Annotated in this window: 51 protein-coding genes (2 of these 51 cut by a window edge); 27 read left to right on the top strand and 24 right to left on the bottom strand. The window is 47.0% G+C overall.

Translation table 11 applies throughout. The features are described from left to right. From B9N89_RS18725 to B9N89_RS18740, 4 genes are all read left to right on the top strand, one after another. On the top strand, nucleotides 1–102 hold the 3' portion of the coding sequence (locus tag B9N89_RS18725; RefSeq protein ID WP_132319698.1) for a chemotaxis protein CheA. Its footprint begins 1,620 nt before the window's first position; 102 of the gene's 1,722 nt are visible here — the last part of the coding sequence; the start codon falls outside the window, past its left edge; the stop codon is at nucleotides 100–102. Then, nucleotides 95–706, top strand: coding sequence for a chemotaxis protein CheW (locus tag B9N89_RS18730; RefSeq protein WP_132319700.1), 612 nt, complete (start codon nucleotides 95–97; stop codon nucleotides 704–706). The genes B9N89_RS18725 and B9N89_RS18730 overlap by 8 nt, the downstream gene beginning before the upstream one ends. Before the next feature lie 8 nt (nucleotides 707–714). Further along, a complete protein-coding gene (locus B9N89_RS18735; protein ID WP_132319702.1) occupies nucleotides 715–2,946 on the top strand; it encodes a chemotaxis protein CheB in 2,232 nt (743 codons plus the stop codon). 246 nt (nucleotides 2,947–3,192) lie between these two features. Then, a complete protein-coding gene (locus B9N89_RS18740; RefSeq protein WP_132319704.1) occupies nucleotides 3,193–3,366 on the top strand; it encodes a KOW motif-containing protein in 174 nt (57 codons plus the stop codon). A gap of 33 nt (nucleotides 3,367–3,399) precedes the next feature. Here B9N89_RS18740 and B9N89_RS18745 read toward each other — a convergent pair whose 3' ends face one another. Further along, a complete protein-coding gene (locus tag B9N89_RS18745) occupies nucleotides 3,400–3,984 on the bottom strand; it encodes a hypothetical protein (protein WP_132319706.1) in 585 nt (194 codons plus the stop codon). Nucleotides 3,985–4,124: 140 nt separating this feature from the next. Between B9N89_RS18745 and B9N89_RS18750 the strand changes: the two genes are divergently transcribed. Continuing rightward, nucleotides 4,125–5,153 carry a guanosine monophosphate reductase gene (locus B9N89_RS18750; protein WP_132319708.1) on the top strand — a complete coding sequence of 343 codons (1,029 nt, stop codon included), beginning with the start codon at nucleotides 4,125–4,127 and terminating at the stop codon, nucleotides 5,151–5,153. Between the two features lie 45 nt (nucleotides 5,154–5,198). Here B9N89_RS18750 and B9N89_RS18755 read toward each other — a convergent pair whose 3' ends face one another. Genes B9N89_RS18755 through B9N89_RS18765 form a run of 3 tightly spaced genes read right to left on the bottom strand, consistent with a single transcriptional unit; the run spans nucleotide 5,199 to nucleotide 8,188 of the window. Next, complete coding sequence (locus B9N89_RS18755) at nucleotides 5,199–6,212, bottom strand: hypothetical protein (protein ID WP_132319710.1); 1,014 nt, start codon at nucleotides 6,210–6,212, stop codon at nucleotides 5,199–5,201. Then, complete coding sequence (locus B9N89_RS18760; protein WP_132319712.1) at nucleotides 6,212–7,084, bottom strand: TIGR02147 family protein; 873 nt, start codon at nucleotides 7,082–7,084, stop codon at nucleotides 6,212–6,214. Before B9N89_RS18760 ends, B9N89_RS18755 begins: the two co-directional genes overlap by 1 nt. Nucleotides 7,085–7,123: 39 nt before the next feature. Next, nucleotides 7,124–8,188: a hypothetical protein gene (locus tag B9N89_RS18765; protein ID WP_132319714.1), complete on the bottom strand. Its 1,065-nt coding sequence runs from the start codon at nucleotides 8,186–8,188 to the stop codon at nucleotides 7,124–7,126. A 357-nt stretch (nucleotides 8,189–8,545) separates the two neighbouring features. Here B9N89_RS18765 and B9N89_RS18770 point away from each other — a divergent pair, with 357 nt between their 5' ends. Beyond that, nucleotides 8,546–9,883: an OmpA family protein gene (locus B9N89_RS18770; protein ID WP_159455478.1), complete on the top strand. Its 1,338-nt coding sequence runs from the start codon at nucleotides 8,546–8,548 to the stop codon at nucleotides 9,881–9,883. 80 nt (nucleotides 9,884–9,963) lie between these two features. Here B9N89_RS18770 and B9N89_RS18775 read toward each other — a convergent pair whose 3' ends face one another. Further along, a complete protein-coding gene (locus tag B9N89_RS18775; RefSeq protein ID WP_159455479.1) occupies nucleotides 9,964–11,538 on the bottom strand; it encodes a DEAD/DEAH box helicase in 1,575 nt (524 codons plus the stop codon). A 166-nt stretch (nucleotides 11,539–11,704) separates the two neighbouring features. Beyond that, nucleotides 11,705–12,205: a hypothetical protein gene (locus B9N89_RS18780; RefSeq protein ID WP_132319720.1), complete on the bottom strand. Its 501-nt coding sequence runs from the start codon at nucleotides 12,203–12,205 to the stop codon at nucleotides 11,705–11,707. Between the two features lie 34 nt (nucleotides 12,206–12,239). Here B9N89_RS18780 and B9N89_RS31450 point away from each other — a divergent pair, with 34 nt between their 5' ends. Beyond that, complete coding sequence (locus tag B9N89_RS31450; protein WP_159455480.1) at nucleotides 12,240–12,386, top strand: hypothetical protein; 147 nt, start codon at nucleotides 12,240–12,242, stop codon at nucleotides 12,384–12,386. Between the two features lie 49 nt (nucleotides 12,387–12,435). Here B9N89_RS31450 and B9N89_RS18785 read toward each other — a convergent pair whose 3' ends face one another. Further along, nucleotides 12,436–12,735, bottom strand: coding sequence for a hypothetical protein (locus B9N89_RS18785; protein WP_132319722.1), 300 nt, complete (start codon nucleotides 12,733–12,735; stop codon nucleotides 12,436–12,438). 255 nt (nucleotides 12,736–12,990) lie between these two features. Between B9N89_RS18785 and mrcB the strand changes: the two genes are divergently transcribed. Together mrcB and B9N89_RS18795 are read left to right on the top strand one after the other, a co-directional pair. Then, nucleotides 12,991–15,228 (top strand): penicillin-binding protein 1B, encoded by a 2,238-nt coding sequence (gene mrcB, locus B9N89_RS18790; protein ID WP_159455481.1) that lies wholly within the window; start codon nucleotides 12,991–12,993, stop codon nucleotides 15,226–15,228. A 9-nt stretch (nucleotides 15,229–15,237) separates the two neighbouring features. Further along, nucleotides 15,238–15,723 (top strand): tetratricopeptide repeat protein, encoded by a 486-nt coding sequence (locus B9N89_RS18795; protein ID WP_132319726.1) that lies wholly within the window; start codon nucleotides 15,238–15,240, stop codon nucleotides 15,721–15,723. Between the two features lie 307 nt (nucleotides 15,724–16,030). On the opposite strand, the gene B9N89_RS18800 is transcribed toward B9N89_RS18795, so the two are convergent. Genes B9N89_RS18800 through B9N89_RS18810 form a run of 3 tightly spaced genes read right to left on the bottom strand, consistent with a single transcriptional unit; the run spans nucleotide 16,031 to nucleotide 21,277 of the window. After that, nucleotides 16,031–18,721, bottom strand: coding sequence for a hsp70 family protein (locus B9N89_RS18800; protein ID WP_132319728.1), 2,691 nt, complete (start codon nucleotides 18,719–18,721; stop codon nucleotides 16,031–16,033). Next, nucleotides 18,714–20,474 carry an Hsp70 family protein gene (locus B9N89_RS18805; protein ID WP_132319730.1) on the bottom strand — a complete coding sequence of 587 codons (1,761 nt, stop codon included), beginning with the start codon at nucleotides 20,472–20,474 and terminating at the stop codon, nucleotides 18,714–18,716. Before B9N89_RS18805 ends, B9N89_RS18800 begins: the two co-directional genes overlap by 8 nt. After that, nucleotides 20,471–21,277 carry a DUF2760 domain-containing protein gene (locus tag B9N89_RS18810; RefSeq protein WP_159455482.1) on the bottom strand — a complete coding sequence of 269 codons (807 nt, stop codon included), beginning with the start codon at nucleotides 21,275–21,277 and terminating at the stop codon, nucleotides 20,471–20,473. Before B9N89_RS18810 ends, B9N89_RS18805 begins: the two co-directional genes overlap by 4 nt. A gap of 151 nt (nucleotides 21,278–21,428) precedes the next feature. On the opposite strand from B9N89_RS18810, the gene B9N89_RS18815 reads away from it, so the two are divergent. Beyond that, nucleotides 21,429–22,082, top strand: a complete 654-nt coding sequence (locus B9N89_RS18815; protein ID WP_132319734.1) for a hypothetical protein — start codon at nucleotides 21,429–21,431, stop codon at nucleotides 22,080–22,082. 29 nt (nucleotides 22,083–22,111) lie between these two features. Here B9N89_RS18815 and apaG read toward each other — a convergent pair whose 3' ends face one another. Both apaG and B9N89_RS18825 read right to left on the bottom strand, forming a co-directional pair. Further along, complete coding sequence (gene apaG, locus B9N89_RS18820) at nucleotides 22,112–22,534, bottom strand: Co2+/Mg2+ efflux protein ApaG (protein WP_132319736.1); 423 nt, start codon at nucleotides 22,532–22,534, stop codon at nucleotides 22,112–22,114. 53 nt (nucleotides 22,535–22,587) lie between these two features. Next, nucleotides 22,588–23,604, bottom strand: coding sequence for a calcium/sodium antiporter (locus B9N89_RS18825; protein ID WP_132319738.1), 1,017 nt, complete (start codon nucleotides 23,602–23,604; stop codon nucleotides 22,588–22,590). 143 nt (nucleotides 23,605–23,747) lie between these two features. Here B9N89_RS18825 and B9N89_RS18830 point away from each other — a divergent pair, with 143 nt between their 5' ends. Continuing rightward, entirely contained in the window at nucleotides 23,748–24,035 is a 288-nt protein-coding gene (locus B9N89_RS18830) for a hypothetical protein (RefSeq protein WP_159455483.1), read from the top strand. Here the strand turns inward: B9N89_RS18830 and B9N89_RS18835 are convergent. Next, nucleotides 24,032–24,967 (bottom strand): hypothetical protein, encoded by a 936-nt coding sequence (locus tag B9N89_RS18835; protein WP_132319742.1) that lies wholly within the window; start codon nucleotides 24,965–24,967, stop codon nucleotides 24,032–24,034. The genes B9N89_RS18830 and B9N89_RS18835 overlap by 4 nt on opposite strands. Nucleotides 24,968–25,056: 89 nt before the next feature. Further along, complete coding sequence (locus tag B9N89_RS18840) at nucleotides 25,057–25,911, bottom strand: alpha/beta fold hydrolase (protein WP_132319744.1); 855 nt, start codon at nucleotides 25,909–25,911, stop codon at nucleotides 25,057–25,059. Nucleotides 25,912–26,189: 278 nt separating this feature from the next. Between B9N89_RS18840 and B9N89_RS18845 the strand changes: the two genes are divergently transcribed. Next, the gene (locus B9N89_RS18845) at nucleotides 26,190–27,821 is read left to right on the top strand and encodes a GAF domain-containing hybrid sensor histidine kinase/response regulator (RefSeq protein WP_132319746.1); all 1,632 of its coding nucleotides are present in this window, start codon (nucleotides 26,190–26,192) and stop codon (nucleotides 27,819–27,821) included. Between the two features lie 142 nt (nucleotides 27,822–27,963). Then, a complete protein-coding gene (locus B9N89_RS18850; protein WP_132319748.1) occupies nucleotides 27,964–28,902 on the top strand; it encodes a hypothetical protein in 939 nt (312 codons plus the stop codon). A gap of 376 nt (nucleotides 28,903–29,278) precedes the next feature. On the opposite strand, the gene B9N89_RS18855 is transcribed toward B9N89_RS18850, so the two are convergent. The 4 genes from B9N89_RS18855 to B9N89_RS18870 form a co-directional block, all read right to left on the bottom strand. After that, nucleotides 29,279–30,079 carry a hypothetical protein gene (locus B9N89_RS18855; RefSeq protein ID WP_132319750.1) on the bottom strand — a complete coding sequence of 267 codons (801 nt, stop codon included), beginning with the start codon at nucleotides 30,077–30,079 and terminating at the stop codon, nucleotides 29,279–29,281. A 258-nt stretch (nucleotides 30,080–30,337) separates the two neighbouring features. Next, a complete protein-coding gene (locus B9N89_RS18860) occupies nucleotides 30,338–30,556 on the bottom strand; it encodes a hypothetical protein (protein WP_132319752.1) in 219 nt (72 codons plus the stop codon). 161 nt (nucleotides 30,557–30,717) lie between these two features. Then, on the bottom strand, nucleotides 30,718–31,050 hold the full coding sequence (locus B9N89_RS18865; protein WP_132319754.1) for a hypothetical protein: 333 nt from the start codon (nucleotides 31,048–31,050) through the stop codon (nucleotides 30,718–30,720). A 2-nt stretch (nucleotides 31,051–31,052) separates the two neighbouring features. After that, the gene (locus B9N89_RS18870; RefSeq protein ID WP_132319756.1) at nucleotides 31,053–32,468 is read right to left on the bottom strand and encodes a 3-oxoacyl-ACP reductase; all 1,416 of its coding nucleotides are present in this window, start codon (nucleotides 32,466–32,468) and stop codon (nucleotides 31,053–31,055) included. Between the two features lie 156 nt (nucleotides 32,469–32,624). Between B9N89_RS18870 and B9N89_RS18875 the strand changes: the two genes are divergently transcribed. Both B9N89_RS18875 and B9N89_RS18880 read left to right on the top strand, forming a co-directional pair. Further along, a complete protein-coding gene (locus B9N89_RS18875; RefSeq protein WP_207912271.1) occupies nucleotides 32,625–37,682 on the top strand; it encodes a diguanylate cyclase in 5,058 nt (1,685 codons plus the stop codon). Nucleotides 37,683–37,951: 269 nt separating this feature from the next. Continuing rightward, on the top strand, nucleotides 37,952–38,665 hold the full coding sequence (locus B9N89_RS18880; protein ID WP_132319760.1) for a trypsin-like serine peptidase: 714 nt from the start codon (nucleotides 37,952–37,954) through the stop codon (nucleotides 38,663–38,665). A gap of 87 nt (nucleotides 38,666–38,752) precedes the next feature. On the opposite strand, the gene B9N89_RS18885 is transcribed toward B9N89_RS18880, so the two are convergent. The 3 genes from B9N89_RS18885 to B9N89_RS18895 form a co-directional block, all read right to left on the bottom strand. Then, complete coding sequence (locus tag B9N89_RS18885) at nucleotides 38,753–39,007, bottom strand: hypothetical protein (RefSeq protein WP_132319762.1); 255 nt, start codon at nucleotides 39,005–39,007, stop codon at nucleotides 38,753–38,755. A 90-nt stretch (nucleotides 39,008–39,097) separates the two neighbouring features. Then, on the bottom strand, nucleotides 39,098–39,955 hold the full coding sequence (locus B9N89_RS18890) for a GNAT family N-acetyltransferase (RefSeq protein ID WP_159455484.1): 858 nt from the start codon (nucleotides 39,953–39,955) through the stop codon (nucleotides 39,098–39,100). Further along, nucleotides 39,948–41,207 carry a polysaccharide biosynthesis protein gene (locus B9N89_RS18895; protein ID WP_132319766.1) on the bottom strand — a complete coding sequence of 420 codons (1,260 nt, stop codon included), beginning with the start codon at nucleotides 41,205–41,207 and terminating at the stop codon, nucleotides 39,948–39,950. Before B9N89_RS18895 ends, B9N89_RS18890 begins: the two co-directional genes overlap by 8 nt. A gap of 454 nt (nucleotides 41,208–41,661) precedes the next feature. Here B9N89_RS18895 and B9N89_RS18900 point away from each other — a divergent pair, with 454 nt between their 5' ends. From B9N89_RS18900 to B9N89_RS18925, 6 genes are all read left to right on the top strand, one after another. After that, nucleotides 41,662–42,396: a VTC domain-containing protein gene (locus tag B9N89_RS18900; RefSeq protein ID WP_132319768.1), complete on the top strand. Its 735-nt coding sequence runs from the start codon at nucleotides 41,662–41,664 to the stop codon at nucleotides 42,394–42,396. 12 nt (nucleotides 42,397–42,408) lie between these two features. Then, entirely contained in the window at nucleotides 42,409–43,104 is a 696-nt protein-coding gene (locus B9N89_RS18905) for a DUF4956 domain-containing protein (RefSeq protein ID WP_132319770.1), read from the top strand. A gap of 2 nt (nucleotides 43,105–43,106) precedes the next feature. Next, entirely contained in the window at nucleotides 43,107–44,165 is a 1,059-nt protein-coding gene (locus B9N89_RS18910; protein ID WP_132319772.1) for an SdiA-regulated/phytase-like domain-containing protein, read from the top strand. Then, the gene (locus B9N89_RS18915; RefSeq protein WP_132319774.1) at nucleotides 44,162–45,154 is read left to right on the top strand and encodes a hypothetical protein; all 993 of its coding nucleotides are present in this window, start codon (nucleotides 44,162–44,164) and stop codon (nucleotides 45,152–45,154) included. The genes B9N89_RS18910 and B9N89_RS18915 overlap by 4 nt, the downstream gene beginning before the upstream one ends. Next, complete coding sequence (locus tag B9N89_RS18920; protein WP_159455485.1) at nucleotides 45,144–46,262, top strand: CotH kinase family protein; 1,119 nt, start codon at nucleotides 45,144–45,146, stop codon at nucleotides 46,260–46,262. Before B9N89_RS18915 ends, B9N89_RS18920 begins: the two co-directional genes overlap by 11 nt. 438 nt (nucleotides 46,263–46,700) lie before the next feature. Next, nucleotides 46,701–48,785 carry a vWA domain-containing protein gene (locus B9N89_RS18925; RefSeq protein WP_132319778.1) on the top strand — a complete coding sequence of 695 codons (2,085 nt, stop codon included), beginning with the start codon at nucleotides 46,701–46,703 and terminating at the stop codon, nucleotides 48,783–48,785. Nucleotides 48,786–48,930: 145 nt separating this feature from the next. On the opposite strand, the gene B9N89_RS18930 is transcribed toward B9N89_RS18925, so the two are convergent. Further along, nucleotides 48,931–49,206, bottom strand: coding sequence for a hypothetical protein (locus tag B9N89_RS18930; protein ID WP_132319780.1), 276 nt, complete (start codon nucleotides 49,204–49,206; stop codon nucleotides 48,931–48,933). Further along, the gene (locus B9N89_RS18935) at nucleotides 49,203–49,991 is read right to left on the bottom strand and encodes a helix-turn-helix domain-containing protein (RefSeq protein ID WP_132319782.1); all 789 of its coding nucleotides are present in this window, start codon (nucleotides 49,989–49,991) and stop codon (nucleotides 49,203–49,205) included. Before B9N89_RS18935 ends, B9N89_RS18930 begins: the two co-directional genes overlap by 4 nt. A gap of 210 nt (nucleotides 49,992–50,201) precedes the next feature. Here B9N89_RS18935 and B9N89_RS18940 point away from each other — a divergent pair, with 210 nt between their 5' ends. From B9N89_RS18940 to B9N89_RS18960, 5 genes are all read left to right on the top strand, one after another. Then, entirely contained in the window at nucleotides 50,202–50,819 is a 618-nt protein-coding gene (locus B9N89_RS18940) for a hypothetical protein (protein ID WP_132319784.1), read from the top strand. A 233-nt stretch (nucleotides 50,820–51,052) separates the two neighbouring features. After that, nucleotides 51,053–51,580, top strand: coding sequence for a CPBP family intramembrane glutamic endopeptidase (locus B9N89_RS18945; protein WP_159455486.1), 528 nt, complete (start codon nucleotides 51,053–51,055; stop codon nucleotides 51,578–51,580). After that, a complete protein-coding gene (locus tag B9N89_RS18950; RefSeq protein WP_132319788.1) occupies nucleotides 51,577–52,128 on the top strand; it encodes a hypothetical protein in 552 nt (183 codons plus the stop codon). The genes B9N89_RS18945 and B9N89_RS18950 overlap by 4 nt, the downstream gene beginning before the upstream one ends. A gap of 414 nt (nucleotides 52,129–52,542) precedes the next feature. Beyond that, complete coding sequence (locus B9N89_RS18955) at nucleotides 52,543–53,499, top strand: serine/threonine protein kinase (protein ID WP_132319790.1); 957 nt, start codon at nucleotides 52,543–52,545, stop codon at nucleotides 53,497–53,499. A 41-nt stretch (nucleotides 53,500–53,540) separates the two neighbouring features. Further along, on the top strand, nucleotides 53,541–54,866 hold the full coding sequence (locus B9N89_RS18960) for a hypothetical protein (protein WP_132319792.1): 1,326 nt from the start codon (nucleotides 53,541–53,543) through the stop codon (nucleotides 54,864–54,866). On the opposite strand, the gene B9N89_RS18965 is transcribed toward B9N89_RS18960, so the two are convergent. After that, the gene (locus B9N89_RS18965; protein WP_159455487.1) at nucleotides 54,853–57,246 is read right to left on the bottom strand and encodes a penicillin acylase family protein; all 2,394 of its coding nucleotides are present in this window, start codon (nucleotides 57,244–57,246) and stop codon (nucleotides 54,853–54,855) included. The genes B9N89_RS18960 and B9N89_RS18965 overlap by 14 nt on opposite strands. 349 nt (nucleotides 57,247–57,595) lie before the next feature. On the opposite strand from B9N89_RS18965, the gene B9N89_RS18970 reads away from it, so the two are divergent. Next, on the top strand, nucleotides 57,596–57,671 hold the start of the coding sequence (locus tag B9N89_RS18970; protein ID WP_132319796.1) for a c-type cytochrome. It continues 470 nt past the right edge of the window; the window shows 76 of its 546 coding nt (coding positions 1–76); the start codon lies at nucleotides 57,596–57,598; the stop codon falls past the right edge of the window.

Below are 57,671 nucleotides of genomic sequence, written 5' to 3' on the forward strand. Positions count from 1 at the left end.
GGGACTTCCATTCTTCCAGACGGGCAGGCTGGTTTAGTTCTGAACCTTTCTGAAATTGCAAAACATCAAGTAGAGTCTATAAGGGAGCAAGCTCATGGCTGATTCGAATCGCTTTGGCTTTTTTGACGAGAGCCCGACTACAGAAGCACCGAAACCAACTTCGCCACCGCCTGCGCAGACGGCGGCTCCCGCGCAAACAAGCGAGTCATCGAGCACGGGTCCAGCTCCTCTCGACGACTACGATGGCGTGAAGCCTTACCTTGTCTTTTCTCTGGGGGGTACAAGCTATGCAACTCCGTTGCTTGCCGCACGGGAGGTGATCGAGGTTCCTGCATTTCGGGCAATTCCAAACACGAAGGACTACTTTTTAGGGATTGCGAACCTAAGGGGAGAGGTTGTTGGCTTGATCGATCTGCGAGCAATGTTAGGCCTAGCAACCGAAAGAAGTCAGAGAAATTCGGTGATCATTTATGAATCTGAATCTGGCCCATTAGGGGCAATGATCGACGAGGTACGAGGCGTTGTTAATTTAGAACAGGCTATGATAACCACCGATGTTAGCATCAAAACCAGTGTTCCTCAAAAGTATTTGCAAGGGATCGGTCAACTGCCAGGTGATGAGCTAGTGGTGGTCTTGGATCTTAAACATATTCTAGACGAAGACGATTTGCTGACAATCCGAGGCGGCGAGCTTCAAACTGCATAGGGAATGGGATGAGTTATCAATTTAGCCATGCCGAAAAGAAGAGAGTTTTTGAACTTGTTGACAAGTTAATCGGTACATCCAAGGTTGCTAGCGAGAGAGCCGAGATATTTCTTAATAATATCGAACGACGCATGTATCTCAACAATAAGAATAACCTTGAAAGCTACCTTCAATACTCTAGTCAGAACCCTAAAGAGCACTGTTATTTGATCTCATCGCTAACCATCCATACCACCTATTGGTTTCGGGAAGCTCGGCATTTCGAGTACCTCCGCGATACCTTTCTGGCGAATCCGAGAAAGCCGATTCGGGTGCTCAGTGTGGGCTGCTCGACTGGTGAAGAAGTCTATAGCCTGGCCTTGCTTTTAGAGTCCATTCGTAAGAAACATTTGGGTTGGGATTACTCAATCAAGGGAGTGGATATCGATCCGGTATCGATTGAAAGGGCACAAAAAGCCATTTATAACTCTAAAGATCTACCTAAAATACCTCACGAATACCACGGCGATGTTCTCGTCGGGAGCGGTAAGACGGAAGGGATGATGACCCTAAGCAAGGACGTGCGGAAGCGTTGTGAATTTGCGGAGTGTAGTGCCCTGCAGTTACCGTCAATTCAAGGTCATTACGATATTGTTTTCTGCCGTAATATGCTGATCTACTTTGATGAGGATCGCGTGAACCTCATTGTTAAGTACATCGCTGATAAGGTGGTCGAAGGTGGGATTTTTGTCTTAGGCCATAGCGAAAGCTTTTCAGCAAAAGTCTCCGCAGATCGGGTGGGTGGATCTGTATTCACTAAGGTTGGCGGATCTGGAGATAGTGGAAGTGAGGCTTCTGGTTCTAAGTTATCAACTTTAAACCTCCCCGATCCGGCCAGTGGCAATGGAGAGGACCAGGTATTGTGGTGTGACCTCCATAAGGGCGACGATATATCGAAACGCTTTCAATCTCAAAGTGAGCATAATGTTCATGTGATTCATAATCTTGAGGCGGGGTCAGATTGGCTCCGATCGAACTCACCGAAAATGATGATTGTCACAGTGGAAACATCAGATGCATCTAAACTTGCTGGCTGGCTAAAGAATGCTAAAACACGCTACCCTGATACGCCGTGCATCATCATTGGCGATGAGGGGGCTTTAAAGCACGATCTAAAAGAGCTTGAGATCATTGCAGATGAAATGTTGGATTTGAACTCCATTCGAATCAATCTTAGTGGCTTTCTGCAACGGGTAAATAATATTCTAGATATTCGTAAGACTGGCGGCCGGTTCTCACAGCTGCCAGTTGTGATCGTCGACGACGATAAGTTTGTGGCAGAAACCTTCGCAACGATTATTGAGTCAGCTGGCTTCAATACCAAAATGTTTTTTACCCCCGAAGAGGCTTTGGATTATGCTAGGGCAAATCCTGTTCAGGCTGTTGTAAGTGATTACATGATGCCGTCTATGAATGGCATTGAGTTTAGTGAGGCCATTCAGAAGGTTCGCGAGGGAGTCCCGATCATTATCGTTACTGGGCATATATCAGCTGATTTGAACTCCAAGCATGTTTTCCGGGTTGTAGGTAAGCCAGTGAACCCTGACGACTTGATCCAGCATGTTCAAGACTGCCTTCTAGCACGCTATAGTGGGAAACTTCTTCATCTTAATCGCGAGCGAGTGCGTTCCTTAGATCTATTGGTGATTGGTGGTAGCACTGGGGCGCCTAAGATTTTTCAAAAAATTCTATCCCAGCTGGGATCGCAATGTCCACCTACGGTCGTAGTTCAACACATTCCACCTCAATTTCAAGATTCATTTGCCTGTGACCTAGCACAAAGTTCAGGGCTAAAACTTGAAGTTGTGAACAATGAAGTAGCGCTTCAACCCAATACTTTATATGTGGCAGAACGGGATCGACACATCAAGGTCAGGCAAGGCCCCAAGCGAGAGATCCTCGTCTACTGTGACGACGATGAGCGCTACAAGGGACTACGACCCTGTGTCCATCATCTATTCAACTCTGCGGCAAATCTTTCCACACGGAAGGTTCTTGGAATACTCCTCACCGGGATGGGAGATGATGGCTCCCTTGCTCTTGGGAGTATGCGGCAAGCGGGGCAGTATACCATCGCCCAGGATCTTACATCTTCAACAGTATTCGGCATGCCCAAGGTTGCGATTGATCATGATAATGTCGATTACATTGGCTCTGCGGATGACATCCGGAGCATCCTGAGCCAGATTAAAGCCGCCTGAAGCAATTTTTTTTCGCCTTCAGCAAACAACGTAAGCAATTTTCTATGACTTAGCTAATTCCTTTGTACTAACGTACTGAAAAAACCTGCATTTTTGGGTTAGCTAACATGGGGTGATTGCTTGATATCTAAGATGCCCTCTCGGGTAGTTGCTTGTTTTTACAGCCTATTCTAGCCTTGGTATAGGTTTTTCTCGAAGCTCCGAAAGATACTTTACTGGAAGACGAATAGATTCAGGAGATCAGGCATGACATTCAACGTTGGGGATATTGTAAAAATCTCAGCTGGAGCTTACGAAGGGAAGCTGGGAGTTGTCAAGAACGTGCGAAACGATGATATCGACGTGCGGTTCGCAAAATCGAATAATTCGCTGGTTGTGATGAGCTTTCCCTTCGAAAGCATCGCAATGGTTGACGACTAGTAGAGCGCGCCACTCACCTCCTTACATGGAGCCCTAGCCATCATTTATCAGGCGAGGGACCATCACCATCACAAGTCCCAAAATGATGAGACTCAAAGCTGGAAACGTGAGCATTTCCAAATACCGGAAGATCTGAACGTGTGCCTTGATCGGATTGCGAAGCAGTCCAAAGCGCCAAGGCTTTCTCCCCTCCTTGGCCCATTGTTTCTTTGAAAAGCTAGCGAACACGGTGTAGCGGCCAGGAGCTAAAAGAAAGGCTTGGTCAATCCCTTGCAAGCCTTCCTTGTTGGTTGGTCTTAGGGTCAGCTTACGTGATCGGAGGAGGTCCTTACCCTGGCGAATCTTATAGATAAAGGCCATAGGTTGGCGAAGGCTAGGCTGCATCTCCAAGTACATTTGAACTGGTGACTCGCCGCTAGACCTTATAGTAAAAGATGCCTTGATGCGATGGGTCTTGAGGGTCCGATCGACAAGCAGGTCCGGCAAACCTCGGGGGATCTGAGAGCTACCAATCATCGCGATGAGAAATAATGGAATCGAAAAACTTAGGACTTTCATGCCGCGGGCTTGTGATCTCTGCCGCCAGCTCATTCGTCCATCCACGATAAGTCGCCTCACTCCGGTCCCTGTATCATTCCATTGTAGGTGATTCTGAGACTTGCTACAAGAACGGCAATCCACGAAATAGCTTGAGCTTTGGCTCAGTTTTGTATTACCCTTCGCAAGTTTGTGTAAAATTTGAAGCTATGAGGTTTACGATGACTCGTGCCATCACGTTTGACGATGTTCTTTTAGTGCCATCCTACAACCATTACGCCTCACGACGGGTCGTCGATATCTCGTCTCAAGATCATATGGGTAAGCTATCCTTGGATCTACCGGTCATGACCGCCAACATGGATACGATTACCGAGGATAAGATGGCGAACTTTATCGGCTCCAAGGGGGGGATTGGTGTTCTTCATCGCTTTATGGATATCGATCAGAATGTTGCTATGTTCAAGCGGTGTAAAACGAAGACTTTTGTCTCCATTGGCTGCAACAGTCAAGAGTTGGAGCGTGCCAAGGCTCTCGCTGAGGCAGGGGCGGGTTACTTTTGTATCGATGTCGCCCACGCCCACGCAAAATATGTAGGTCAAACACTCAAAGACTTGCGAGATTTGTTGGGCAAGGATGCATGCATCATGGCTGGCAATGTCGCAACTTATGCTGGGGCAGACTATCTTGCGAGTTGTGGGGCTGATGTTATCAAGGTTGGCATTGGTGGGGGATCTGTGTGCACGACTCGCATCAAGACTGGTTTTGGTGTGCCGAATCTAACGGCGATTGCTGAGTGTGCGCGGGTAGGACGCTCGGTTGTAGCAGATGGAGGCATCAAGGCCGCTGGAGATATCGTGAAGGCGCTGGCGTTTGGAGCTGATTTTGTGATGATTGGTAGTATGTTAAGTGGCACTAGGCCTACTCCTGGTGCTGTTCTCACGAGAGACCTCGAAGATGGCAGTCCCTATCGCTACAAGACCTATCGGGGTATGGCCAGCCGAGAGGTAGCAGAGGACTACCATGGGGGTGTTGCTGAATGGAAAACTGCGGAGGGCGTGGCTACGGAAGTACCGTATCGTGAAACCGAAGAAGAGATTATAGCTGACATTATCGGAGGTCTCCGTTCTGGGCTAACCTATGGCGGTGCTGCAACGATCAGGGAGTTGCAACGCAAGCTTAACTACGTAGAGGTGAGTCCAGCGGGAAGGCTTGAATCACTCCCGCACAAGTTAATGCAACACAGCTGATACATGGAGAGGGAGCTAGCGTATTTAGTGCTAGACTCTCAGCCATCAATTAAAAGTGCAGTTATTGACCTCAAAGGCCTGGCTATCGCCATTGTCAAAGGTAATCGTGCCAATACTATCTTCAAACTCTACTGTGAAGCTGCTTGTCGGCTCCGTTGCAGCATCACTCTCATAGACAAACCCTTGCATGGTACCCGAGATTGGAGAACAGGAATCGTTTTCAAAGCTAAGGTTATCGTAGCGGGTGATTAGTCGGGATTCATCATCAAATGTGGAACGTACATCACCACTACGGATGACAAAGCTAGCGAGTCGATTGCTATCTGAAAAACTCTTGGCAATAATCAACGGAGTAGCTTCATCGACTTGCATAGTATGTTGGTACGAGCCGGTGGTATCTGTAGAATCGTAGCTAACACTATGGGCGATGCTATAAGACATCGTCTCTACGATTATCCCTGTTGCTTCGCGGCTCATTTGAATGGTGCGGTTACCGTTGAGTTCCACTGTTTTGATGAGGAGGACCTCCTCATCTGATAGCCGGGTGATTGTCTTATCGCGCCGCGATTCTTGCTGGATAGAAAGGCTCAGGCTATCGATCCCTGACCATTGCACTCGGGCGCGACGAGAATCGCTGCTACAGGCAATCTCTTGATTGGGAATGACCCAAGTTGCAGTGGAGCTGCGGCTGAGTGATTCCTCTACAGTTCTCCGCCGCGCACCGATTCCAACATCGTAGCTAACCGTTCCGCTTGTGGACTTAACGACAACCGTTTCGCTGCCAGAATCATCGCAGGAGAAGGTGATGTCGAAGCCTGTGTTTTGGGCCAAACTTAAGAGAGATGCACTACTTCGTGAATCATAGGTGTCGGTAACAGCTGATAGGGCTTCATTATAGTGATCGCTGGCTACCAATGTGACAACATCTGGATCATCAGCTACCTTAGTTGTTCCGGTGCTACTATCTGGATTGGTTGGGTTGGCAGGGTTGCCCACCTCAACACCGCAGCTAGCAAAGAACAAGATCATCGATAAGGTGATCAATACAATTTGGATCATCACTTATCTCCTTTGTTCAAATCGGTTGTTGGAAAGAGCTGGATATTCATCTGATAGACTTCGTCGCATTGATTGCGCTTTTGGTCGGCAAGAGCTAAAATTTTCTTCCTAAATACGCTAATCTCTTCCTTCAGGCTTGGCAGTAATGTCATCGGAATGGAAATGCTGACTGAACTGATATCTCGCTCTTGGTCTGGAACAGATGTGATGGATTCCTTGCCAAGATCGATCATCCGTTGATGATATCGAGTTACGGCGATAGAGGCGACTTCATCTCCGGTAGTGACGCGAAGCTTTGTCGGTTCCAGGCGACCCGTTTCAGGGTTGTCTTCGATCAGCTTCAAACTTTTGAGAAGCTGCAAGCTCTTTCGAGCTTGCTCTGGGCGAATATTGGGCTTGACCGCCTTTGCAATATAGCTAGGGTCTGCATTAAAGTCAGCCATGAATGTCATTTGATAGATGATCACATGAAACCATTCGCTAAAAAATTCAAGTTGGGACTGACTTTCAGGTTGTGAAAGAACCTTGGACTTGATTTGCAAAAGCTCCTGAAATAGGTTTTCGCGGCTTTGAGGTTGGCGCGCATTTTGATACTTCACTAAATTTACAAAGTACTTCTTTTCAGGCCCTGATAATTGTAAGGCTGCGATAACCTTGCTCGCAGCCTTACTGGTAAGGGGACGTTTGCCTTTTATTATGAGGTGAAGGACATTGGTGCGAGAAAAACCAAGATCTTCAGAAAACCGGATATAGGAGTAACGGTTTAGTTTTGACTTAACAATTTGGTAGACGGCGTCTAAATACTGCCGATAGTCTAAGTAATCCAGAGGGGAAACTTTTTGTTTCAGCATGTCCATAAGATCTTGATTCATGGTGCACTCCTGAAGCAGGCAGGGCCTGCTTCCTAGGGCTTATTGAAAGTCTGCCGCATAGCAAAGGTCATAGTCAAAGTCAGTGATCTCCTCTGGGTTATCTGAGTCGGTGATATCCATCAAGGTGTAAGAGCCATTATCAACGGACACTTCAAGCGTTTTTACTGCAGTATCGCTCCCGTTATCATAGAAATTTGCGGTCAGCTTTCCAGATGTTGGGGTGCACTCACCATCTACAAAGGTGATCAGGTAGTCGTCAAAGCTGGTGACGACATAGGACGCATCGTCTTCTGATGCTCTGAGTGAACCTGAACTTATAAGCTTCGACTGCAATTCGTAGCTAGTTGCATCTCGAACGCTCGTGACGTTAAGCTCTTCACCATCCACTGTTTCAATCGTTAGAGACAAGGACACGTTGTTATCGCTGTTAGATGATGAAACCTCGCTAGTTCTTGTCACTGAACTGGAAACTGATTTTACCCGGGTAAAGGTCCCATCGCCATTGTCGGTATGAGAGATCCAAGTTATGGTGCGGCTGCCGGAAGCTGTCTGCTGCTTGGTCCTTGTGGTCTCGCTGTTATCAGAAGAGCGCACCCTTGAATTACTGGAGGACTTACTTCGATCGAAGCTAAGAGAAAGGGAAAGGTTGCTAATGTCTCCATCCCAGTCTATATCTGCATATGAGTTTGAGCTATCACATAAAACAGCAGTCTCGCCTTGGCTCCAAGTCCTAATGGTTGTGCCAGAGCCGGTCAATTCTCGTGTGATCGTCGCAAAGCGGGTCGTGAACTCCACTGAGCCACTGATGCTTTTTTCAAGTGTTACCTGGGCACTAGTACCATCTTCTACACAGCTTCGACTTCTCTCAATTGTTGGCCGAGATTCGTTGCCTTGCAAGGCTAGCGTGCTAGAGTTGCTACTGCTACTACTATCGCTCAACGCTTCTAAAGCGTCGGTGAGGCTGGTTGATACAGACTCGCTAGAAACCGTTTCACTAGAGCTTAAGCTTGTAGTCGATGTTTCTTCACGCTCGTCACTCTGACCACAGGATATCGCAATGCTAGACATGATGCTTAGGCTGATAAGTTTGCTTATGAGGTTCATAGACTCTGGTCTCCAATAAAGGTTCGATGTTTTGTTATCAGGTTGATCTTGCGACCTACAAAGAACCCATCGGCAGTTATATTTTGCACATGAGATTTAAATTTTAAGTTTCTATAATTAATATAATTAAATTTAATTTTTGAAGGAAAGTTTACTTTATTTTGCATATCAAAATTTTATGTCGGGAAAGATTTTCCTCAGTGTTAATCGAGATTTGTCAACTTGCTTGACAGTCATCTGATTCCTGCAAATACCCTGGGTAAGAATGGGGTCTTTTTTTAGATAGATAGCATTGGTTTCGGTTTTGCAATGTTAGCAATGTGGAACTTGTTCGACTCTATTATTGGGGAAGCTGTCATGTGGAAGACCATTGTCGCTGTTTTTTTGCTCTATAATTCCGCTGCTTTTGCCAATACCATTGGCTCCGACCACCAGAACTTTAACCAGGGTATATCGTTTGTGGACTATTTAACTGTCCATTCAAGCAAGACTTTAGGGGCAGGTGGATTCAGCCTTAGTTTGGGCCTCAATCATGGTGTCAACACCCTGCCATACTTCGAACAGCCAGACGGCAATCGTGATATCCTGAAAGAATACAACGATGGGTTGTCAGCTATGGATGTGAACTTTGCTCTCGGACTAAGCGATCGTTTCGATCTAAGTTTGTCGGTTCCCTATATTGTTCACCAACGAGTGGCTGACGATGATCAGTATCATGGCCAATTCGATAAGATGGGCAATACAGAAGTTCGCGGCGGCTTCAAGTGGCGGTTCTTGGAAGGGGCCATGAGCGGTCTTGCTCTCGTTGGTACTGTCAATTACAATAGGGTAGAAAATAATCCTTATACCGGTGATGAAGAGTGGCCAGCATATTCCTTAGAGCTAGCTGGTGAATTGCAGTTTGGTCAAATACACTTGGCAGCAAACTTAGGGCACCGGTGGCGAAACTCTGGTGAGAGTATTGCCTTCGATAATGATACTCCCATTGAGCCCTATGAGAATCAGTGGCTGTTTTCCTCTGCTGTGGAGTGGTTTATCCCATCTACGAGATGGAGCGCTCTTGCTGAGTTCTATGGCAACTACACTAAAACAGATATTGTGGCGATTTCACCAAGGAATGCCTCGGTGCTAGAGGGTGTCGCTGGCCTTCGTTATCGTCCTATCGATCAATTGATTCTGCAGGCTGGTGGTGGTGCTGAAATGCGCCATGCGGTGAGTAGTGCTGATCAGCGCTACTTCGTTGGCTTGCTTTGGAAGTTTGATATCGATCTCAAGAGGGACGAGCCTGTACTCATCCACGAGCCGGCACCATCTCCACCACAAGTGAAAACAAGCCCTGACCTGGTGATACAATTGGAAGATATTCAATTTGCCTATGACTCGTATCGTATGAGCACCGGAAGCGAAAAGTCTAAGTTAGATAAGGTGAAGTCGGTTTTACAAAACCATCACATGATCGAAAGGGTTGTTGTGGAGGGCCATGCCTGCAAACTAGGCTCGGACGAATACAACTTCGGACTTAGTGATCGCCGAGCAGACACTGTATTGGATTGGGTCGTCGACGAGGTCGGCGTGCCACGAGAAAAGGTTATCCCGGTTGGATACGGTGAATCAAGACCTCATGCAAGTAACGACACTTCTGAAGGTCGCTCACGAAATCGTCGCGTGAAGTTTGAAATTTTCTACAAGCAATGAAAAAAATAGGGCCCGAGAAATTGGGGCCCTATTCGTATCAGAAAGTCTGAAATCCGAATGTTTATTCGGATTTTTTTGTTTTAGTTGCTACCAGAACCGTAGCTAGGGTTGTCAGAATTGTAGCGACGAGGTCGTTGATCATAGCGATTCTGACCACCTTTTCTGCTGCCGCCCCCTTGAGAACCACCGCGATAAGAACGACGACCTTCGCCGTAGCGTCCCCCTGAGAAACCATCGTTGCTTCGGCGGCGACGATCACCATATCGCCCACCCTGGCTGTTGTTACGGTCGTAACGGCGTTCAGGACGAGGAGCTTTTAGAGGGCGGTAATCGCCTTCAGAAAGTGAGGTTCCAAAACCGATTTGCAGCAGTGCTGCAATAGCCTGGTTGGGAGGCACATCTTGCAAAATATTCTCAGAAAGAGTGAAGTAGTGCTCAAATCGACCTTCTTCACTAGAATTTTGTAAGCTATCCAATGCTCCAGCTAGCTTTGCATGGATTTTCTCTTTCTGGGCTTTGATAATGCTTTGCACCGAAGGTGGTGTTTGCTTTTCAATCTTACCCTTCGCAACGTGTTGAATCGATCTGAGTCGATGACGCTCTTTAGGGCTGACCAAGCTAATCGCCATACCTTTTTCTCCAGCCCGACCGGTTCGACCGATTCTGTGGACGTAAGACTCAGGGTGACTTGGTAGAGAGTAGTTCACTACGTGGGTGAGGGCTTTGATGTCGACCCCTCGTGCTGCCACATCAGTAGCGACAAGAATTTGTAGCTTGCGATTCTTGAAGCGATGAACAATTTTCTCTCGTTGGTTCTGGCTGATGTCACCATGAAGGGCTTCGCTGCTAAAGCCAGCTTTAATCAGCAGATGATTCACTTCATCTGTTTCCACTTTGGTGTGGCAGAAAACGATACCATAGAAATCTGGATTGGCGTGAATAACCCGCTCCAAGGCTTCTTGCTTGTCTGAATCATAGACTTCGTAATAAATCTGTTCGGTCAGAGCTGTGGTTAGCTCTTTTGGCCGTAGATTGATTTCGATCTTTTCTTTCATATAGCGATCGACAATACGGTTGAGCTGTGGTGGCATTGTCGCAGAGAAAAGCAACATCCGACGATTTTCCGGAGCGAAGCTTAGGATTGTTTCGATATCATCGATAAATCCCATATTAAGCATGTCGTCCGCCTCGTCTAGGACTACATACTGGAGGTCGTCGACTCGAAGTGCCTTCCGATCCAACAAGTCGATCACGCGGCCCGGAGTTCCGACAACAATCTGAGCGCCCTGCTTAAGGGTTCTGATTTGGCGATCATAGGACGAACCACCGTAGATCGAGCAGATCTTAAGATTGCGCTGACCTTTGAGGCGATAAATCTCTTCACAGATCTGCTTTGCAAGCTCTCGTGTGGGAGCTAGGATCAAAGCTTGTACCCGCGGTAGATCTGGATTGATCGTTTCAATTATGGGCAAGCTAAAACTAGCCGTCTTACCAGTACCAGTCTGCGCAAGTCCGAGGATGTCGCGACCGCCGTTTAGTAGTTCTGGGATACTTTTTGCTTGGATGGGGGTGGGAGTTTTGAAGCCAATGGATTCTAGATTTTCAACAATGTCTTGGCTTAGGCCTAGAGTGGCAAACGTGAGTTCTTGGGTCATATACTTCTTTCTTTGTCTAACGGCAGCTAACTCCGTCAGAGCCTGCTGCATACCCGATCTTTTACCGATGAATCATCAGTACGTCTTTTTTGTGTGGTGCTTTTAACGTGAAAACGAATCCGACACAAGGAAATTCCTTAGAAAATTGGGATCTTGCTTCCTGGCTCTATAGAATGCTAATGATTTCTAGGGTTTGGCTGCCAGCTTCAATTTCGTCGCCGGCAAAGCTATCCACCAGTTCCACACCTAACGGGGATTCGGGGCTAACGATACTTACTGGGCTGGTCTGCCAATTGACGGTCATCCCTGCCCCGTAAGGGGAGAGAAACACCAACTTTTTCTGGTTAGGGTGAATAGATTCGAGAGAGACAAGGCAGCTAACGCCGATGGCTTGATCCTTGTCAAAAAGAGTGGGTTTAAGAGCCGAGAATGACACGATGTCTGCTCTTAATAAGTTTGCTCGCTCAAACTGAGAGCCAGCAAGATAAGATAGCTCAAGGCCGTGGGTATCGTACTTGCTCTTCGCAACGGCATCTTCGTGAGTAGCTCCCCCGTGGGCAGCCTGCGCCGAACGGACAATATCATCTAGGTTCTGTCTCATCTGAGCAACGATGATCTCGTGGAGTTGTGTTTTATCGGCAAGGGTCTTCTTGTCCAGTGTAGCCATGGATTGCAACCTTCAATGAAAATCACGACCAAAAATGCAAGCATTAGTTCTATCAGATCTTTATGAGGCTGACTATCTAGGTTTAAGCGGAAGCGTGGTATCGAGTGGCCTTGGCATGAGGGGCGAACTGAAACCAGACGACGGCAGCATCGCCGTCATCACGGATTTTGCGAAGGAGTAGCTGGCAATTCCATATTTGAAACATGGCTTTTGAATCTGAGACCGAAGATTTAGCGGTTGTAGCTAAATCGATTGCCTCGCCTCTTCTTGCGTTTCTTCTTCTTGCCCCGGTATTCCTCACACTCTTCTGGTAAGGTGCGTACCATGCTCTTTCTACAAACTACTGTCTTTTGCGGGCGACGCTCAAAACGGCGCTCATCAGTGGGTTTATCGATCTCTTTCATGAGCGGCTGCCAGTGGAGTTGGTAATATTCCTCTATGGTCTTATCCACATAAGCCATATCTTGCTTGGTCAGGCACCCCGTCTGCAACAACAGTGGAATCGCCAAAAGCAGGTAAGTAGCTTTCATACCGTCCTCTAATTTAGTGGTCCCCATTGGAAATATCGGCATGTTTCTGTATAGTCTTTAGGACTTATGGGAAACAGCCTGCGCGCTTTCTTAAGATCCTATAATGAGTAAGATATTTGGATAGGACTGATTGGGTGCTCATCTTTATTACCACTGAGTCAGAAAAAGCTCTGCCTTGACTGGATAGCCGTCGAGGCTTGGCTTTCTGATCGGGCAGACCCTCCCTCATTCCGGCGTTTCAAGAGGAGTAAGATATTGAAATCGTTCCTTAAGGTGCTCTCCATCAGCCTTGTGATTGGGCTTCTGGCGGGGCTTGTGTTTCTCGACTTTCAGGTAAGGCAAAAGTTTGAAGGTAAAAAGTGGCGACTGCCATCACTTGTCTATGGCCGAGCCATGGAGCTGTACGATGGCAAGGAGCTGAACGATCGCTACCTTAGGCGTGAGCTACTTGAAAGTGGCTATATTCCTGTTGTTGATGTTCAAGCCCCTGGTCAGTTCTCTGTGAGGGGGGATCGCTATAAAATTTATAAGCGAATGTTTCAATTCTGGGATGAAAAAGAGCCAGCGCAGCTGGTTTCGTTTGAAGTGTCAGCGGGGGGCCTTAGCGATCTAAGCATCGACGAACAGCCCGTAGATCTTGTGAGACTTGAACCTTTAATGGTGGGTGGAATGTATCCCCATCACTTTGAAGATCGCAAATTGATCAAACTTCAGCAGGCTCCCCAAGTTCTTATTGATGCCTTGATCGCGGTCGAAGATCAGGGCTTCTACGAGCATTGGGGGATCTCCCCGAAAGGGATCGCAAGAGCTATTTATTCCAATATTAAAGCGGGTCGGGTCGTGCAAGGGGCAAGTACCTTGACACAGCAACTTGTGAAGAACTTCTATTTGAGTTCCGAGCGAAGTCTGCGAAGAAAGCTTTTGGAAGCAGTTTATTCCTTACTTCTTGAATTGCACTACAGCAAGGAAGAGATCTTAGAAACCTATTTAAACGAGGTCTATCTCGCTCAAAATGGCAATCGAGCGATTCATGGCTTTGGTCTCGCCTCTGAATACTACTTTAGTAAGTCAATCGAAGAGCTTAGCCTTGACGAAGCTGCATTGTTGGTGGCTCTAGTCAACGGACCCTCGTACTTCAACCCTCGCCGTCATCCAAAGCGTTGTCTCAGCCGCCGCAACAAAGTGCTAAGAATGCTTTTTGAAGCAGGGAAAATTGAAGAAGAAGCTTATCAAGAGGCATTGAAAAAGCCCCTTAAAGTGCCTCCGACTCCTAAAACTAAGAGTATTCGCTATCCAGGATACCTTGATCTCGTCAAACGGCATCTGGAACGTGATTACTACGCCGAAGATTTGCAGGGGGAGGGCATGCGCATCTTTACCGCCTTCGATCCTCATTCTCAGTGGGCAGCGGAAGATGCTGTTGATCAGGTAATCAAACGCTGGGGCCGTGCCGGTGAAGATTTAGAGGCTGCGGTGATCGTCGCGGGGGCATCAGGCGATGTGGAAGCCGTGGTGGGAAGCAAGCGCTCAGGATACCAAGGATTTAACCGTGCCTTGGACAGCAAACGATCTATCGGCTCTCTTGTAAAACCGGCAGTGGTACTGGCAGCCTTGGAGACGAAGGAGTATGTTCTATCGTCCATGATAGATGACGCTCCCATTGAGCTCAAGCAGGCTGATGGCAAGATATGGAAACCTCAGAACTACGATCAAAAGAATCACGGCCTTGTGCCGCTTTATCAAGCACTTTCTCACTCCTACAATCAAGCAACGGTCCGCTTAGGCCTCGATATCGGGCCTGAAAAAGTTGCCGATACCTTAAGGCGCCTCGGAGTGTCAGATGAGATCCCGACCAATCCAGCGATGTTGCTTGGTTCGTTTGGTTTGAGCCCATTCGAAGTGATGAACATCTTCCAAACACTTTCGTCGGCCGGCTTTCGTGCTCAATTGCGCAGCGTACGCTACGTGATGAATTACCGGGATCAGGTTCTTCAGTCTTATCCTCCCAATATTCAGCAAGTTTTTTCTCCTGGTCTGCTTCATATTCTTCAGTATGCTCTGCAAGTGGTCATGTATGAGGGCACGGGAAAGAGCGCCTATAACACGATCGATGATGAGCTAAGGGCGGCAGGAAAAACAGGAACCAGTAATGATAAGAGGGATAGCTGGTTTGCTGGCTTTACTGGGGACAAGCTCTCTGTTGTTTGGATGGGGCGAGACGACTATGCGAAAACCCCCCTCACAGGAAGTTCAGGAGCGCTGCAAGTGTGGGCTCGGTTGATGAAAGATATTTCTCGGCAACCGCTAAATTTTCAAAAGCCTGACGATGTGGATTATTTTTGGGTGGACGAAGACAATGGTCGTGGTAGTTTCCACTTCTGCCAGGGTGTACGAAATATGCCATTCTTAAAGGGTCAAGAGCCAGAAGGTCAGTCGCCCTGTATTAAAAGTATGGACCCGGTGATGGACTGGTTTAAACGTTTATTTGAGTAGAGGTCGTCAATGAAACTCATTCTTTTAGTCACTGTTATGCTGGGTTTAAGTTCGTGTGTGACCCCTAATCAGGATTTTGAGCCTCCTGAGCCAAAGCCGGATCTGCCACCAGAAAAGCCTGAACAGCGCCGACCGACACCTAAAAGTCACCGGCAATCAGGACCGAGGGCTCAGAAAAAAGCAGTGACTCATCTAATTCGCAAATCCAAATCTCATCTCGATGAAGGGCGGATGGATCAAGCCATCGCTTCCATGGAGCGTGCCTATCGCATCGACTATCGAGATCCTGAAGTTTCCTATATGATGGCTCGATCACTGTTCGCTAAAGGTAAAGAAAACCAAGCCGAGCAATGGGCCTTGAAATCTTTGGGCTTATGGCACCCGAGTCAAAGCCATCAGAAGCGCAAGGCCTGGGAGTTGATATCTCAATGCCGCTTACGTCGTGGAGATTATAAGGGTGCGAATCAGGCGATTGAGGCAGCAAGAAACCTCTAGAGCAGCTGTTTTTCGAGTGAAATGCCGCAGGGGGCGCTGCTGATTGTTAAGGGTACATTTTTGTCGAAACAAGACGCAGAGATAGGGCTCAAATTAAGTCTCTAATTTATGGAAACTTAATTGATTCGTTAAAAGAGATTCACAGTCAAACCTTAATTTAGCTATCATCTTGCTAGGCAAGAAAAGCTTTCCCTCCTAGCGGAGGGCCAAGTGTTTCCGTCCCTTTAGTGTGCATTTTGAGCCGGGAGTCTGTAGTCAGGCTTCCGGCTCGGGTCGTTTTAATCAAAGGAATTTTTCCGATCATAGCTCACGAGAGATACAACCCTAGGGGCAAGTCTTCGCCAAACAGTTGGTTCTGATCTTGATGACTGACAGGAACGTATTCAGATACCACGCGATAATGATGCTGGTCTGCGCCCAGTGGCTCCAGTTTTTTGAGAAATCTTTGGCGCCATTCTGGACTAATATCCATCTCCCGATCATTTACCATCCGGCCTGCCTGGCTATAGAACATATTGAGATTGCGGTAAAGATGATCGTGGCCCCGTAGCGGCTCTAAGGTTTCCGCCCACTGTTCAATAAAGCTTGGTCGAATCACATGTTCCGGGCCACCGTAGAGAGGTATACGGCTGGCTAAGCGAGAAAGGCACCAGATCTTGGCATCCATATGGGTTTTGCTGCCCTGTGCGATCTGTTGGGCTAGAGCATTGCCTAATTGTACTTTGCGATTCATATCCACCCGCTCAAGGGAACCAGCAAGTAAATACTGCTGCGCAGAGCTAGCACGATCCTTTTTCAGGCTGGGAAAAATCTTATCCCACAGCAGTTCTTGCCGCTCTTTGCTAAGCCCGCCAGCTACTCGTCGCCAAAGAATCCACCACTGTTCTTGCGCGGAAGCTTCTTTGGGAAACTGAAGGCCCAGTTCATGGGCTCGCCACAATGATTCGATAGCATCCCCATCCTGACTGTGGCCATAACCAGGCCTCATGGTGAAGCCGGCTAGGTTCAGCCAGCTGACCTCGTGGTCCAGGGAACGTCCCCGTCTTGTGAGCCCAGATTCTAGCTTGCTCCAGATGGATCGTAGCGTTACTAGGTCCCAGTCTTGCCGTGGGCGGTCTAACAATTGTTCGAGGCTTTTAGCTAATTGCTTGGGTCTTAGTTGAGGGGAATGTTTTCCTTTTCCATAGAGCCCGCGAATGAGAGCTTCTGTTTTTTCTGTGGGTATCACTTGAACAGCGTGGTTGTTGAACTGTTCATTTGGTGCAGAGTTGGAATCACTAAGATCGAAGCTCAGAGGCCACTGGTCCTGTTGCTCTTGACTATGACATTCGATTACAAGGCTCCCCGTTTCACGAATCCAGGTTCTGAGACTCACGGCAACTAAAGGATTGCCTTTGACCTTGCTTTTTAAGCGAGATTGAAGTCTTGCTACACTTTCAAAGTGAGGCTCAAGGGAAACAATCTCGCCGCTTTCATAAGGTCTTGCCGATGAGTCGCTTAATAATTCAAAAACCACACTGCGATTGAGCTGGGCTCTTAGATCTGGTAAGTCCAAGTCGATCACGGCCTCAGTTTCTTGGCCTTTAGGGATCAGGCACAGTGCTTTGCTTGTTTTGCCTGCACCGACTTTTAGAAATAAGTTCCTAGGGTATCGAGACTCTACCAATCCTTGCTTGCTCACCTTTGCCCCTAGATAAGCAGAAGCGCCTTTGGCTACGGCGAGGTCTAAGTCATCCTGTTCTAGTTGTTCAGGAGCGAAGCCCTGCCATCGTTCCAGCTGCTCGCAGATCAGTTCCTGAATGTATCGTGGCTTCATAGTGCCGCCAGCGAACAAGATGTAGTGAACGTCCGTTCCATCCAAGAATTCGGCCAAATGGTGAGTCACCGCTGGGTCTTGGGCGAATGGTAAACCCCAGTCTTGAAGGGCATTTTCCGATGAATGGCTGACCTGTTTCCGGGGGCAATGGGGGAAAAACTGTTCCACAGTTTTTAAAACGTCAGCCCGTTTGAGCTCCTCGCTGAACGTCTGGCCAAAAAGAGAGCTGCCTCCAAGGTGAGCCGTGATATGGAAGCGATCCTGATCGCTACCGCCGAGGACCTTCTCTTTAATGTCACGGCACTGGTTTAACACTTGGGCCCAAGGATACGAACTCAGATTTTGATCCTGCTTGGCTTCCACCAAGTGGGCTAGAGCCAGATCGATGTTGTCTCCTCCCAAAAGTATATGGGAGCTAACTCGAATGCGAGACACCGGGGTATCTGGTTTCTCATCAAGTTTTAACAAGGTAAAGTCGCAGGTGCCGCCACCGATATCGCATACCAGTACCCGTCTTTCATCCTTCGAACCTGCCAGGGCTTGGTCTCGGCCTTGGGCTTGCCAGTTATAGAAAGCCGCAAGAGGCTCTTCCAAAAGATGAATTGAGTTTTCGGGATAGCCTGCGTTTAAGGCTGCTTTGAGAGTTAGTTCTTGAGCCACAGGATCGAAGGATGCAGGTACCGTGATTGCGATTTTTTGATTCTCAAATCTTAGCTGCTCGTCGATAGCTGCCATTTCATAGTTCCAGCAGAGCCTAAGATGATCAAGTAGCTGGGTTCCTGCTTGAATGGGGGAGAGCCGCTTATCACCTAAAATCTCATCGGAATTCCACGGCAGCAAGGGCTGACTTCTGTCGACGCCTTTGTGAGACAGCCAAGACTTGGCCGAGTGAATCACTTGGTCGGGTCGTTCCATGGCATGGTCTTTAGCTCCAAGACCAACCATCAGATGAACAGGTGTTTCCCCGTGCAACTTGAGTTTGCCCTCGTGGCGCTTGATTTGGCTTTTGCTGAGATAAGCCAGAAACGAGGGTAGGGTCTGGCGTTTAACTTCACCACCTTCATACCATTGGGCGATGTCCAAAACCTGAGGCTGCCCATCTTCTTTATCTAGATCAATATAAGAAAGGGCACAGTTTGAAGTGCCCAAGTCGATGCCGATCAAGTAACGAGGCTTAGTCATGACTCCTCACATCAAATTCTAGATTCCACGCCTTGTCCGATTGGGTATGTTGCATTTTTATAGTCATCGTCCCAAGCTCGTCTATATCAGCGTCGAGCCATACGGGGATGCTTTGGTCTTCGAGATCGTTAAGATCAATCGTGCTTTTTAGGCGGAAGGTATTTTCCAGATCTCGGTCGGCATTGGCGATTTCATCGCCTAGTTGATCACCGGCTCGGGTGCGAGAGCTATAGAACTTAAACTCCACCTCTTGCCCTGCTTTTAACGAAAATGTGCGTTTGGGAAGCCGTAGGTGACTTCCCTCTTCGGTGCCCTGAGGGACAAGACACAAGCCTTTCGTCGGTGCTTTGAAACCAGGAATAGCCATTCCAGAAGACTCGATTCCAAGATAATAAGAGTTTGCTGTTCCTGACTTGATTCTTAAGTGGGTTTGGCTCGTTTTGAGGTGACTGTAAAACGCAGCTCCTTTGGCAACAGCTAGGTTGCAGTCATCCCCTGCAAGGCTTTGGACGGGGGCACCGTTCCATTCGCGGAGGGTTTCTTCAAGCCTTTGCCGCAGGCGAAGGCTGTTGAACACTCCCCCATTGAATAGGATCTTATTGGGCTTAATCTGTTGAGCTTGGCCATCCCAACAAGCTCCCGCCCGGCTGGCAAGGCCTTCATGTGAGGCAATATTTTTTGCAGCCTGGCTTAGAAACTCTGCAAGGTGCTTGGTGATGGCTGGGTCTTGTTCGTAGTTGAGACCAAAGTCTTTCAGGCCACTTTCCACCTCTCTCGTGGGGCGGGCATCCCTGGCACAGGTCGGAAAGAAACCATCGATAATCATTTCCCGAATCCAGGCCTGTTGAATTTCGGCTGAGATTGCTTTGGCAAATAAATCGCTGCCACGGGACGCAATTCCCACGGTGATGCTGGGCAAGTCTGCTTGCAGAAGCAGGGCTTCTTTTGCTTGACGGACCTGGTAAACCAAAGATGCGAACTGCCAGTCGTCGATCGTTTGTCCCTGGTTCTCAAGTTCCATGCGGGCGCGAAAGGCTAAGGCAAGATCCATGTTGTCGCCACCAAGGAGCAAGTGTTGGCCCACAGCCATACGCTCCAGCTCTAGCTCACCGTCAGCGTCTGACACAGCTACGAGGCTGAAATCTGAGGTGCCGCCCCCGACATCACACACCAAGATCATATCACCGTCGCTGAGCTGCTCACGCCAGGTTTCGTGGTGATCGGCAATCCAAGAATATACCGCAGCCAAAGGCTCTTCAAGCAGGGTTAGCTGTTCAAAGCCAGCGGCTCTGGCCGCTTGTTGAGTCAAACGGCGAGCGTTCTCGTCGAAAGATGCTGGCACGGTGATCACCACTCCGCTCCAATCTTTCACCCGAGACTCGGCTGCTGTCTTAACAAACGATAGAATGTATTGAGAAGCCTCGATGGGCGAGAGTTTCTCCTCTGGAATATCGCTGTTCCACGGCAAGATTTTCTGTTCGCGATTTACCTGGTGGTGACACAACCACGATTTTGCCGAACTCACAGTTCGGTCGGGCTGAGACTTGCCCTGATCCTTGGCCCACTCTCCAAATTGAAGCGAATTGGATCCAGGGGGGATAAAAATGACAGATGGTAGGGAATCTCGTTCTAATTCCTCGTTTAGGCCGACGTCTTGACGAACAGGAATCACTTGCGCCTGTTCATCTTTATAGCAGGCAACCGCAGTGTTGGATGTACCAAGGTCGATGCCGACCCCTTGATTCAAACTCATAATTCTACTTCCGCTGGCATGATAATCATATTGTCTGGGTTAAGTGGCGTTGTGCGCCTCGGTAGGCTCAGGCGATTGGTTTTCCAACCTTTGTGCACCAGACGACCTTGTGAGGGTATGGTTTCAGATTGCCTTCCTGAAAAGCGATACAGTTGGTCGGCGTCATCCGTAGCTAGGGCTACCAGGCTTCCTTCTGCATCGTTATGAATTGGAGCAATGTCGAGAAACTCTTGGAGCGCCTTTTTGCAGCCACTGTGTACGACACGGGCGGCTGCACCCACCTGAGCGTCAGGGTACTGGGATATATCGCCCATGACGAAGTCTATAAATCGGCCTTTTTTCTGCAAGGTACTCAGAAGCGTGATCACATCACCTTCTCCACTATTGCTAGCTTGCTGCTCGGCTTGCCGCTCTAGATCCAGGCGTCTCTTCGCCTCTTCTTCAAACTTCTGGTAGACTTCCTGCCGCTCCTCAGCTGCAGTGCTGATTTTTTTGCTTAGCTCCATTGATTGCGACTGAGCTGCTTCTAGCTGGTCTTTTGCCGTTTTTAGCTCCTCAGCGAGAGTCTGTCGAACATGGTTGTCTTGGATCGTCTGATCTTGGTAGTTTTTGAGCCTTGCTGCCATGTCTTTCATTGTTCGCTGACGCCATATGAGCTGGAGCGATGCCAGTGAGGCCAAGGAAATGCCACCTAGGGCGATCCATGGAAGACGGCTCGCGAGGGACGATTCTACCGCGTCAGGAATAACAAGATTTAAAGAAAGCGCAACGGCGCTCAAAAAACTAAGTAGGAAAACAACCATACCATCCTCCATTTCATTGGAAGACCGTTTTACGCAACAGCCGCCTTTGAGACAAGCCTAATCACAAATAATAATCACTATGACATGGTAAAGGCGTCAGTTCTTCTGCCGATAAGGATTATAGCTGTCATTATGGCGAGGGAGTTCAAGCATGAGAGCGATCACGGGGGTGATTCTTCTAGGGGTAGCGTTAGGCATCCCAACGAGTGTCTTGGCGGGGATCGATATCTCTCCGTACTATAGCATCAAGTCGACAAAGTCTGTGACTCCGGGCAACAACAATAAAACCATCGAAAACGAAAAGGTGACTCAGCGCCAAGAGTATGGGGTAAGAGCAACAATTTCAATGTGGCGCTTGCTCAAGTTTCAGGCATCGGTAGGGCAGAGTGAACACACGAAGTCAGAGAACGTTACTGAAGTTGCCGATGAGTACGACGAGATCAACTTTCAGGAGGAGTTGGAAATTGACACAAGTGATCCCACTGCGGACGTTACAATCAAAGAGACCCAGAGAATTGGCAAACTCTCCTTGGTCGTCGATCCAAGCTTTTCTATCTTCATTGCTAGAGTCAAGCTAGGGATCACAGCTCGTCAAAGAATCATCGATCGCTCACAGCAAGGCTTGCCTGATACCCAAGTTGTCGAGGGCCCGACTTACAAGCCCCATTCAGGCATTGGTTTTGGTGTGCGGTTGACATCTCAGATTTATTGGATGGCGGAGTATGAGTTCTACCATTACAAATATCCACCGGACATCGAGCCTTTTGAGCGAGAGTTGAGCGTTTCGTTCTCAGTCTCGATCTAAAAAGGACTATTTTCTTAGCTCACCGGAAGTTAGTGCAAGCGAGTTTCTTCGAAAGAGGCTGGTGGGCTGGCGGTTTCATCATCATCAGGCCGTAGAAAAAAAAGCGGGATTTTGATTTCAAACTCCCGATTCTTGGGCCCTACCATGTAGTACTTTCCTCGCATATTGCCGGTGGGAGTGGTGAGAGGGCAGCCGCTAGTGTAGGAAAACGTCTCTCCGGGGCGAATGATGGGTTGCTTGCCAACCACACCATCACCGATCACATGCTCTTCGTTGCCAGTTCCATCACGAATGATCCAATGCCGGCTCAGTAACTGGCATGGATTCTTACTGTTATTTTCGATGGTAACCGTATACGAGTAAATGAAATAGTGATGGCCACCGCTGTACTCTTCAGAAATAAACTCAGGTTCGACTGTGATGCGAAATCCGTGTGTGTCTCTAAAATACATCGTCCACGAGCCTCCCTTTGATTCTTGCCACCAGCTATAGCATATTCTTTTTTCTAGGTCACGAAGTCTCTCATACCGATGATGGTCATATAAGATACATAGAGGATGAGGAAGACGATTCCAGTTTGTCGGTTGAGGTTAAATTTCACCGATCGCCGCGCCATAAGTCCCAAGAATCCAAATGAAATCAGGGTATGGACCAACATATCAAAGACCCCCCAGGCATTGATGAAAATCGGAAAAAATGTTGCAGCACTGCCCAACACAAACGCCAGATTCATCAAATTTGAACCAAGGATATTACCGATGGCCATATCGCCTTTTTTCTTGCCTGCTGCGGCTAGACTTGCCACCAGTTCGGGAAGGCTTGTACCGAACGCCACAATCGTCAGGCCAATGGTGCTTTCTGGGACTCCCAGTTTTTGTGCGATGCCAATGGCGCTTTGAACGGTGAACTCACCTCCCAGGATGATCATGGCAGTTCCGGCGATTAAATAGAGAATCGCTTTTGAAAGTGGGAGTTCATCGTCGTCTTCACCGTCATCGTTATCTTCGCTGGGAAGAATTTCTAAAACACCGTCCTTTCGTTTGCCAATGATACGAAAAATAAAGGCTACAAAAAAGGCGAGTAAACTGAGTCCTCCGAAAGTTCCAAGCTCTGATGTGAAGAAGATGCCTTCCTTATTATCGGTGCTGCTCGCAATTACTACCACAGCAAAGGTCAGAACCAGCCCGAAGAAAAAGTAAATGTCCTTATGGACCTCTTCAGGGGCTTTCAAGGGCATGATGAGCGATGTGGCCCCTAGAATGAGCAGGATGTTGGCAATATTCGAGCCCACCACATTGGAGTACGATAGTTCCGGAGAACCATAGATCGCAGCCTGGATGGACACTACAAATTCAGGCAAAGATGTTCCAAAGGCAATCACAGTAAGGCCAATAATCAACTCTGATATTTTTAATTCACGGGCCAAGGCACTTGCACCATCAATCAACCAGTCAGCGCCCTTCATTAACACATAAAGGCTAGCAGCGAAAATCAGCACAACGAGGAAAATATTGTCAGGCAAAATGGCCTCCTTCAATTTACAGACGGTCCAGGTACCTAAGGTTGTTACCAGCGTTTCCTGGGATTTTCACCATGGTTTCACGGTTCTTCAACTCCCTCAAGGAAAAAGGCTCGAAAAAATGACTCATTAGGCACCGTAGCCTTTTGAAATCCTTAGCTTTGGCAGCTCTAGTGAAACTATGTATCAATCTGATGCAGGCCATTGGCCGACGGGAAGGTTCTAAGGAGGTTGTGATGGCAATTGGCAAGGTGATTCGGATTCCCCCTAATGGCTATACTTGGGGGCAAGTTCGTGACGAATACGGCAATAGTTGGAGCGTCCGCGGCAGAGACATTCCGTCAGGGAAATCAGCGGGTGACGATCTCGCCTATCGATTGGACTTTAGCAGTCCCACAGATTCCCCAAGAATCGTTTCCATCGAAGATGATTAAGAGCTTTCTTTCAGTTGCTCATCAAGCATCCGATCAATGTCTTCCTGGTTTTCGTTGGCTCGGATCTTAATGCCTTCGAGGGCTTCAAACCGTTCCGCAAGTTCGTCATGGCTTGCCAAGCGGTCGGGCCTGACTCCTTGGCCATCACGCATATCTTTTAGTATGAGATAACTGCACTTGGCGGCATCTACTAATATTTGGTAGTGGGTGCTATCAATCTCGGTGCGATCTGTGCCTTCATAGGTGCGACCAATCGCGTCGATGATTTCAGCTAGATGACGGAGCTTAGGGTATCCTTCCTTGTTGCCAAAGAAGTGAAAAGCGCCAATGAGTCCATTAAACCGCTGACCGATATCGATCACTTGCTGGAGGTTGCTACGGTCTTTGGCGATATCATTAATCATAGTGATGGTATCTTTGATATGAACGGAGGTTTCAATCAAAGTCAAGGCAGGACCCTTCCTTTGCTCCGTCGGCAACCCATTATCACCAGCTTGCAACGGTGCTGCGACGTTGGGCTTTCTCTTTGCTTTTTTGCTGTGAAATGCGCGATTGAACTGAGCTTGTCGAAGGGGCGGACGCTCCAGGAATAGTTTCTTAAAAATGGCTTGATAGCGCTCTTTGTCTTCGGCTTGAGCTTCGTCGATAATACATAGAACCTTTACATCAGGATTGCGGCAAACATTGGCGAATCTGCTGAGAGCCTTTTCAAGATCATGGGGCGAAAACATGGAGCCATCGATCACGAAGTTCAACATTAAATCATCGCGATTGATCGCATCTACAGCATCTTCGATGTCTTCTACTGTTGTCTTCTCAGCAGGGAAGGCAGCCCCATTTAGAAATGAGACGGACTTTGCCTTAAACTCCCGATCGCGACACAGGATGACACTACGAACCTTCTCTTTTCGCAGACCAGCTATAGCTGCCAACTCTAGGCTCCTTCAAAACTTTTCTCTTTCGCCCATCGGCAGCTATTGGCAAAGACTTAGCTTTTTCTATAGCATCAATCCAAAGTTCATCAAAGATGGCCTACATCTAGAAATTGACCAATAATCTTCGCTAATTCCCCTGGTGATTCCATATGTAGGTGATGGCCCCCAGAAACTGTTATCTGGCTAAGCTGTTTAACCATCTCTAGACGTTGCTCAACCAACGCTGCATTTGATAGAAATGTATTGTTGCCTCGAATAAAAAGCGTGGGGCATTCGATGCTCTTTAGATAGGCTTGTACTTGAGGCTCAGAATAGAGACGCGCTGAAGGGAGTTTCAGCCGAGGGTCATGAGTCCATTGAATCCCATCAGGAGTCGCCCGAGTACCGCGAACGGTGAGGGTTTTGGCGATCTCATAGGAAAGGTTGCCAGATTTTTGTCTCGTTTGAATGGCTGCATCGAGATCGTCGTAATACGGATTGGTTCTACCCCCATTGCGAAGCCAGGACTCCACAGCTTGAGCCATGCGGGACGGCGCTTCGTCTTCTGCTAGACTTAAGGGGCCGATGGACTCAATAAGGGCCAAGGACCGAACTCGGTCTGGAAAGCATGCTGCATAGAGGCTCGCAATGGCTCCTCCCATTGAATGGCCAATCAAATGGCAGCGATCGAGATCGAGACTTTTCAAAAGTTCTGCAATGAAAAAAATATAGTCGTGAAAATGACTAATTTGGCTTGGGAGGTGGTGGTCGGACCGCCCGTGACCAGGAAGGTCGATCGCTAAGATTTTTTGCTCATTCATCTCGCTTAGAAGGCTCTTGAAGCTATGACAATTGTCTAGCCAACCGTGGAGGGCGATCACTTCAGGCCTGTCACCTTCAAAGTTCTGAATGCCTGATATTTGCAGATCGAATCGTGGTAGCTGGACCTTGGTTTCAATCATAACGAATGTTCCCAGTTGCTTGCTAAATTTTCAAGGTATCGCTTTTTAAGCATGCTCGTCTAACAAAAAATGGCCAGCGGGCTGATTCCCGTTCGTTTTGCACAACAGGAATCAGCCTAAAAAAACTTACTTTTCTGTCTACATTGCACTACTTGAGGGCAGCTTCTCACATAAAAGCATGGGTTTAGGCTACTTTGCAAAAAGGTGGCGGGGGTTATCGCTCAGCCTTCTGTTGGGATGCCGAAAACGAAGGAGTATGTCGAAATCGGAGGAAACTGATGAAGAAAGCTCCGCTTCCAGAGAACGAAGAGCCTCGGATCAAGCTGCTACAGGACTTGCGAATCCTAGATAGCGAACTTGAGAAGACCTACGATGATATCACGAAACTTGCGGCGAGAATCTGTGGAGTTCCGATCTGTCTTGTCAGCCTCGTCGACGAGGATCGGCAATGGTTCAAATCTCACCATGGTCTGGAAGCCCGAGAGACTCCACGAGACTTTGCCTTTTGTGCTCATGCCATTCTTGGTGATGAGGTTTTTGAAGTTCCTGATGCCCGAAAAGACGAGCGATTTTCCGATAACCCCCTCGTCACAGATAATCCTAACGTGATCTTTTATGCAGGCTATCCTTTGGAAATGGAAAATGATTTGAAATTAGGCACGCTTTGCGTCATCGATCACCAACCGAAGGTCCTCACAGAAGATCAAAGAGATGCGCTCAAGAGCCTAAGCTCCCAGGTCATAACCTTGTTTAAGTTGAGGCGATCAAACTATCGTTTACAAACAGCCTTAGAAAACAAAGCTAATATGCTATCAACCATGAGCCATGAGATACGGACACCGTTGAATGGTGTTCTAGGGATGACCGAACTCCTACTGGACACGGAGTTAGAGCCGCGACAGAAGGAAATGCTTGAAACCGTTCGAGACTGTGGTCATGGCTTGATCACAATCCTCAATGATATACTTGATTTTAGCAAGTTGGAAATTGGCAAGGTCGAGCTTCATGCAGAAGCCTTTGACCTGCCAAAAACCATCCAGAATAGCCTCTACCTATTCGAGTCGAACGCTGCTAGCAAGGGTTTAAGTCTTGAATACAAGTCTCTTGATGGAACGCCGGAACTGGTGATGGGAGACGAGTATCGGCTTCGCCAGGTTCTTCAAAACTTGATAAGCAACGCCCTAAAGTTCACTGAACAAGGTGGTGTCACCGTTGAGTCGACCGGTCGCAAGGTGGAAGACGGATGCGAAGTGACCATCAAAGTAGCCGATACTGGAATGGGAATCGCCAAGGATGCGCAGGTTAAGCTATTTCAATCGTTTTCACAGACGGATGCATCGATCGCACGAAAATACGGCGGCACGGGTTTAGGCTTGGCAATTTCGAAGAACTTAGTAGAGCTGATGCGGGGGCGGATCGAAGTTTCCTCGGAGCTAGGCAAGGGAACAACATTTACTATCGTGATTCCCTTCGAAAAGGCAGATGGCTTGGCGGAAACCACAGAAGGAGAGCAGGAAGAGATCGATGTTAGTGACCTAGCGATTCTAGTTGCCGAGGATAATGGTGTGAATCAGGTCATAGCAAAAAGTATGTTGGAAGCTCTTGGAGCCACCATCGATTTGGTGGAAGACGGTCAGCATGCGGTTGAAGCAGCCAGAACGAAATCCTATGATTTAGTTTTCATGGATTGTCACATGCCTGGAATGGATGGCTATGCAGCAACTCGAACAATCAAAGATGATCTTGGGAACAATGCTCCCTACGTTGTAGCCTTGACAGCATCGAGTACTGAAGACGATCAGAAACGTTGTCGAGATGCAGGTATGGATGACTTCATGAGCAAACCAATTAGTAAAAAAAACCTACGGGCATTTTTCCGGAAGTTTCTAAATTCTAAGCAGGCTGCTTGATCTCTCGCCGTAATTGCTTGATAATCACCGAATTCACCAGTCCACCAAAGACTTTTGCTGTACGTCTGTCACTGGCTACTAGAATTTTTTTTCTTTTAATGCTCCAATAGCGAAAATTTAACTCGATATTAAGGATCGGAATATGAAGCCCGTACTGCTAGTGGTGGCCTGTCTACCGCTTTGGTTGGCCTGTGGTCAGCCTATGGATTCGGAATTAGATGGAAGTGAAACGAAGCTACAATGGTGGCTTAAAATTGCACCACGCTGCGAGGGATTCCCAGCGAAGGAACACTGCGATGACGGTGATACAAATCTGTTCAATGGTCTGCTTTGTGCTGTAGGCGTCGAAGATGCTTGTGATGCTGTTCGGGAAGGTCAGGGTGCTGACGGCCGGTGGTGGCGCTCACCGAGACGAGTTGATGGCCAGATGGGACAAGAGAAAACCTTCTCAAGAGATATGGCAATGGGAAGTTTCCTCTATATCGTGGCAAGTCGTGATCAGGTGGCCGCGCAGTCTTGGTTTGAATGGATGAAATCCAATCGCGCATGTTCTGTAGAAAAACCTTGGGGTGGTGGGTGTTTGATTCGTGGCCCCTGGCGCTTATGCCGGGATGCTAATAATCAAAGCTGTTGGGCAACTCCTGGGATTTTTGGGATCTATCGCCGCGTTTATCGCTATCTCGGCTTAGATCCGGAGCCGATCATGGAGCAAAGCAAAGATACCGACCACAGTATTGTAAAGGTTGAGGCTTCGGTAAATCCACTTGGTTACGAACTCCACCTCAAGGGAGTTCATGTTCTGCTTAAACGAATGATGGGTGAGCAGAGGACCTTGATGGCAGAGGTAGCGGCAATTTTGAAAGATCGGCAGGGGGATAATCCATTTTTTCGATATCTTGCTGATGGCGATACTGCAAAAACACGAGCACTTCTTGATACGATGTGCCCGAAAGTTGGTGAGCTGCCGCAGCGATTCTACCAATGGTCTTGGGAGCGGGATACCAAGGAGAGAGCTTGGGAAGATAGTATGATCTGGGACTGCATCTTCATGGAAATATTAAGTCGAGATGGCCTGCTATGAGGCTTTTTTTCGCCCAACATGAGAGGCTACCTAGAAAAGTCTGGAGAGATCTTGCGGGACTGATGAATATTTAATGACATAAGTTTTATCGGATTCCTTCTGATTGGTAGCTTGTATGGCGTATAAATGACATATCTTGCGACTGAACTGTCTATAATTGCAGTTTTTACGCAAAATTTAAAAATCGTAGTTGACTGGCTGGCCAAGGCAGAGGTTTACCAAGTTAGTTATGGTATAGACATTTTCATTATTTGATCGATACGCTAAGCTATCATCAATTACATTTCTCCTTTTCATGGGCTCGATGTGACTCCTCATATCGAGTTTTTTTTAGAGTGGATTTTTATAAACATGCCAGGGGCGATTTCACCTGCTCTTAGTCTGCTTGGGTATCTTTTAGTGACTTAAAGGGAATTTCGATCGTGGAAAGACCTTGCGCCAAGCCAGCATCCTGAAGCCAAACACTGTCATCGTAGATCAGAAATTGCTGAGTTTTAAGCTTGTAGGAATAGATAAAGCTATTGAAGTTGTTTCGATAGTAGACCGTATCGACCTGATTGAGCGGACTCTCTTCGGGGATAAGTTCCGGGTCAGACTGCAGGTAGCCGCCGGCCTTCCAGCCTATGAAGCTGGCTACTTCGAAATCGCTCAGACCGAGGTCGCTATGCTCGCTGATCAGCGTCGGCTGCTCAACTTGTAAAACAATATTTTCTTCTTGCCCAGCAACCCCCTGATAAGTCTCGTACTCTGAGTGGCAAGAGGTGCAGTAGCGCTGCATTAAAGGCTGAATCACGTCATCGTATGTGATTGCACTCGTCAAGGAGAGCTCACTTGCCGAGCTGTTCACCAAAAGCAGCTCGATTTGGTAGTCGCAAACCGAATAGAGACTGTAGGTATGGAGAGCTTCATCTACATAAGTCTGTAAATCTTCAATGGCTTCAGTGGTCGCTGGGCATTCATCCCCTTGTGGGGTGAGGTTTAAATAGAAGCGATTAATCAAAGATTTGATCTCGGGGACCTCTGATTCCAAGCTTGTGCGATCGGGCAAATAGACTCTAAGTTCAGTTGTCTCCTGAACTGTGGCGTCGCTCGATATGGGTGCTGCTCTTTGATTGAGGTCTTCGGCGCAAGATACGACGAGTGCTGATGACAGCAAAAGGCATAAGTTTTGGCTCAATTTCAATCTCCCTCCCTACAAGGTCTTCGGAGGCGTTGCGAGATTTTTAAATCAAAGTTGAGAATTAAGGATGGATAAGAAGAAAACGGAGCTATTTTAATGACATGGACTTGAGTTGAATTGAGGGTGACCCACAATACCCGTGAAAAGCGAACTAAGCAATGCTTGTCGCTACGGAATTTTTCCCAATTAGCCATTGATATCAGCTAATTGGGTTACGATACATCACTTACAATAAGCAAGGCCCTGTTAAATCCTCTAGTTAGCCTTCAAGCCTTTAGATTCGGCGTGCTTCTTGTCCTCGGAGTCCTTCTTCTTTACGATGGTCTCCAATGGTGTTTCTTCTTTTTCGGCGTCAGCCTGTGCTTCAACCGCTGCATCTTCACCGAAAACTTCAGCGTAAATTTCACGATCTTTTGGGGTCATGCAAGCTTGGCTAACCAGTGCGATACTAAAAATACTGATGACTACTTTCATAAGGAACTCCCTTCTTTTTCCAAAGAGCTGCAATCCTTATTCCACTTAAGTCTGTCCTGAATTCGATCTGTTACGCCTCTTGGTGATCTCTTTTTGGTCGAATTCTTGATTGCTGTGACTTGATCATTGACACCACAATCTGGTTTAAACGCACTGGTTTTTCAAAGCTTTTTCGCCGACAAGACCTTGACCATCGGCCCAGCCATGCAGATACTCATCATCCCCTGGGTAGGCTCTACCTGGACTTCAAGTTTTAAACCATCTTGCTCAAGTGTAGGGTCTAGGTTAATCGGCTGCATCCTTCTACCATCACTTGTTTCAAACAGAAATTTGCAGCCATCTAATCCTTTCGCATCGATCACTTTTACCGTCAAGTTCTCGCTTAGTTTTGTTTGCTTTTGGTCTTGCATTGGCTCCTCCTTTTTCGATTCGCTGGATCCTTTGGTGCAAGATGAAAGGGCTACTAGTACTGTAATGATCCAAAGATTCTTCATATTTAAGCTCCCATCATGTGTCCACCGCAAACCCTAAGTACGGCTCCGTTAACTCCTTGTGAGGCCTGGCTTGCCAAAAAACAGATCGCATTGGCTACATCATTCGGAACACCGCCTTGGCTTAAGGTCGATAGGCGGCGTGCGAACTGCCTTGTGAGAAACGGCATTCGCTCTGTCATGGGAGTTTCAATAAATCCCGGTGCCACTGCATTGGCAGTAATGCCTCGTGGTGCGAGTGTTTCAGATAGAGCTTTGACGTAGCCGACTAAACCAGCCTTGGCTGTAGCGTAGTTGGTCTGGCCAAAGTTGCCAGCAAGTCCTGATATAGACGATAGGCAGATCACGCGGCCATGATCACGAAATAGTTCGGTCTTGCAAAGGTGGTCAGTGATTTGAATGATCGATCCCAAATTTACAGCAAGTACTTGATCCCAATGAACTTCTACCATTCGTTTTAAAGTCTTATCGCGAGTTACTCCAGCGTTATGGATAAGAACATCAACATAACCTACGGCCTGTTTGATCTCTGCCTCTAGCTTCACGCCATTATCTGGGAGGCCGAGGGACATAGGGATCGCTGTTCCGTCAACTTTTTTGGCCAAGTCCTCCAGTGCTTCGCGATTATCCTCGTGATCTAAACAAAGCACATGGGCACCCTCTTCGAAAAGCGCAAGCACCGTACTTTTGCCGATACCCCCAGTGGCGCCGGTAACCAAGACGGATTTGCCTGCCAGCGAGCCTCCAAGAAGGTATGAATCGTTCTCTTTGGCAAGAGTCGATACTTCTAAGACTTGGCCTGTGATAAAGGCGCTGTAATCCGATAGGAGAAACTGCACGAGAGGAGCTGCACGCTTGCCTCCCTCCTCGTCGAGAGGGGCTTGAACGATCTGAACGGTGCTACCCTTGTTACCTAATTCCTTAGAGAGGCTTTTACCGAAGCCGATCAAAGCCTGCGCAACGGTCGCTTCTTCTGGATCATCACACATCGTGGGTACTTTAGATAGAATCACAACCCTAGTGTTGGGGCTTATAAATTGTGTGATGTTGTGGAAAAACTCATAGGCATCTTTTAAGTCGTTCACATACTTTATTGAACTGCCATCGTAGAGTACGGCTTTCGCCTTCGAAACCATACTGCTATTGTCTAGAGCTTGGAGTTGATAGTGATCTATATTGGCGAACCTTTCAGCAGCCACAGAAGGAGCCAGAATGAGTGAAGCACCGATGCTAACCAGGCTTCTGGCCAGACCTGATTGCAAGTTGCCATCACCGCCAATGATCACATCTGTGTCTCGCAGAATCCGCTCTCCCCATGGGGCTGATGCTCTAGTAAGCACTGGTGGTGGGTTGATCCCTGCCTTTTTGAGGATATTTTGTATTAGAGCCGAATTGGAAAGTTCAAGAAGGGAGTCTTTCATCGAGTCCTCGTGTTAACTGGTTTTCTTGGCTGCCAAACAGCCTAGCAAACCCCCTGTCTTCCAGCAAGCAACAAGCAGGAATGACAAGCCCTTTGCTAAAATCTTGAACAATCGTAAACCGAGACTCTTCCTTGTGGGGCAGCTTAGACCGTGAAAATGGTTAAGAAACGCCTGGATTATCCGACAGATAGCTTGAATCGCACAAAGGAACTGATTATGCCTTTGAACTTCAAAAAAAAGAGTCTCCTTCAACCGGAACCAAGCACTGCCAGTGTACCGGGTTACCACTCTTTAGTCCGCATTTTTGAGAGCCCCAGGAGTCGGATTTTTCGTGCGATTCGAAAGAAGGATCAAAAGAAAGTCGTTCTGAAAATCTTGCAAGAAGAGTTTATCGAGCGCAGTGAGATCCTGAGGTACAAAAACCAATTTTCCATACTTTCCCACAGCGACTTGAAATGCGCCCCTCGGGTGCTAGACTTGGTCAAGTATCATAACAGCCCCATGTTGGTCTTCGAAGACACGGGAATTGACTCGTTGCAGTCTTTGCTAGAGCAAAGTTCCTTGAAGATCAAAGAGGCCTTAGAGATTGCCATAGCAATTACAGAAGCCTTGATGGAGTTGCATAGCCACAGTATCATCCATAAGGATATTAACCCAAGTAATCTCCTTTACGACCGGAAGACAGGTGAAATCCAAGTCATCGACTTTGGTATTTCTACCCAACTGAGCCGCGAGCATATGGCTCTTGATGCTGAGATGGTTACAGAGGGCAGCCTACCCTATATGTCTCCAGAGCAAACAGGTCGTATGAATCGCTACCTCGACAGCCGCACGGACCTCTATTCTCTTGGAATCGTGATTTACGAACTCTTAACGGGGGCAGTTCCATTTCAGTCTGAAGATCCTTTGCAACTCATTCACTACCACATTGCCAAAAGGCCTATCCCCCCGAAAGAATTGGATAATGGGATCCCAGGAGTGCTTTCCGACATTGTGATGAAGCTCTTAAGTAAGAATGTCGAGGATCGCTATCAAAGTGCTTGGGGAGTTAAAGCAGATCTGCAAAAGTGTGCCGAGGGATTGCGGGATAGCCACTATGTAAGAAAGTTTCCACTAGGCTTGCAAGATGTTTCAAACCAGTTGCGCATCTCACAAAATCTCTATGGGCGGTCGCAGGAGGTTGCGCTACTGCAAAGCAACTACGAGTCCGTTGTTGGGGGTAATAAGGTGGCTGTTTTTATTAGCGGCTACCCTGGGGTTGGAAAAACATCGCTAACTAAAGAGCTTTATAAGCAGGTGAGTCATCATCGTGGTTTCTATATCAGTGGCAAGTATGAGATCCTCCGCCGTAGCGTGCCATACAGCGCAATCACTGAGGCGTTTACAGAACTTTGTCGACAGATCCTAAGTGAATCGGAATATCTACTCCATGAATGGCGCCATAAGATTCAAAATGCTCTAGGGGATAATGGTCAGGTGATGGTTGACCTTGTGCCTGAACTTGAGCATATCATTGGAGTCCAGCCTGCAGCTCAACTCCTAGGACCTAGTGAAAGCGAAAATCGGTTCTTAGTCCTATTTAAGAAGTTCGTGAAAATATTTGCCCAGGCGAATCACCCTCTTGTCATGTATCTTGACGATCTTCAGTGGATCGACTTGAGTTCCATACGATTGCTACAGATGTTATTGGAAGACAGTGATTTAGAAGGTTTATACTTTATCGGTGCATTTCGCGACAAAGACATAGGACCGACTCATCCATTGGGGCTTATGATGGAACGACTGCAGGAAGCATCTATCATTATCGATCAGATTCATTTGCAGCCTTTAAGCCTACCCGACATCAATCGGATGGTTGCTGATACGCTCCACACAACAGTCGAAAAATCTGAAGCACTGAGCGATCTCGTGTTCCAAAAAACGGGCGGAAACCCATTCTTTACTGAAGAATTCTTGAAGAATCTTTATACAAACAAACTTCTATACTTTGAAGCTCAGAAAGGCCACTGGGACTGGGAGCTTGATAAGATTAAATATGCGGATCTAACCGATAATGTAGTAGAACTTATGACGGAGAAGATCAAGCGCCTTCCCGAAGGAACGGTGGAGTTGATTCGCTATGGAGCCTGTATCGGTGCTCGCTTTGATCTTGCAACTCTGGCTACAGTTGCAAATTCAAATCTCACCCGTGTTGCTCAGGGGCTCCATCAGGCGATCAACGAAGGTCTTGTGATACCCATTGGCGATAACTACCGCCTGATCGAGTTGGACATCCCGATTGCTCCTGATGAGGTAAAGATCGAGTATCGCTTTGCTCATGATCGAATCTTGCAAGCAGCCTGTGATCTCATGGAAAGTCGTCAACGGAAATTTGTCCGGCGGCGGGTGGCAAAGATTATGCTTGACCAGGGGGATCAATTTCGCGAAGAAAATATTTTTACCATCGTCAATCACCTGAATCAGAGCATGGAACTCATTCAGGCAAAAGATGAGTTAATCGAGCTATTAAAACTGAATCTTGATGCGGCACGGAAGGCCAAAAGCTCCTCGGCGTACCCCTTAGCATTTGAATATCTTTCCAGTAGTTATGATCTTATCGATGAGACCATGTGGGACACTCACTGTGATCTTCTCATCGACTTCTGCCAGGAGGCCTGTGAAGTTGCATTCCTGGCTCAGGAAATTGCTGCCATGGAGAAGTTTGCCAGCCTAGTCTTGCAGAAAGGGCGCAATCTCCTAGAAAAGATTCCGATCTACGAAACCCAAGTGCAAGCCGCAGTAGCTCGCAATGATATGATGACTGCTGTGAGCCAAGGCAAAGAAATTCTGGGGCAACTTGGTGTTCGTGTGCCTGATAATCCAAGCCTTGCACAGATTCTCAAGGGCTTTGCATGGTGTTGGTGGAAGCTCCTCGGTGTCGATACTCAAAAGATTCTTGATAAGCAAGAAATGAAAGATCCCTATCAGCTAGCTAGGATTCATTTTCAGTACAGCTTGTCTCAATGTATATTTCTTTATATGCCAAAGCAGGTTCCCTTATCCATATGTGATTCGATCCTGACCACAATGAAGCATGGAGTTGCTCCCACATCGGCTCTAGCTTTTACGAGCTATGGGATTATGATCTCTGGAATTTTCCATGCCTATGATACCGGCTACCGCTATGGAGAGCTGGGGATTCAACTTTATCAAAGGCTCAAGGCCAAAGAGGTGGAAGCGACGATTTTAGTGACCTTTAACTTATATATAAGGCCATGGAAGGATCCTGTACGCTCCACTCTGCCGTCTCTTCTCGAAGCTTATCAAAGTGGGCTTGACTCTGGTAACATCGAGTTTGCAGTCCATGGGGCTATGGGCTACTGCTATCGCTCCTTTCTAGCAGGAGTGGAATTGCGCTCGGTGCAGAAGGATATGAAGAATTACCGCCAAGCGATTCGATCACTGGCTCATCATGGCAATACCTATATTTTAGACCTCTATCACCAAGCCGTTGAGAATCTGGTCAGCGAAGACGAAGCCATCGAGCCCTGGCGAATCAAAGGCGACTACTACGATGATGACGAGATGCTTGTGACTCATCGTCAGAACAAGGATGCTGCTGGCTTGTTTCTCACCTACTTTATGAAGGTGAAGATGGCTTATATCTACGAACAGAATGAGCTAGCCCTTGAGTGGGGTGAGGCAGCAAAGAAGGAATTTAAGGCTGGAATCGGTACCTACAACGGGACGGTCTTCTATTTTTACCGCGCCTTGTCGCTTCTAAAGGCAGTGCAAGCCGGTGCAGGAATTGAAAGAAAGCGGTTTCTAAGAGAAGCAAAGTCGATTACTAAGAAATTTAAAAAGTGGGCTAAGGCAAGCTATGACAACCAGGGACATCGCTATCTTATTCTGAAAGCTGAGTGGCAGCGACTCCATGGGCGCAGCTTTCAGGCTCAGCAACTCTATGACGAGGCGATTACCGTTGCTAGGCATCATGAGTTTTATCAAGATGAGGCACTAGGTAATGAGCTAGCAGCCATGTTTCACCTAGCTGAAAATCGGCACACCATGGCAGTCGCCTATATGAAGCGGGCTCGGTATGGCTACCAAAGATGGGGCGCATTATCCAAGGTTTCTTATTTGGAAAAGAACTATCCTCATCTTATCAACAGCCCTGGAGATCGAACGCTTACTGGTTCACTAGCGACCATGTCTTCATCTACTATTGACATCACCACTCTTAAAAAAGCTCTTTTGGCTATAGCTGAAGAAACGATTCACAGTCGCATGCTGGAGAAAATAATTTCTAGCGCTATAGAATTTGCTGGTGCACAAAAGGGTATTCTGCTCCTTAAAAAAGACGGCGAGTTTTATGTGGAAGCAGAAGGCTCCACAGATCTAGAGAAGCCCAAAATCTTACAGTCCATTCCCCTAGAGGAATCTGAAGAGATTTGTATCGCTGTAATCAATTACGTAAAACGCACAGCGAAGCCCATCGTGATTGATGATGCCCAAGTCGACCAGGATTTAATCGCATCACTCAGCAAAGACCCCTATATTGTTAAGAATAAGGTCAAGTCGATCCTCTGTATTCCGATTCTGGTTGGCGGAGCCGCAGGCTCCGAGATCATCGGCCTTCTATATCTGGAAAACAATCATACTTCTAATACCTTTACTGTGGAAAGAATTGAAACCTTAGAAATTATCTGTCTTTCTGCAGCCGGTCGACTAGAGCTTTCTGTGAAGGCAGCCACCGATGGGCTGACAGGCTTATATAATCACGACTACTTCCAAAATATGCTAGAGCAGGAAATCCTACAATCCCAGAGACAGCTTCGTAATCTGTCTTTGGTCATGATCGACATCGATCATTTCAAGAAATTTAACGATAAATGGGGGCACCAAGTTGGTGACTTGGTCCTAAAACACGTTGCAGACCTTGTGAAGCAGACTTGCAGAAAGTCGGATATAGTTGCGCGATATGGTGGTGAAGAGTTAAGCGTGATACTTCCCGAAACAAATAGCGATCTTGCTGAAAACGTGGCGGAAAGGATTCGACAAGTCATCGAAAAGAGTATCGTGGAACATGAAGGTCATCACCTCAATGTGACTGTTTCACTTGGGGTTTCCTATCTCCGTGAGGATATTCGCACTGCCACCGCTTTAATTAAGCGAGCCGATGAAGCCTTGTATGCTTCCAAAGAAAATGGTCGAAACTGTGTGACTCTCACATAGCTAGTCTATCTGTTTAGTTGCTTATACGCGCATTAAAAAGCCAATTGAAACAGTGTCTACGATACGCCTCCGGTGTTTTAGGTTCTGTAGTCCAATCCCCTTTGTAAGTCATATATACGCTGTATGTGTTTTAACATGCAGACTACTCTATATTTATGAATCTCTTAAGAGGTTGTTGACAAAGAGTTAAATGAAAGTTAAAAGTTTGACTAGCCAGCCAGTTATAAAACGCCAAGCGTTAATGACATCATAGATTGCAGGAGTTCAGAATGAAAAAAGCCCTACTTTTTACGCCACTCATGGCCCTATTCTTCAACGCATGTGGTAGCCAAAGTGACGAGTTATCCGAACCAAAAGTGGTCATCGGCAGCAATGACCTCGTAAAATACACGGCTGATGATACCTACTCCCAGGCGGTTGGAGTGATGGTAAGCGGCTGCACAGTAACTCATATTGGTGGCAACCTCGGTCTAACAGCAGGCCACTGCGTGACAGGATACTCCTGCGAAGAAAACTACGATGTAGTTTGGAACTATCGGGAAAACAATCAAGGTGACGGGACAAGATCAAGGTCAAGCTGTGTTGAAGTCCTTTCACGTCAGTACAGTTCCAGCGTCGACACCCCTCTAGATTATGCGATTGTTCGATATGATCGCGCTCCGGAGGCTTACCGACAAATCGACTTTCAAAAACCTGTTGCGGGTGACGAGATTACGATCCTTTCCCATCCAGCGGTCCGCACTTTAGAGTGGTCGGGTTGGTGTACGATTGACGGAAACTGGAGTGCTAACAAATTCGCCTACCAATGTGATACTGAAGGTGGTAGCAGTGGCGCAGCAGTTCTAAATCGTTCGTTGCGAGTGGTCGGCGTTCACAATTTGGGAAGCTCTGCTGCCGGCTACAATGCTGGATCGTACATGGTGGATGTCTTTAGTGATCTGCCTCAAAGCCTTCAAGATGAGTTGCAAAACCTACAGCTGTAAAGCAGAAGGTCAAAGATGGGCAGCTCGATCCTACGAGTTGCCCTTTATTCTATTAAGGCGCTAGGATCCATCGTTGGCTTGCTTTTCTTATTTTTTGAAGAATACTTTTCCGCCAATAATCTTAAAGGCGGGTGCTCCTCGGATAAGAGCTTCACGGCCGAATACTTGCGAACAGTGGGGGCAAGCTCCATCGCCACTCGTGTAGTCTTCTACAATTCGTTCTTTAAAACACTTTACTAGAGACCCTGTTCCACCTTTGCGATAGCGAAAGAGCTGGCCCCGACACTTGGAGCAGTATACCTTAACCGTAGTGCTAGGTCCTTTTGGATTGGGTTTTGCCATACGCTTCCCCTGCATTTAGCAGCTATTGTGAGAGAAGTCCTTCTGATTGCTTAGAGCTTTAACCGGCTAAGTTTGCACAAATATCTGTGTTCAAGATGGAAGGGCGGGGAAAACTAGCCCAAAATGTCCTTTAGCAACAAAGCCAAGTTGCTCATAAGCCTTGATAGCAGCGTGATTGTCTTTGCCTGTGAACAAGCTTGCCCGGCAGATGGATCGCATTCTTAGATCTTCCAGCTGCCTGCTGATCAAGCGTCTGGCATAACCTTTGGAACGATGATCCTCACTAGTATAAACTCCCCCAACTTGAGCCGTATTATCGACGATAGCGTTGGCGCTGGAGATAGCTATCAGTCGACCGTCTATAAATAAGCCCCAATGCCTTTCTTGTTGAGTCGCAAGGGCAAAGCTTTTCTGAATCTCATACAAGGATTCAGAGATGGGAATGTTGAGCTCATGGCAATATGCGAGTCGAAGTTGGTACCAAGCAGCAAAGTCACTAGAATCGAGCAGACGAATGTTATCCTGGAACTCAATATCGATGTTTCCAATTTGATCAAGCACCATGGTAGCTTCTTCGCTAATCATGCGTAATTTAGACCAGATTCCATTGTATACCAGGCATGTAGCCAAACTGCTGACAGCATGCCAATTACCAAGCATGCCCGAGATTGGAAACGGCTCAGATACCACATGGTCAAGAATTTGCTCACATGACTCCTCGTTTAAAATCTCGGGATCTATGTGAACTAACAGGCGACCGTTGGTGTTCATCGAGAACACCCCCATAATTTCATCCGCAGATAAGATGATTTTCGTAACTTGGTCGGTAGAACTTTGAGATTGGCGGCGAGATGCCTCTATGAGAAACATGGCTTCATGAAAGTTACTGAACAGATAGTACTGAGCGTCTTTCATTAAAGTTAGATGCCAGGGAACAATCTTAAGCACGGCGGTTCTCCTCTGATTTAAACAGTCCGAAGTAAGCACCAGCGCCATGTTGTATACCATAGCCAACTAAAATCCCGATGAATATGGGAGCAGTGTAGTACTCGCTAAACCATGCAGAGGGCATTAAGACATAGCACAACCCGATGGTGGCACCTTGCAAGGCTGATCCCCAGCTTATCACATGGCTCAAGCTGCGATCCATCAGGCCCACATTGATCATACTAACTAGAGAGGTGAACACCTGGGCAAACCCTAGGGGAACAAAGAGTTTTAGAAAGGTAGTGTGGTCGAGGGACCTAAAAAATAAATTGAGCGTCAGCGGGAACGAGAAAATTGCAATATAGCCTAGGCAGGCTCCAAGAACTAAGAGTGACACAAATTTTAGCTGACTAGCCAGATGATATTGATCTTGGCCGAACATTTTTGCCGACACGACATTGACTAGAATCTGGATCAGTAATGATAAAGGAGCCATTAGCATATAACTGACATTATATGCAGACAGCGACGTTTCACCGATAACCCGCAGGACGAGGATCGAATAAAGATAGGCCGTGAGCCAGCGGAAGAGGGTCGACCAGAACAAGTGCTTCATATCCTTGATCAAGATCCAAATGGCCTTCAAATCAGGCTTGGAAAGGAAGCCGTGGCGATGAGCCCAGTGGAGTCCAGGTAGGGCAACTGTTAGGTACAGAGCTGGGAATGCTAGGAAAAGCCAAGGGTTTTCTATAGTAGTGGGGCTCTGCTCTGCCTTAAGGATGATGATGCCAACCATTGCTATAAAAACGATCAGACCAACAATGCGCGCCGTGCGGTGGAGAAGAGTTAAGAATAACGATTGTTTTGCATAGCCTAGTTCCTCAAGACAAAGCAGCATGGCGATAGGTATATAACTCAAGGAATAGAAAAATAAGGCGCCAGCTAAAAAACTCGATAGTTCGCTGACAACTATAAAAACACAGGTAGCAAGGATTGCCGTGACAGCAAGCAAGGCGCGGAGGGCCAAGATATCCCCGAATACCGGCTTGCCCAGCTGCTTACTTAGGCGGCGGATGACATCTGCCTGGATTCCAAACTCGATTATCACGAAATATATCGTGAAAGTTCCGAATATAGTGGATATTTGAGAGAAGTTAGGGTTCGTTAGAACGTGATTGAGAAAGGAAAGATTTGCAAACTGTAGTCCCCCTGCTGCTATTGAGACGATAAACGTCAGCAGGCCTAGGGCCTTGTAGCTAGATTTTTTTAACAATGACCGTCCTAAGGTGAGTGGTTCCTGCAAATCGCCCCCGATACTAAATAAGTGTAGCTACCAATGCAATATTTTATCAGTCAAAAACACATGATTCTCTAGGTATCGATCCACAACAAGGCCAGTTGATCGGGATGGATCACAGCTCTTCACTGAGAAATGATAATTCAAATGGATTAACTCTCCCATGTATGCCACCTTACGGCAGGAGCAGGCTCGGGTGAAAATCAGAAAATGGTCAATCATACTTAGCCATTGCAACAAAAACGAACGTTTGAATCAAGTCCTATTCCCCAGCGCCGATAGATGTTATAACATACGATTGTATGAAACGAACGTTTGAATTGGTCTTTCGTACAAAAATCTGTCAAGGCAGTTGATAGCTGTAGGAGTGTCGGGCGTATTGTGGGGATTTTGCCATAGATAACTCAGAGACTTAGAAGGGGAATGACAATTGCTTAACTTAGAATCGGAAGAGCTGCATAATGTTGAGGTTCAAATGCGGAAGTTGGCGGTTCAAAACTATAATGAGTATAAGTTTCATGTCTCACAAGAGTCTTTGAGCTACGTTCTCGATGTGCTTCGTTCCCTCTACGGTGGGTCTGATCCATTCCCAGAAGGTATCGTGGATTCGATCTACTACGATACAGCTGACCGGCATTTGTATCAGCAGTGCTTGAATGGTTCTTCGAAGAAAACCAAGTTTAGAATCCGGGGTTATGGTGATGGTACTTTTCACCAGCTCCATCAAAAAGATAAAAATCTGCTGACGGTTGACAAAAAGAAGCAGAAGATCCACCCTGTGTCGCTTGTTGGATTTTCTGCCCCAGATTGGTATCAACTTCAGCCAGCAGGTGAGGATGATAAAAGCTTCCGCGGTATCTATTCTATTGCCGAACAGTATGGAGCTCTATTCCCTGTGATTCGCGTTCGCTATAAGCGATATCGATTTCGTGTTTACGATTATAGGATGACGCTCGATACCCATATCCAAGTGATGGGCTTTGCCAATGGCACCGACTTCCGCCAGAGCTATGGGATCCTTCCTCACCATGTATTGGAGATCAAAACTGTAGACCCAAGGCCTCATTTGCCATTGCTTGGCCTTTCTCGACTGCCTCAGATTTCATTTTCGAAATTTATGCTGGGGCTTAACTTACTCGGAACCGGCGATTATAGCTGTTACTAGCGGAGATGTGTGATGAATTCTTTTGTAGATACGTTTTCAGAAATGGATTTGGAAGCCGGGATTCAAGGAGATGTAGGTAGTTTCGCCCTTGTCATGATTGTTGCGATCTTATTTGGCGTCCTCTTGTTCCTTCTTTATAACCTCTATTTTCACGATAATGAGCCCCAAGATGGTAGTTTGGCGAGGAGCTTGATTCTCTTAACGCCAGCTCTTACAGCCACTTTCTGGATGATCCAGTCAAGTGTAATTTTGTCTCTAGGTCTTCTTGGCTCGCTTTCATTCGTACGATTCAGGACTCCTGTGAAGCGATCGGAAGATGTGACGTTCATTGTGATCGCTCTAGCGGTTTCCATTGCCTGCGCCACGATGAATTTTGCCATTGGTGCGGTGCTGGTTGGAATTCTGTTTGCATTTACAATCATTCGTAATTTCTGGACAGTAAGCCTTTCGGGTAAGGGGCGTTTTGCGGTGGTGACCTTCAACACCAGGCAGGATACCACTGTGGCCGCCATAAAAGAGGCCTTTAAAAGTGTGGGACTTCAGTCACAATTCGTAAGCTCTCGCTCCTATGATGGCATCACGTCGTTCGTGTTCAATGCCTCGAAGGTTTCTAAAGAGCAGCATGAGGCCTTGTCAGTAAAGCTATCTGAATTCGATCGCGAAGCGAGCTTTAACATTTTCTATCCTAACGATCGACTCGGAGTGTAGCCATGGTTCATTGGAATCGGCAAAAAACTAGAAATATCCTTTTGATGCAAATTACTGGTTTGCTGTTCACCATATTAACGTTCATCCTGCTGACGCAGCAAGATGGAGCAGCTGAGGGTCAATTACCTAATCTTCAGATCGAGAGCGCGATCACAATGCCTCTCAAAGAGCTTTCGGGTATCCACTGGCGGAACACTACGCGCGGTCTCGAACTGGTTGCGATCGGTGATAAGAAAGCCGAGCTAGCTATCATGGATATGGCCAGTGGCGAGATCCGAAAAGAAAGCTTTCGGGATTTGATTTTAGACCAATTCTCCCTATGTGCTCACGCTGATAATAGCGTATGTGCCAAGTTTCTGAAAAAGATCCTGGCGGACTGGGAGGCTATTCGGATCGACGGCAGTGGCCGTATCTACCTCTTGCAGGAGCATTCAGAAGCTGTGATCGTTCTTGATCCTAATCTCGATCGCATTCCAGCTGTTCTTAATTTCAACTTGCTTGAAATGTTTCCAGAAAAAGCAAAAAAGTCAGGCCGTAAATTTCCCTCGAATGCCTTGGGTGAAGGCTTACTACTTATGAATCAAGGGCACTTCGTCGTTGCCAAGGAGTCAGCGCCTATGGCCTTGATTGAGTTTGGCCCAGAAGGGTCGATACCCATGGGTTTGCACGGTTCCACAGTTTTGGCCCCTGGAAAGTCATTTGAGCTTCCAACATCAGGTAAGAACCGTCACCGCTATAAGGCTCTAGCATACTGGGATTTGGCAGCTGATGGTAAATGTGATTTTAGCGATATTGAGTTTGCTCGTGGGCAAATTTTTGTTTTGAGTCAACGATGTCAAAGGATTATAGTGTTCGATTCGTTGACCCCCAAGCACGGAGAACTGCGCCCTTCTGCAACGTACGCCTTGCCATCTGTGATTAAGAATCCAGAGGCCTTGGCAGTATTGCCAGACGGACGCTTGGTGGTTGGTAGTGACATTCGAAGCAAAAAGGATAACGTGTTTATCCTGAAAAGCCCTTTCGCAGAGTGGGCTTCTAGTGAGCAAAAGGACCTTCTATGAGACATAGCTGGCTTGTCTACCTGGCGCCTGGGATTGTATTTCTAGGAACCGATGCCCTTGCCAAACCCGATTTCAAGCTTGATGCCTATGTGGCATCGGAGATGGAGGTCGAGAGCTTTAAGAATGGCGAATCAAGCCATGAAGGTAAGGTAGAGATTAAGAGCAAGCGAAAGAACGGCGTCCGCGCTGAGTTCGGTGTTAGATTTCGCAGTCAGGAAAATGATGTTTTGATCCGTGAGGCTCTGGTGAATAAAAAGCTGAGCGGAGATCGTCGCCTCGAATTTGGCTACGGCAAAAAGCGATTCGGCTTGGAATACGGCTACGGAAAAACATCGCGCTCCACCATTGATCGGAGCATTTTATATCGTCGTTTGGAAGTCTTCACCTATGCTGGACGCGAGTCTATGATTCGTTATTACAAGAAAATGGACTCGGAAGCCGGTACCACTGGTTATTCCCTCGAAGCAGGCCATTCTGAGGCTCAAAATACCAGCACAATCGGCTCTGTTCAGACTCCTTTAAATAATTATTGGAGCTTTGGCTACTGGCTACAACTTCAGTCCGATCACATAGACGATGGCCAACAATTTGTTTGGGCTACAATGCCGACTCTTGCCTTTGAAGATGGACAGCATCTGTTCCAGTGGGAAATCTTAGCCGGTATCGACCCTGAAGAAACAGAACTTCGTAAGACTGTCGGAGATAATGACCGCGTTCTATTTGCTGGTACAAAACTGCACTTTGAGCAGAAGAGACCTTTGGAAGACGATGAGTGGTGGCAGTGGATTGTGCAGTCAGCCTTTATCTACCACGACTTGGACCTCATGGGATTCAATACCGTTTCCTTACTCGCGGGAATCAACTATGGATTCGACCCTATTCGTCTTGCTTTCAATGTTGAAGGTATCGGCTCTACGACTAGAATCGATGTAAATGATCGAAATTTTACCGAAAGTCGCGCTAAGATTGAGTTGTTGTATGAATTCTAATTCGATAGTTTGGCTATTCATCGCTATTCTCTCCGTGACGTCTTGCGGAAATGAGAAGAGTTTGCCAGATTATGGCTTGCGCAAGGTTGAGATTGAAATTGACGATGAAACCCTCGGGGAACTTAATAATTCCTACCAGGCCAAAAGACCATTCGCTGCTTTGGTTACCATCGATGGTAGGGAGTATCGCACTGATCTAAACTATGCTGGGAAATCCACCCTTGATGCTTTCAAGAAGAGCTTCCAGCTTAGTTTCAAGGATCAGAGAACTTTTAAAGGCCGTAGCTCGTTAAGGCTAAGTTCTCAGTATGTTGATAATAGTTTACTCCGCTCTCTCATTGGTTTTAAAACGTTTTCAGAAGCAGGAGTCATAAGCCCCGATGTTGAACCCGCCGTGGTCTATCTGAACGGCCGGTATCAGGGGCTCTATCATATGATCGAACCAGTGGATGAGGAATTTTTTTCCGTCCGGTCACTTGAGGTGAAAGACTTATATAAGGCTAAGTTCGCCAATGCTGGGTTCGACCGTGATTTTATAGATCGTCTCGGAGATGCTTACTCAGTTCGTTTGGATCCAAAAGATATATCACCACTTCGGTATCTGTGGGAGCAGGCGCTGTCTAACGACGCCGTGCGAGCTAATGACAATATTGAAAAAGTTTTGGACGTTGATCAGTATCTAAGATATGTGGCAGCTGCAGTCGCCATGAATCATTGGGATGGCTTCGACAATAACTATTTTCTTGCTCGCCTTCGAGATGGTCGGTTTCGTATGATCCCTTGGGATCTTGATCGAGTATTTGAAGATCGAGCTTATGAGGATGGTGGCATCTGGGGGAAAAACGGTCTCACCAATCAGATCTTACAGAACGTTGAGTACCGGCAAGTTTATATTTCGCACTTAGAAAGGGTTATCTCACAGCTAGAGGAGCGTGATCTGGAATCAGAGATCGATAGCTGGACCAAGAACCTACGCTCAGCTTATGAAGATGATCCCATCATCTCGTCGAGGGCCCCCATTGATGAGAGTCACAGTGAACTTAGGAATAATATCCAAGTATGGCTAGCGACCTTGAAAAGCCAGTTGGCAGCTGAAAAAGCGATTTAAAAAATCTTGGCCCCAAAAGGACTACCTTTGGAGCCAATAAAAAAGGGGGTATCAAAACAAACAACCAACCATGTTGGCCTTCGTCTCAATCCATTTTCGTTTCCATTGTTCGCCCTTATAGGCATTAATTCATCCCAAATCAATGCATATCTTCTCAAGGTCATTGCCGCCAAGCTACGGAAAGTTTCCAGTTTCTGTAGGTTAATTTGTCCTAAATCAAGCTAGACTTAGCTTTGAAATAAATTACTCCCTTGAACCCTTGATCAATAAATTAACAATCGCATGGTTTTGGTAGGTGCCATAAAAAATACCAGGACAAAGCTGCTATCGGCTCCTTGCATTTGGAAGAATCTCGTTGACTCTTAGCGGTTCGCGGATTCCACCGAAGTTGGGAAAGAATGCTATGGCATTCGGGGGACAATTATCGGGGGAGCATGGATGATGAGCAACTCTCTGGAAAGAGGACTATGGAGCCTCTTGCTTTCGTGGATCTTATTACTGGTTTCTTGTCATGAAGAAGTTCGTTTCAACAGCAATGGACGGGTTCAGAGCTACGATCAAAGCCTTGTAAAGGAATATCAATTCCAAGCAGGAACGATTCGATCAGACTCCATCTACTTCGAGCCGAAAAAACTGTCGTTCGACCATAGAATTGTGCTTGAGCAGATTCCCAATGGCTATGCGAAAACCTTTCAGATGGTCAGGCCAATCCAGAAAGAGGAATTTATTCAAGGTGGCCAAGGGCGATCTCAAAAAGACGACTTTGCCCTCATTGAGTCTGGCTATCTCGACCTTCTAATTGTCATCGACAATTCGTCTAGCATGGAGGCGTTTCAGCTCCAGCTACAAAAACGCTTTAAAAACTTGCTTAGTAACATCTCCAATACCAATTGGCAGATAGCGGTGGCGACCACTTCGAGTAGCTGTTTGCGCTCTGCCCTTGATGGAACCAAAATATTGAAGCGGACTGATTTTGATATATCCTCAGCCACTGCTCAAAGGCGATTTGAACAGCTCATTTCAGCTGGTGTTAACGGCAGCACAGTAGAGAAAGGTATCTTGACTGCGACTGAGGCTTTGCAAGGAGATTGTGGTGATACTCGCTTCCCATGGACGCGAGCAGATTCGCAGAAAGCAGTGCTCATCGTATCTGATGAAAAAAACTGTGGTAGTGCTAGCAACGAAGGCTGTGTCGCGGAGGAATATAGTTCCGCAGATTACTTTCTAAGTCGATCACCGAGAAATACTAGGGTTTATGGATTGCTTCTTTTCCAAGATGATTTTGCCGCCTGTCCTAACTCTGGAGGATATGACAATCAATATCCGAGCGAATATATGCGCTTGATTCAAGAAACAGGTGGACTGGCTGGGGAAATCTGTCAAGCCGACTATAGCGAAGTTCTGGAAACCATTTCTAGCCATGTGAGCAAGGATATCAAAAGGCGTTTTTCACTCACCTTCCAGCCTGATCCAGGCACTCTTAAAGTATATTTGGATGGGGAGCTACTAACTGATGGTTACGTTCTTATTGGTCAAGAGCTGCGCTTGATGATCACACCAAGCTTGGAGAGCGAAATGCTCTTTGTCGACTACACCTATGGCAGGCAGTCCATGCGTCACTACTTTGATTTAAGCAAACCCATCGATCCTGAAACCTTGGAAGTCGTGGTCGACCAAGAAATCAAATCACCAGACGACTTTTATATCATGGAAGGCAAGACTGTTGTGTTTCGTAATGTGCCAGCGGCCAGTTCGAAATTGAAGTTTTCTTATCGCCAGGATGGATTATTGAAGAAGACATTTCCTTTAACTTGGCCATCGGATGCTCTCATTCAAAGCGTTCGCGTGAACGGTAACGAGTTGCCAGTGGAAATTGATTATGATCGCCAATGGCTGAAATTCAACGATCCTCCGATGGATGGAGCTGAGGTGAGCCTTGAGTATCAGCAAGCCAATGCCAAGATCCTCGACTACCCGATTCCGCAGTATCAAAATAGGCATATCCAGTCCATCGAAATTATAGATGCAGAAACCGCTGAACCTATCGACTTCCAAATTGTAAACAGCTATATCAAATTCAAGCCTGAGGAGGTTTGGCCAGGTCGTGAATTGGTGGCCAGCATCCAATTATTACCAAGAGAGGATGATAGTCTTTTCCAGTTCACCGTGCCTCCAACCGTAATCCCGGATTCTATGGTTGTGACAACCCTCGATGGTGAGGATTGTGCCGATAGCTTGGATATCCACAACGGCGATGTCAAGCTAAGCTGCGATGAGTCTATTGATGGTGGCTTGGCTGTGAGTTATCGCTACATCGAAAAGTATACCAATCAGTTTGTGGTGGATCAGGAGGACGACCCCCAAAGCATCTGGAGAGTGTTCATCGACGGTGTGGAGTACACCAAGTTTCAAAGGCTTGATGGGAATCTCATTATTCCCCCGGAAGACTTGGAGCCAGGAAGTTCGGTGGCGATTCAGATAACCCCACCTATTAGGGTAACAGCAGTTTCAAAAAAATATTGACAAACCTAGCTGAAACCCATACTTCTGCATGGATTTGATCATCTTAACTATCTGAGTTGTCGACATGTTTCTGTCTATCGGTGCCGCTGCCATGTCGCTGGGAGTATCGATTTCAACGCTTAGACGCTGCCCCCCGGCATAAAGATTAGCGATCGAGTTTTGAAAGATCTTCGTCTGCCCTCTCGGATATCAAGAAGACTTTTTCATCACCTCCAAAGGCTTCAAATTTCTTGGTCCTTATTGAAAGAGAAGATCTGTCAACAGAGAGTCGTTCATCTCTTAAGTTGATCTCACCTCCAAGAATCGCTTGCCGCAAAACTTTTCGATATTGAGAAGGGTTCAATGCTTCCTTCATAACTGTTCCTTGCCCGCTATAAGCAGGAAGACTGAAACCAACGAGTGCAAGAATTAGTAATCTCATTTTTTCACCTCATCATCACCAAAGTTTTCTTTATCGAAGAGATTAAATACAGCGGACACGTAAAAGGGAATGTTGCCCTGATAACGGGGATCATGCTTAATTCGTGATATTTCTTGTGAAGCTCTATAGATTGCCTTCTTTACCTCAGATAGACCTTCCATGTTTAATGACTCTGTATGTCTTACAATCGCAGCACCACTTGTGCCTAAAAGCCCTGAGTCAAACCTATCGAGGTCGAATGATATCCCCCTCATAACTGTCTTTGAATCCCATAGAGCAAACTCTTTTTCTTTGTTCGAGATCCTACCATCTGTGTCTATCTGCAGATGATCCTCTTCCAGTAACTCGTCGACAGAGTCCAGTCCTGCTAGGCCTCGCAATCTCTCAATCTGCTTTCTTGTGGTTCCCTCATTCGTAGAGGCTAGGTTGTAAATCAAGTCCCCTACTTCTGTTGTAAGGTGTCTCGTGAGACTATCTGAGTTGAGATGCACTGAACCATCGCTGTCTGGTTGATATGTCGATTTGAGGATGGAGCCCATCTCTGGAAAGTGCTTCTCAATAAACGCTGCTAGGTCACTTTTGTTCAACATGACTGCCATAATAGCAACGAGATTTTCGAACTGAGGCTTAGCTTCTCCCTGAATGAATCGCGTGACAGTACTTCTTGATACATTAGCCCTTTTGGCTATCTGCGAGAAAGCTGACTTGCACTTATAGCGTAGTAAGTACTCATCATAGATAGTTTGAATTTCTGCTACCATATTATCCGAAAGAAAAGAATCCATCCAAATGCCTCGTATTCCTTAGTCAATTACCCAGTTGGAACGTAGCACACGTAATTACTCACTGTGAACAGGTTTTTCGCCCCACGGTGCAGATTTTTCTTGACCAGGCTCGTTGACTCTAGGGCTTGAAAACCTGTACTCACAGTTTCCAGTTGTTGACTCGATGAATGTTGAGTTGTAATTTGCACCCGAATTGGGAGACTACGAAGTATGTTGAAGAAGTTGACTCTAGCTAGCCTTTTGTTTAGCCTTGCTCCAACCGCATCAGCAATGGAGACAATTGTCATAACGGCTCCAAAACCTGGACCATCGATGGGCGGCACTGGCCTGGGTCGCGGTGGGTCATCTAGCGGAAGCGGTAGCGCAAGCTCTGGATCGAATGGCAAATCGAAGAGTGAGAAGGCCAAGGCTAGGTCAAACCGAAATAAGACTCATAAGAAAAAAGCAAAAAAAATCGGCGAAATCAATAGCGGTTTCATTGATGTGGTCCTCACTGCTATTGATGAGTTTGCAGCTATCTTCCAAGATCGAGGCGAAGGCTACTCGGCAAGTATCGAGGAGAAAATTGTAACTGATAAAGACGGTAACATACTTGAGAAGAAAAAGACGAAACAGTGCAAAGTTGATAGCTACCGAGGCAGTAACCCATGCTCAATGATTCGTATCCAAAACATTCGGTCTGGTGACTCTGACAAGAAGTATAAAGTGTCCATTCACCTCTTTTATGTGAATTCCCGCGGTCAAGAGCGAACTTTAACGTCCCATGAATCTGGCGTTTCATTCGAAGTCGACTCTCTCGATGAACTATATGACCTCGATATCATTTAACCGGAGGTAGCTGTAGAATGAGACTTGCCTTTGAAATAGTTGTCGTAGGCTTACTGTGCTTATCGGCACCGCTGTTTTACCATTGGCAAGTCGATATTCCTCATTGGCTAAGTCTTGCCGTTGTTCTATCAGCTTACTTGGTTCTCAATAGAGGATTTCCTAAACTCGGTAGTACTAGTCTCTCTGGTCTCAATAAAGCTACCTCGCTAAGCATCCTCTTATCGATAGTCATCATGCTCTTATTTGCCTCGAAAGAAGCAATTTATGTTGACGGCATCGAGATTCAGTACACACACAAGCTCAGTCTGGAGCCTCCGTTAAAGATTATATATACAATATTTACCTCTGCTCTAATGGAGGAAATACTCTTTAGAGTAATGCTGATTGGCCTGTTAGCAAAGCTGAACTTCAGATTCAAGATACTTATTTCCTCTATAGTATTTACGCTTTCCCATGTTTCCCTATACCAGCTCGAAATCCCCCTCATACATAGGGCCGAGACAGCAAGTCAGTTGCTTTTGTCTGGCCTACTTCTTGGGATGCTATATAAAAGATACTCACTTTCAACAGCGGTAGTCTTTCACATTCTTTACAACAGCTACACGGCATTTCTAAGGCCAGTCCTTGTTAACCTAGAAAGACTCCAGCTCGGCCTGCTGCTGTGCCTTGGAGTCATCTATTCGCTGATAGTTGTAGGTAGGGAGATCAAGATCATCGTCAACAATCGACTAATCGAAAAACACTGGAGTTTAGATACATGACAAAACTGCTAGCTTATCTAGCTATGGGTCTGCTACTAACTGGTTTCAGTAGTTCCTACCACTATACAAAATCTTCTCCTGGCGAATACATTGAAGCCAAGAGAGTTGACGGTGTATGGTCGGTAAGGACGAAAAAAGATGGTGAGTTTCGTCCAAGTACCAAAGAAGAGGTCGATAGGTTGATCCTAGAAATGGATCTTCGAGTTTCAAGTAATGCCCAGAGGAGAATAGAGAAACATGATGCTGTTAAAGACATCTTAGCTGATTCTCCTGCGTCAACGACGAGAACAGAAATGATGACCTCCTTACTTGTGAGGAAATCCTTCTCCAATGCAGTCGTCATCGATGTTCTAGATAATCTAGACGAGGTTGGCGCCTCGATTCATCGTGCAGAGTTTCTCGCCAAAATTATAGATAACACTACTGACCTTATAGTCATGAGAAGGATTATCGATAGTATTGACGAAGTTTCTCACATCACTGGCAGAGAAGAACTATTGAAAGCCTTATCTAGAAAGCTACTGGCGCTATCCGAGCAAAAACTATAGCCTTGGTCTCTATGCACCACTAATAGTCAAACTCTGCTGGATCAAGAGCTAGACGATCAAGGTAGTCTTTTAGGAACGCCAATTATAGTCTAGCAAACAAACGCAAGTGCCCAGAGATTGGACACTCATTCGTCACAGCCTTGTGCGGCTGTGGCTTTCACTTATCATTTCAAGTCCTTGAAAACGCTCGTATTCCCTCGAAAAATGGAACTAATCTTGCAATATCAAAGGGTTGGCAGAGTTCGAATCTTGTCGTGAGTATGATTCCAAGAGGCTTTTTTGCCTTAGGAAGCAGGGAATTAGACTATTGTTTGCTGCTAAATTCTTGGAATGACCCTCATTACATGAATTTCAAAGCTCGGCCTTAGAAATTTCCGAAACGTAGTCAAATTTCTTAGGTAAAAATAAATCGTTATGCAGATTGGACCTTATATATTGCAGGAGAAAATTGGCGAAGGTGCGCTGGGAGAAGTGTTTCGCGCTCTCAACACCCTCGACTCGTCGCAGGTAGCGATTAAAAAGCTCCATGCCCGTCTGGAAAACGATCCAAAGTTCATTGGTATCTTGCAGCATGAAATGCTGGTCGCTTCTAAGCTTGATCACCCAAACCTGCTCAAGATGCTCGACTTTAAAGCTGAGCCACCCCATGTATACTTTGTCACAAAGTTTGTCGATGGCTGGCCTCTCAAGGGTTTGTTAAAAAAGGTCGGGCGGATACCTCCATTGGTTGCATTGGCAATTGTCTACGAGGTTCTCAAGGCTCTAGACTACCTTCACCTTCGGGACATGATCCATGCCGATCTTTCGTCAGGAAATATTTTGTTGAACCGGGACGGGTCTCTCGTGATTTCTGACTATGGTCTCGTGAGCGACCTAGCTACGGATCGCTTCAAGTATGAACTTGTGGGGACTCCTGGCTACTACTCCCCGGAGCATGTGACGAGCCAGGCTATTGGCCCATATTCAGATCTTTACGTGGTAGGCCTTCATCTCATTGAGATGATCAATGGCGTCAAGCCCATTCTTCTCGGCAGATCACGAGACCATGCGACTGAGATCTTCAAGTTAATGAACCAATATCAGCCAAGCTTAAAGTGTGATTCAAGAACCCTATCAGACGCCCTTCAGCAATTGCTTCATGGCTGCTTGCAGATCAAGCCACAGAATCGATGGCCTCAAGCTGAGCATATTGCAGAAATTATTGTGAAGATTCTGAAGATTTTTGGCATCAACAACCCTGTTCTTGCTATAAGGCAATATCTATACGACTGCCGATTCACTTCGATGTGTATCGAGTACGAACAGCCGATCTATACTGGCAATGTCCCATACTCAGTAGAAGACCTGACTCTCTTAAGTAATAGCATTTAAACCCGATACTTCTCTCGTAAAATTCCATAGGAGTCCAATAGATGAAAATACTCATTCCATTGATTCTGATCAGTCTCATAGTTGGGAATTGTAAAGAAGACTCCGATGATAGTGGTGGTGGCGTTGCTGTTCTCAGTTCAGATAGCAGTCGAGTTGTATTTCAGGTAGATCCAGGTGCAAATCAAGAGGTGGCGGCTCCCGCGGAATCCTCATTCGCTGGAACCGTGGTGCAATTTCCAGCGGGCACTTTTAGCGAAAGTTTCCAACTAACCCTGCAAGAGGGGATATCCCTTAGTAACAACGAGCTTCAAAGAATTTTCGAATTAGATGCAGAATTAACAGTTACAGCAGCAGGACCAGCAGTCGAGCTTAAGCCAGATACTTTGGTTGGAGTCTCCGCCCCTTTTAATCTATCGATACCCAAACCTACAGAAGACGGTAGCAATCTCGCCGTTTTGTATCGGGGGATCAACGAATTAGGAAATTGGGATTGGGGTTTGCTTGGTAGTGACGCGATTCAAGATCAGGGCACCCAGGTGTCTTTTAGCAGCAGCTACTTAGGTCGCTTTCAAGCCGTGTATCTATCCGCAGCGGTTGCGGAATCCTTAGGCCTATCAGATGCTGGCTCAGGGCCCTGGTACGGCTATGAGTTCGATCTATACTCGGATTTTCAAAACCCTACGGAAACTGGGCCAGATCTTGTCTACGGTGCTTTTTCTGGCGATAAGGGAGTGGTTTCTAAGTTTCAAATCAATGGGGTCGATCTGGTCCCTCTGCCCGGCTATAGCTTCGGTGACCTCAGAACTACGGTAGCAGCCAATGTATTCGATGAATCAGACATCACCAAAGCGGGCCCTTGGGTTTTTACCCCTAGTTTCGACTATGGAGTTATGCTTGAGGCAAAAACCGGCGAAGCGGTATTCAACACTCGTATCTTACAACGGGTGCCGAGTACAGCGATACCAACAGAGGCTGTGACCTGGGAGGCCATGGTGGGCAGTTACCAAGGCTACAGTGTGCAAATGACAAGCTCTGGTGTTGATGCCAAGGTCGGAACTGCGTTTGTTGACAGCGTCGAGCTAAGCTATGCTGATGGAACCGTGTCTCTATCAGGTACCTTTGGGCAAAAGGGTTTGGTTGCGACCCTAAGCCCAAATACAAATACACCCATTGCCCAAGCACTGGGCTTTATCGAAGGAACGTCTGATATTGAGGGCACAAGTCTTAAAACTTTTGGCTTTGTGTCCCCAGACCAAAAAGCACTAGCCCTGGTTCTTTGTCCTGCCGAATCTTGCCCCGTAGGAGATGGTACCGGCAGCTATAGTGGCCAGACTCTACAGCTAGCTCTCTTCGTTATTGAGGACTAGCTCCATCTTGAGCCTTGGTGCTCACCTGCATTTTTTCCTTGATCTGTGGCTTGAGCCACAGCTGGCTGTAGCCCTCTGTGGAAGGGTCAGGGTTGAGTAGCGCCCGTCGATAGGTTCCCGAGAGATATGAGTCGACTTGATCCCGGTAATGAGGGTCAAGAAATCGCCCCGATTGCCCCGTTGGTAGAACTGAGAGAGACTCTTCGGGCTTGGCAAAATCAATGATTCTCCTGGTCGCAGGTCCATGAACAGCATTTGCTGATCCGGTGCCGAAGCGATAGGCGATTTGGTTTAACGTCTCCATTCCTCCTGGTGCAGGATAGGGACCTAAGTTTAGGAACAATCCTAGGACTGGGATCTTTCCCAGGGGATGATCGAAACTCACTTGATGATGGCGCCCCCAAACCCACGTTTGAAGCTCTTGACCATACTTTTCTGATAAGGCCCGCAGGGTTTTACGCCAGGCTTCAATGATCACGTCGTTCATCGTTTCGCGATACTGGGTTTCGACGTTGTTCCACCAGGGCGAATAGGGCTTGCGAGATACGCTCATGAGGCTTTTTAAGGCGATCTCGCGGTCGATAAACTCCTCAAAAAGCTCGGCTCCCATCTCATCTCTGAATGTTGCAGCGACCAGCTGATAGATATATTCAGAAAAAATGGTGGGTGCAATATCCTGGGTATGGTGCTCTCCCTCCCAGCGATCAAGAATTGCTATGGCCTCTTTGCTGAGCAACACCTTTGGGTCTTGCCTCGACAGAGTTCGCTTAAGAGCTATGACAAGGGGTTGGTGAAAACTGATTTTCGTGTCATTTTGAAAGCGTTTGAAATCGTCCACCGTGAAAGATCGAGCGTTACCAAGCAAAAATTCTAATCGTTGAGCTCGTTCTGGGTAGGAGTAATAACCAGGAACACCATCGGCTGGTTGCTCGTTGGCAGATGATAGAAAGCCTTTTGCCGGGTTCACCTGATGCGGGTTGCTGTTCAAGCTGCGAAAGCTGGTTTGGAACTTATCCGCTGCGGCAACCTGAAAATGATCTTCCACCCGATTAAGCTGGGGAATCAAGCCTGTTGTCCACCAGCCAATGTCTCCTGATCGATTCGCATATAAAACGTTGAGCGACGGGGCTGCAATTTTTTGGACCGCAGCTTCAGCAGATGCTATGTCGCTTGCACTAAGGAGTTCGTAAAGGCCATGGAATGTTTCAGGGGTTACCTGTTGAAAGGTCCAGCGAACGCTTAGCAACTGGCCGTCCAAGAGGTGATCCATGATAGGGCCTTTGTCACTGCTTAGTACGGTAAACTGATGGGGCTCCTCGCCACGGACTTTGATGGTTTCGGGTCTGCTTGCCAAGGGAATGCTTTGTTCACCTCTCAGGATATGACCTGGTCTATGGGGATCGGGAGTTTCCAGTATAAGATCGATATCGTTGTTGTGAAAGATCGTAAGCCCCCAGCCGTGACTGCTATTGTTACCTAAGAGGGGGAGGCTAATCAAAGGCAGAAAGTGACCATAAATCTCCAAGTCGGGCGCTTTTAGGTAAGCCTCGTACCAGATGGAGGGGTTGGAAAATCTAATGTGGGTGTCATTGGCAAGCATAGGCTTACCTGATTGTGACTTCTCTCCAGAAACGACCCAGGCATTGCTTCCCTGAAACCTCCCATAAGTATCGATAGATTCTTCTACCTGCGCGATGCGCTCCCGAAATAATCGGGACACTTCAGGTTGCCTGTGAGATAGATTGTTCGAGTCGGCGCCGAAGTCTAAATCATCCATGTGGGCTGGGCTGATCTTTGACCCAGCTTGATAGAGCCAAAGGTCGGTCTTGAGGCCACGGTCGAAAGTATAAGAGATATAGGCGGCAGCCGAAATAATATCTTCCAATGTGAACGGTTGTGGCCGACCTGGCCCGAGGAGGACTTCCAGTGGAAGCTTGCCAGTTTCCACATAGTTATTCACACCAGCAAGGTAGGAACTCATGTCTTGGAAGGCAGGGTGTTTGAGATCAGCTGACGCCACCAAGTCCTTTGCCATCCGATGGATCCCAAGGCTCCGAAAGAAAATATCGGTCTCAAGGCGCTCAGGTCCTGCAATCTCCGCGATGCGACCCTGGGCAATGCGCCGAATCCCTTCCATTTGAAGAAGCCTATCCTGAGCGTGCAAGTAACCGAGAGCAAAATAAGCATCATGACGGCTTTCGGCATTGATGTGGGGAACGCCCCACTGGTTGAATATGACTTGGGTGTCACCTTTGATGCCAACACTTTTGATCTCTCCCGATCTCATGGGAAGAGCTTCATACTCGTACCAAAACGCTCCAGCAACAGCGAGAATGCACGTGGTAAAAAGAGACAGTATTACGACCTTGATGACTCTCATTGAATTCCCCATTCGTCATGTGAAACATCAAGGAATCATGGAACAGCCTCCTTGTCAATTACGACGTGCTTCCACTAGTTATTTTTGTCAGGTTTCCACTGGAAATAGTCTTGTGTCGATTTGTCGACCAAAATATTTTTAAAGAGTTTTTGCTCTAGGCTTAGTGTTTGAACTTTCATTCCCAGCAAACGCTTCAGCATTCTTAACATGTCAGTGTATCAACCTCCAAAAATCAGGCAAGCATCATAGCCAAGAATTCTAGGCTTCTCAAGGTCACAATCCCTAGGACAGTTGATTCTAGGGCACGTTGAGCGATAAAATAGGTTATCGCCAAAAAAAAGGAGTTGTCATGATTCAACGCATCGCCATGATTGCTATGCTGAGCTGGGGTCTGGGTAGTTGTACCAGGTGTAGCCAGAGTCAGG

It is taken from the genome of Pseudobacteriovorax antillogorgiicola (assembly GCF_900177345.1).
GTDB lineage: Bacteria > Bdellovibrionota_B > Oligoflexia > Oligoflexales > Oligoflexaceae > Pseudobacteriovorax > Pseudobacteriovorax antillogorgiicola.

What these genes read in the sequence shown, in the direction of transcription:
- B9N89_RS18755 (WP_132319710.1), bottom strand. Translation starts at nt 6,212, where the DNA reads ATGATCCAAATTGTATTGATCACCTTATCGATGATCTTGTTCTTTGCT.
- B9N89_RS18885 (WP_132319762.1), bottom strand. Translation starts at nt 39,007, where the DNA reads ATGGCAAAACCCAATCCAAAAGGACCTAGCACTACGGTTAAGGTATAC.
- B9N89_RS18850 (WP_132319748.1), top strand. Translation starts at nt 27,964, where the DNA reads ATGAAGCCCGTACTGCTAGTGGTGGCCTGTCTACCGCTTTGGTTGGCC.
- B9N89_RS18775 (WP_159455479.1), bottom strand. Translation starts at nt 11,538, where the DNA reads ATGACCCAAGAACTCACGTTTGCCACTCTAGGCCTAAGCCAAGACATT.
- B9N89_RS18780 (WP_132319720.1), bottom strand. Translation starts at nt 12,205, where the DNA reads ATGGCTACACTGGACAAGAAGACCCTTGCCGATAAAACACAACTCCAC.
- B9N89_RS18945 (WP_159455486.1), top strand. Translation starts at nt 51,053, where the DNA reads ATGCTCTTATTTGCCTCGAAAGAAGCAATTTATGTTGACGGCATCGAG.
- B9N89_RS18860 (WP_132319752.1), bottom strand. Translation starts at nt 30,556, where the DNA reads ATGAAAGTAGTCATCAGTATTTTTAGTATCGCACTGGTTAGCCAAGCT.
- B9N89_RS18740 (WP_132319704.1), top strand. Translation starts at nt 3,193, where the DNA reads ATGACATTCAACGTTGGGGATATTGTAAAAATCTCAGCTGGAGCTTAC.
- B9N89_RS18765 (WP_132319714.1), bottom strand. Translation starts at nt 8,188, where the DNA reads ATGAACCTCATAAGCAAACTTATCAGCCTAAGCATCATGTCTAGCATT.
- B9N89_RS18955 (WP_132319790.1), top strand. Translation starts at nt 52,543, where the DNA reads ATGCAGATTGGACCTTATATATTGCAGGAGAAAATTGGCGAAGGTGCG.
- B9N89_RS18770 (WP_159455478.1), top strand. Translation starts at nt 8,546, where the DNA reads ATGTGGAAGACCATTGTCGCTGTTTTTTTGCTCTATAATTCCGCTGCT.
- B9N89_RS18880 (WP_132319760.1), top strand. Translation starts at nt 37,952, where the DNA reads ATGAAAAAAGCCCTACTTTTTACGCCACTCATGGCCCTATTCTTCAAC.
- B9N89_RS18925 (WP_132319778.1), top strand. Translation starts at nt 46,701, where the DNA reads ATGATGAGCAACTCTCTGGAAAGAGGACTATGGAGCCTCTTGCTTTCG.
- B9N89_RS18810 (WP_159455482.1), bottom strand. Translation starts at nt 21,277, where the DNA reads ATGGTTGTTTTCCTACTTAGTTTTTTGAGCGCCGTTGCGCTTTCTTTA.
- B9N89_RS18935 (WP_132319782.1), bottom strand. Translation starts at nt 49,991, where the DNA reads ATGGATTCTTTTCTTTCGGATAATATGGTAGCAGAAATTCAAACTATC.
- B9N89_RS18735 (WP_132319702.1), top strand. Translation starts at nt 715, where the DNA reads ATGAGTTATCAATTTAGCCATGCCGAAAAGAAGAGAGTTTTTGAACTT.
- B9N89_RS18805 (WP_132319730.1), bottom strand. Translation starts at nt 20,474, where the DNA reads ATGAGTTTGAATCAAGGGGTCGGCATCGACCTTGGTACATCCAACACT.
- B9N89_RS18750 (WP_132319708.1), top strand. Translation starts at nt 4,125, where the DNA reads ATGACTCGTGCCATCACGTTTGACGATGTTCTTTTAGTGCCATCCTAC.
- B9N89_RS18845 (WP_132319746.1), top strand. Translation starts at nt 26,190, where the DNA reads ATGAAGAAAGCTCCGCTTCCAGAGAACGAAGAGCCTCGGATCAAGCTG.
- B9N89_RS18940 (WP_132319784.1), top strand. Translation starts at nt 50,202, where the DNA reads ATGTTGAAGAAGTTGACTCTAGCTAGCCTTTTGTTTAGCCTTGCTCCA.
- B9N89_RS18785 (WP_132319722.1), bottom strand. Translation starts at nt 12,735, where the DNA reads ATGAAAGCTACTTACCTGCTTTTGGCGATTCCACTGTTGTTGCAGACG.
- B9N89_RS18730 (WP_132319700.1), top strand. Translation starts at nt 95, where the DNA reads ATGGCTGATTCGAATCGCTTTGGCTTTTTTGACGAGAGCCCGACTACA.
- B9N89_RS18800 (WP_132319728.1), bottom strand. Translation starts at nt 18,721, where the DNA reads ATGACTAAGCCTCGTTACTTGATCGGCATCGACTTGGGCACTTCAAAC.
- apaG (WP_132319736.1), bottom strand. Translation starts at nt 22,534, where the DNA reads ATGTATTTTAGAGACACACACGGATTTCGCATCACAGTCGAACCTGAG.
- B9N89_RS18870 (WP_132319756.1), bottom strand. Translation starts at nt 32,468, where the DNA reads ATGAAAGACTCCCTTCTTGAACTTTCCAATTCGGCTCTAATACAAAAT.
- B9N89_RS31450 (WP_159455480.1), top strand. Translation starts at nt 12,240, where the DNA reads ATGCAAGCATTAGTTCTATCAGATCTTTATGAGGCTGACTATCTAGGT.
- B9N89_RS18865 (WP_132319754.1), bottom strand. Translation starts at nt 31,050, where the DNA reads ATGAAGAATCTTTGGATCATTACAGTACTAGTAGCCCTTTCATCTTGC.
- B9N89_RS18875 (WP_207912271.1), top strand. Translation starts at nt 32,625, where the DNA reads ATGGTTAAGAAACGCCTGGATTATCCGACAGATAGCTTGAATCGCACA.
- B9N89_RS18760 (WP_132319712.1), bottom strand. Translation starts at nt 7,084, where the DNA reads ATGAATCAAGATCTTATGGACATGCTGAAACAAAAAGTTTCCCCTCTG.
- B9N89_RS18915 (WP_132319774.1), top strand. Translation starts at nt 44,162, where the DNA reads ATGAGACATAGCTGGCTTGTCTACCTGGCGCCTGGGATTGTATTTCTA.
- B9N89_RS18840 (WP_132319744.1), bottom strand. Translation starts at nt 25,911, where the DNA reads ATGATTGAAACCAAGGTCCAGCTACCACGATTCGATCTGCAAATATCA.
- B9N89_RS18795 (WP_132319726.1), top strand. Translation starts at nt 15,238, where the DNA reads ATGAAACTCATTCTTTTAGTCACTGTTATGCTGGGTTTAAGTTCGTGT.
- B9N89_RS18910 (WP_132319772.1), top strand. Translation starts at nt 43,107, where the DNA reads ATGGTTCATTGGAATCGGCAAAAAACTAGAAATATCCTTTTGATGCAA.
- B9N89_RS18960 (WP_132319792.1), top strand. Translation starts at nt 53,541, where the DNA reads ATGAAAATACTCATTCCATTGATTCTGATCAGTCTCATAGTTGGGAAT.
- B9N89_RS18815 (WP_132319734.1), top strand. Translation starts at nt 21,429, where the DNA reads ATGAGAGCGATCACGGGGGTGATTCTTCTAGGGGTAGCGTTAGGCATC.
- B9N89_RS18930 (WP_132319780.1), bottom strand. Translation starts at nt 49,206, where the DNA reads ATGAGATTACTAATTCTTGCACTCGTTGGTTTCAGTCTTCCTGCTTAT.
- B9N89_RS18950 (WP_132319788.1), top strand. Translation starts at nt 51,577, where the DNA reads ATGACAAAACTGCTAGCTTATCTAGCTATGGGTCTGCTACTAACTGGT.
- B9N89_RS18965 (WP_159455487.1), bottom strand. Translation starts at nt 57,246, where the DNA reads ATGAGAGTCATCAAGGTCGTAATACTGTCTCTTTTTACCACGTGCATT.
- B9N89_RS18905 (WP_132319770.1), top strand. Translation starts at nt 42,409, where the DNA reads ATGAATTCTTTTGTAGATACGTTTTCAGAAATGGATTTGGAAGCCGGG.
- B9N89_RS18920 (WP_159455485.1), top strand. Translation starts at nt 45,144, where the DNA reads ATGAATTCTAATTCGATAGTTTGGCTATTCATCGCTATTCTCTCCGTG.